Source organism: Ensifer sp. ENS02, from assembly GCF_014851885.1.
Classification (GTDB): domain Bacteria; phylum Pseudomonadota; class Alphaproteobacteria; order Rhizobiales; family Rhizobiaceae; genus Ensifer; species Ensifer adhaerens.
Genome location: NZ_JACVAO010000014.1, coordinates 112,540 through 166,933, shown reverse-complemented (window position 1 = coordinate 166,933; position 54,394 = coordinate 112,540). Strand labels below are relative to the sequence as shown.

Sequence of the window (54,394 nt, the reverse complement as noted above, 5' to 3'; positions counted from 1 at the left end):
AGTTTCTCCGACGCCGGATAGTCGGACAAAACCGCAATCGTCTTTCCCTGAACCGCAAGGCCGGCAAACACCCGCTCGACGCCGTGGCACCGGCAAGCCGGAAGGAGATCGAGCGGACGCCGTTCGATCCATTCCTCGACCGTCTTCCGGACGCTCTCCGGCGACTGCCCGCACCGCTCCGCAGTCAGTTCGTATTGCCGGGCTGCCACATCGGTCGCCAACGCATCGCCCAGTTCCTCGCGGCAGTCGCGAAAGGCGCGCAGGATGCGGATGGTGCCAAGGCTGCACCTGCGCGCCGCGTCCGCAACAAGCCGCAGCAGCATCCGCGCCCGCAGCCGCCGCTGGTCGTAGAGCGTGCCGTCGAGATCGAACACCACGAGGCGCACCCGATCCCAATCCACCGGTCCGTTTGGCAAGGCTCCGTTCGGCAGCGTCGAACCGGTCATTGCAGCGACGATATCGGCACGAGGAAAGAAGCGGCCAGGAAGTCCAGCATCGGCACGTTGACGAAGCTCGCGAACAGGAAGACGGCGATGGTCAAGGTCAGCATGACGTCCAGCCGCCGGGAGTGAAACAGCCTTTCCGGCCGTTGCACCACCGATCCGGGGCGCGTGGCAAGCCAGAGATAGACGGCGAAGAGGCCGCTAATGAACGGAAAGACGAGGATGTATTCCACCCGGTATTTCACCAGGAAAACGCCAAGCAGAAACGCCGTCATCATCGCGTAGACGAAGCAGGAAACGGTGAGGCTCTCCTCGGTGTAGTATTCGAACGACCGCCTATATTTCTTCAGGACGGCGACCCCCGCATTCGCGGCGATGTCGCGATACTCCCCGAGCCGCTTGGCCGCCATCAGGAAGGCGCCGGCCATCCAGTAGGCCGCAAGCACGCTGACCGGCGGCAAGGTCACCTGATCGACGATGGCCCAGCCGAGCAGGAAGCGGATCGGATTGTTGAGGCATTCCGTCAGCACATCGAGATAGGGCTTGTCCTTCGCCCGGATGGGCTCGACGTTGTAGAGGATGCCGGACAGCAGGAAGAGCAGCGACGTGGCAAAGAACAGCTTGCCGACGACCGACGCAAGCAGCAGTCCGATGACGGCAAGCAGCAGATATTCGCCGTAGACGATGCGCGGCTGCATCTCGACGACGACGGCGCGACGCTGCGATTTGGTCGGATGGGCCGCGTCGCGTTCCCGGTCGAGCCACTCGTTTATGACGTAATTGGCAGATGCGATCGAGACGGCGCTCAGAAGCCCCACGGGAATGTTGACGAAAAGAGCCGCCGGATCGGGCTCGCTGAGGGCACAGGCAAGGATCAGCCCAGGCAGGATGAAAACGTGCTTGGTGACATGGTCGAACCGGGCCAGCGACAGGTAGTCGCTTGCCCTCCCCCGCGGTTGGGGCCCCAACGCCTCGATAGGCGTCGTCTCTTCCGGGTTTGCTGGCATGTCCCTCTCCTTGTCTAGAGACCACGCGCCTGAGTCGGGACGCCTACGGCGCGCCGGTACTTGCCGTCTGGTAGATGCGACCGTCCCTCTCGGAGCGCACGAGCTTCAGCCTGGCGAGTTTGACGAGCTCTTTCTCCGTTACCAGGTAGAACCGCCAGTCGATCGCATCGACGAAGACGACATAGGCATTCTTCTGCGCCATATCCTCGCGAAACCGCTCTAGCTGTACGTCGAGCGAACCCGCGTCACTCTCAAGGCCGGTTCGTCTTTCGCTGTGGGAGGGGATCCAGTCCGTCGAGCGGCGCGTCAGGAAATTGAGCGGGTCGCACGCATTGGTGAAGATGACCGCATCTGCCGGCAACGCCCTGACTGCGCGCACGATCGGCGACGACTTCCAGGCCGTGCTCTGAAACCCCACCCCATCACGGAAGGCCTCCGCCGTCTGGGCGGTGCTGCGCAGTCCGTGGATGGCGAGAAGGCAGAGCAGGATCAGCGCAAGCGAACGCCGGACGACAGGTGCTGCATCGACGCGACCGCAATAGTCTGCCGCCGCAATTACCAGAACGAAGATGATGGCGACATAGAAGGGAAGCGAGTAGCGCGAATTAAGCTGCAGGTTCGCCTCCACATGCACGGCGAGCACGACGAACAGCAGATAGAAATATCCAAACAGGCCGAAGATGAGGGTCATCAGATCGTGGTCGTCCGGCTGGCGTTCGGGCCAGTTTCGCTTCAGCGTCTGCACCAGAACAACCGTCGCCGCGACAAGCGCGAGAAGCAGCACCGGGATGCGGATCACCTGCGGCACCTGGCTCGGCAGGAGAAAGCTCGCCAGAAGCGACAGCCCGCCTAGCCAGCGATCGGCATCGGCATTGCCATAGAACCAGAGCGCGCGGCCAACCGACCGGCCGACAAGCAGCTTGCTGACGATCACCCAGGCGAGAAAGATACCGGCGCTACCAGCGAACAGGAGGACGACGTCGAGGAGCCTTTGGCGAAGGGATCGCGCCGAATTGTAGAAGAGCGCGATTGTGGCAAAAGCCGCCCCGACCGGAGGCGCCACGAAGCGAGCGAGCATGGCAAGCCCGACGCAGGCAGACGAGGCGAGCAAGGGCCCCCGCCCTTCACCGCGCATATAGCGAATGAAGAAACGGATGGCGAGAAATGTCAGCGCAAGGAACAGCGCCTCCGACATCGCTATCGTGCTCGTCCAGAGGAATGTCGGATTGACGATGATCAAAAGCGTTCCGACGGTCACGAAGAACGGTTGATCCGGTAGCGCCGTCCTGAACAGCGAAAAGACGAGCCAGGTATTGAGAAGATAAAGCAGAAAGGCGATGCCGAGCGCGACATGCTCAAGCGCAAACCCAAGGGATCCCCCGGCACCCAGCATCCACGCGTAAAGCGGCGCGTCATAGGGCGTGCTGACGATCTGCATGTAACGCGTCGAATCCGGAAGGATGCCGATACCGTTCCAGGTGTTCAGCACGAAAAGCACGGCCGCGAGAGCAACAAGAAACATCAATGCGGGATCGGAGCGCAGCCTCTCCAACGCCGGTTCGCCGGTCGTGAGATATCGGTTGACCAAAACTTGCCCCCTCGCCTGAAACAATTACGCGAGCACTGGGTACTGGAGCACTTGGTTACTGGAACGCTTGCCTACTTGAGCACTGGCACTTTAATTTAGAATTATCTTTAATGCAGAATTTATAACGCGCCGCCTTTCGTCGCAAGGACGTTCGCCTGACCAATTCTAGCTACATCGGGTGGGTGATCCCGTCAGATGGGTTGGCCGTCGCCCGGCGCCATTGCCCGAAGCGATGCGCCGCGACCACAACGCAAGCACAGGATGGCGGTTTCTACCACAATCTCTTGCAATGACCATTGAAGCGACGCGCAAGCTAGGCTAAGAACCGCTCACAGCCTGCTTCGGCGGCCCTGCCGCCAAACGGATGCACCCGTAGCTCAGCTGGATAGAGTGTTGGATTCCGATTCCAAAGGTCACAGGTTCGAATCCTGTCGGGTGCGCCATTTAAATTTCAGCCAGATTGTTCGCCTTCAAACGAGTTGACCCGCAAAGCGCTCATGCGCCTGCGCACAACGGTTCTCGCCATCGAGCTGTGCTTTTGCGGACAGAGCCCGCTCAAGTCGCGTCGCGTTCCGTCCTGAGATTGGAGACGACGCGGCGGTTCTGGACCTTGCAGGAGCGCTCGGTGCAGTCGCGCACCTCGCGGTCGTTGCCGTAGCCTTTGGCCCACAAGCGATTGGGGTCCACACCCTTGGACACCAGATAGGCCATTACCGCATCGGCGCGTTTCTGCGACAGCGTTTCCATCTTGGAAGCGGAGCCGCTGTCGTCGGAGAAGCCCTGTAGCTTGACCAGCCAGCCCGGGTTGCTGTTGAGCCAGATCGCCTGCTTGTCGAGTGTCGCCTTGGCGACGCTGTCGAGTGCGGAGGAATCCTGGGTGAAGTAGGTCCGGCGGCCGACATTGAGGATAAAGTCCTCTTCGGTACCGACCGATACGGTTTCGAAGCCGGGTGCCGGGTCGTCGGTTTTTCCGGTCATCGGCACGGCTGCGGGCTCTTCGACTGCGGCCATCTCGGTGGTGTTGCAGGAAGCAAGCGTCAAGAGAATGGCGGCCGCGGAAAGCAGCCTCGTCAATCCGGTCATAGCGGGCATCGGGTGATATTCCTCATTCGACCGGAGTTGCGACCGGGGTTGCTTGGCTGACCTCGGGGGCCTTTTCGGCGATATGCGGCAGCACCTGCACCGCCGTGCCGATGGGGCAACGCTGGTAAAGGTCGATCGCATCCTCGTTGAACATGCGGATGCAGCCGCTGGAGGCATCCTTGCCGATGCTGCCCGGCTCCAGCGTGCCATGGAAGCGGTAGCCGGTATCGACGCCGTCGCGCAGCAGGTACATGGCGCGGGGGCCGAGCGGGTTTTTCGGCGAGCCGCCCTCGACGAACTCAGGCAGTTCGGGATGGCGCTCACGCATCTCCGGTGGCGGCGTCCAGCGCGGCCACAGCGATTTCCGGTCGATTGTCGCCCGGCCGTACCATTTGAAACCCTCTTTCCCGACGCCGACGCCGTAGCGGATGGCCGTCTTGTTCTCCATGATCAGGTAGAGAAAGTGGTGCCTGGTATCGACGACGACGGTGCCGATCGGCTCGCTGCTGAAATACTTGACGACCTGGCGCTGCCATTTCCTGTCAATGTTGGCGAAATTGGTGCTCCGGTATGTGACGCCGTTATCCACGGCCGGGCCGGAAAAATAGGCTGTCGCCTTTGCCAGTGCCGGGCTCTGAAGCGCATTGGCGCCAAGCAGCGCCAAACCACCAAGCATAGTCTCCCTGCGGGTCCACACCATCGGCAATATCCCCCGAAAGCCAATTAGCGAGGCTGCAGTAAATCAGATTTTTGAACTGCTACAACAGAAAATTCTCAAGCATCGATTCTTTCGCGACGACCGGACAATAGATTGGATCTTCTCGGCGTTCGTCGCAAACGAACAGCCGGCAGACATCGCCAGCCCACCGCGGACGTGCCTTCGCCCGCCTCGCCGTTGCAGCTGCGCGGCGCCGGCCGCGGCGCAAGCGTCAGCTGCGTTTACCGGCAATATGCGGCGAACTACTTGATATCGCGTGCCTGACCTGACGCCCTGAGCTCCGCGAGCGTCTTTCCAAGGCAACTCCCGCCGGCATCAGAGCCAACCGCCTTGGCCGCGCCGTCCAGCGTGATCGTACCGGCGAAGTTGTCAGAAGCCTGATAGGTTGCGGTTCCATCCGCCGTCACCTTGGACAGATAGAAGGCGTGCTGGGTGCCCTTGTATTCGCAGGCAACGGCAAACGGAAATTGATCGAACAGGACGCCTTCGGCACGTGCCGAAGTACCGAAGGACTGAACGCTGGTCGCAACCAGCAGTACTGCCAGAGACTTGGACATATTCGCAGAGCGTATGCGCACCATCGATCCCCCAACCCAGTTAGATAAAGGTATCCGTCGAGCGCGATGGTGCCGCCAAGCGTGCGCTTTGACAAGCCCGACTGGCAGGTTCAAGCACAGCAAATATCGACCAGCGGTTGGCCGCTCCTTCCCGCTTCAGGCGGAAGGCGCCAAGGAACAGGCGTCACGCCAGCGCAAACAAGATCGTTCTGAACGGCCAGTCACGCCGGATGGCTGAAGCGGGCGATCTGCGCGCCCCGCATCAGGTTGCGGAAATTCGCGCCGCTCATGTGCACCAGCGTCCGGTGATCGCCGCCTTCGAAATAGACGTCGCTGACATCGCCGAGGCTTTCGTCGAGCAGCACCGGCACGTCATAGGCCGAACCAACCGGCGGCACGGCGCCGATATCGCAATCGGCAAAGAGATTGCAGACCTCCTCTTCCGAAGCGAGGCCGAGGCGGCGGTCCATTACGTCCTGCAGGGTCGAGAGTTCGACCCGGTGCGTGCTCGGCACGACGGCGAGCACGTAGCCCATTTCGTGGTGAACGACCACGGATTTGGCAAGCCGGCTGCCCGGCACATGCGCCGCCCGTGCCGTCTGGCTGGTGGTCGCGGTGCGGTGATGGTCGACGGTGTCATAGGCGACACCCGAACCGTCGATATAGTCCTGAAGTTTTCTGGCGATCGTCATCGTCGACACCCCTTCTCTCTCGTGGTGGCGCGGAGAGGTTATTGTCCTCCCATCCCTCACGAAGTCAACGACGGGCGGCGACGATCCTGTTCGGCAGCAAAGGGAGCGCCTGGTCGCGCGGCGACATTTGCGAGACCGGCAACGGCCAGCCGATCGCGAGCCCCGGATCGAGCGGGTTAAGCCCGCCTTCGGCCTCGGGCGCATAGGGCTTGTCGTGCAGATAAATCAGCTCGCAATCCTCGGTCAGCGTCTGGAACCCGTGGGCAAAACCGCCAGGGATCATCATCGAGCGACCATTGTCCGCACTCAGCACCTCCCCGTGCCATTGCAGATAGGTCGCAGAATCCGGCCGCAGGTCGACCGCCACATCGAAGACAGCGCCGGAAAGGCAGGAGACGAATTTCGCCTCGTCGTGCGGCGCCTGCTGGAAGTGCAGGCCGCGGATCGTGCCTGCTGCCTGCGTCAGGGTATGGTTGATCTGCGCGATCTTTCCATCGCCGCCGAAATCGGCCAGCGCCTCGCGACAGAAGAAGCGCGAGAAGAAACCGCGATCATCGCCCCTGCGTTGCCGCTCGACGACGATGAGACCCGCTATGGGTGTAGAAATTCGATCGAATCGCGACATGGTTCCTTCCGCCAGAGACCAAGGACTACCCGTCTTTTCGCCCTTAAGAAACCGGCCTTGACCGTATTTGCAATTGCCGACATGAAAGCGTTCACAGGAAAGCGTTGCGAATCGGATAAACCGCAGCAGATCGCGCTTCGCTTTTGGCGACGCATCCGTAGATTGCATTCAATAAAGGGTGTCAGGCAGCAATGACAGTAGTTGACGATCGTCTCGCATTCGAAGCCCACAAGACGGAGATGGCACTTGCGCTGGGCAAGGATAAGGACGCCTTCCAACAGTCGCTCGACACCCTGGTAACGCTCGACAAGTACGACTATTCCTATCTCTGGTCCTTCATGGGCGTGCCGATCATACAGATGCCGGCTGACGTCATGGCGACCCAGGAAGTCATCTGGAACACGAAGCCGGACATCATCATCGAGACGGGCGTTGCCCGCGGCGGCTCGGTAATCTTCATGGCCGCGATGCTGCAGCTGATCGGCAAGGGCAAGGTCATCGGCGTCGACATCGACATCCGCGCCCACAACCGCGACTCGATCGAAAAACACCCGATGTCTTCGCGCATCACGCTGATCGAGGGTCCCTCGACGGCAGCGGAGACGCTGGCCAGGGTGAAGGCCGAGATCCCCGAAGGCGCCTCGGTCATGGTGGTGCTCGACAGCGACCATAGCCGCGACCACGTGCTCGACGAACTTCGCACCTATGGGCCGCTGGTGACCGAGGGCCAGTACATGGTTGTGGCAGATACGGTGCTCGGGTGGGCGGAGGCGTCGCAGACGCCAACCAAGCGGTCGAAAATCTGGCACGCCGGCGATGAGCCTTACGCGGCGCTCAAGGCCTATATGGAAGAACAGACGCGCTTTGAGGCCGATGACGTGCTGAACGGCAAGCTCGTACTGTCAAGCTCGCCGCGCGGTTATCTGCGCTGCATCAAGAAGTAGGGCGACAAGTGGAGTGGCGCGAGAACGGCGCTGCTCTCCAACCCTCGATCGCGAGAACACCCACCGCAGGCGAGTACCGGATGACTAGAAACATTGTCATCTCACAATCCATGTACTTTCCCTGGGTTGGGATGCTGGAGCAGATCAAGTTGGCGGACGTTTTCGTCCACTACGACGATGTGCAGTTCTCGCGCGGCAGCTTCACCAACCGGGTGCAGATCAAGACCGAAAACGGCATTCGCTGGCTGACGGTCCCTCTGAAAGATCTTCGCCTGGGGCAGCGGATCGATGAAGTGCTGATCGACAATCGCACCGACTGGCAAAGCCGCCATCGCGATATCCTGCGGCAGGCCTACAAGAAGGCACCTTTCGTCAAGGATATGCTGGAACTGGTCGATGATGTGTTTGCCAAGGACGTCGCATCGATCGCCGATATCGCGCGCAACTCGATGCTTGCACTTGCCGCCTATTTCAATCTGGACAGGCCGATGTTCGTCTCGGCGGACGCGCTGACAATTGGCGGTGCCAGCAGCGAGAGGGTCTACGACATCACCGCGTATCTTAAAGGCACGGTCTACATCACCGGCCATGGCGCGCGGAACTATCTCAATCACGATCTCTTCGGGCAGAACGGTATCTCAGTTCGCTACATGAACTACGAGCGCACGCCCTATCCGCAACTGCACGGAGAGTTCACCCCTTATGTGACCGCATTGGACCTCGTCGCCAATTGCGGCACCAGCGGCGCAAATGTCGTGCATTCCGGAACCGTCGATTGGAGGGAGTTTACCAAGTGAAAGCCGAGAACCTGGACAACGTGGCATCGGAATATCTTCCAAACGCCGTCACATCGATCGAGAACAATCTCATTCTCAACTGGTATCCGCAGCGCATGGTCCAGCGCTTCGGCAGGTGTGATGCGCTGCTCGACCTCGGCATCGGCCACGGTTACACCCCGCACCTCTTCAACAAGGCCTGCGACCGGCACGTGATCGTTGAAGGCTCGCAGTTCGTCATCGATCTCTTCAGGAACAACAACCCCGATTTTTCCGGCGAGATCGTCTATTCCTATTTCGAAGATTTCGAAACGGACGAGCGTTTCGATGTCATCATCATGGGCTTCGTTCTCGAGCACGTCGACGACCCGGGCCTTGTCCTCGACCGCTTCCGCCGTTTCCTGAAGCCCAACGGCCGCCTGTTTGCCGCTGTTCCCAACGCCAAGTCCCTGAACAGAAGGATGGGCGTGGAACTCGGCAAGATCGATGACATCTACAGCCTGAACGCCAACGATCTGGCGCTCGGCCACAAACGCCAGTATTGCCGCGACACCTTCCGTGCCGAATTCGAAAAGCACGGCTACCGCGTCGCGCACGAGGAAGGGATCTACCTCAAACCGCTTCCGCTGCCCGTGCTGCAGACCCTGCCGGATTTCGAAGCCAACCTGCAGGCCATGCTCAGGGTCGGCATCGAATTCCCCGATCTTTGTGTCGGCCTGCTGATGGAAGCGGAACTCGCATGAAGACTGCTGCCATCATCGGCGCACGCTCGATGCTCGGCAGCGAACTCGCTCGCCGGCTTGGGGCGCGCGGCGTTGAAACGCTCAGCGTCGGGCGATCGATCGAGGACGACATCCGCTTCGACCTTGAAGGTGACCTCACCGGCACGATCGACGCGTCCGTCGATGTGGTTTTCCATTGCGCCTCGGGCTTTGGCGACGACAGCGATGCCGGCGTGCGGCAGAACTTTGCGACGAACACCACGAGTGCGCTGAATGTTGCGGAGCTTGTGCGCCGCCTCGATGCAAAAACCTTGGTTTTTGCCGGCTCGGTCTGGTCCTATGAGGATCTGAACGGTGACAGATTCACTTCCTACGGCCTCACCAAGGCTCTGGCCGAGCAGATGCTGGGCTGGCTGCTGCAAAGACAGGGCGTTCGCTTCTGCAGCCTTCGGCTGTCTCAACTGTATGATACTGCCGGCCTCTGCCGCACACATCAGCCGTGGTTCGGCCGGATCATCGCCTATGCCTCTCGCGGCGCTACCATCCGCATGCCTGCCTCACACGGGCATCAGAATTTCCTCCATGTCAGTGATGCCGCGGATCTCATGATCGGGGCAGCCGATGAGGGACTTTCCGGAGTGCACCCGGCCGTGCATCCGATATGCCTCAGCTACGGCGAAATTGCCGATATCGCCTACGACGTGTTCGGCGGCGGCAAGGTCGAGCTCGCAACGGAAAAGGCGCCGTTTCGCGCGGTGAATTTTCCAGATGGTGCGGAAACGCTCGCCCAACTGGGCATGCACCCGCTGATCGCCATGCGGGACGGGATTGCCATGATCAAATCAGCCAGGACCGCCGAAGCCTTCGGCCCGATGGACGTGAATTGATGGACGACGCAAAACAATCGAAACAAGCTGTTACGGTCGTGGTGACTGCGGTCGGCGCCATCATCGGCCAGGGTATCGTTGCATCGCTGCGCAAATCGGAAGCGCCGATCCGGATCATCGGCATCGACCGCGATGCCAATGGCATCGGCCGACACTTCTGCGACCATTTCGTTGCGAAACCCGCATGCGACGAGGCGTCCCAAGACTATCTCGAATTCTGGCTCGAGCTGCTGCGCCGAGAAAACGTCGCCCTGGTGCTGCCAGGCCTGGAACTCGATGTCCTGTTCTTCAACGAGCACCGGGCGCTTTTCGAGACGACAGACACACGCGTCGCCTTGAACAGCTCTGCGCTGATCACCCTCGGGCAGGACAAGTGGGACATGGGCGAGGCACTGCTGCGGGCGGGGTTCCCGGCCATTCCAAGCACGCTCAGTCGCACCCTCGATGATTGCACGCGCGAACTCGGCCCCCTGCCCTTGCTGCTGAAGCCGCGGCGCGGCAACGGTTCGCGCGGCATTGCCCTAATCCGGGACACCGCCGATTTCGACTACTGGACGCTGAAAAGCGCCGACGACTTTCTCGTTCAAAAGTATGTCGGTAGCAACGACCAGGAATATACGGTCGGCGCCTTCGGGTTTGGTGAAGGGACTACGCTGTCGCCGATCGTCTTCAAGCGCAAGCTATCGGTCGCCGGCAACACCCAATATGCGGAGGTGGTCGACGAGCCTTTGCTGACCGAGGCCGTGCAAAGGCTCTCGCAACACTTCAAGCCGCTCGGGCCGACGAACTATCAGTTCCGCCTGGAGGGAACGACGCCCTACCTGCTCGAAATCAACCCGCGCTTCTCGAGCAGCACCTCGCTGCGCGCGGCCTTCGGCTACAACGAGGCAGCGATGGCGGTCGACTATTATGTGTATGGGAAAAGGCCGGAGGAACCGGAGATCAAATCAGGTCGGGCGTGGCGCTACTCCGAAGATCTGGTCGTCCTATGATCGCGATCATTTCCGACATACATGGCAATCTGCCGGCGCTTGAGGCCGTGCTTGCCCGCATCGATGAACTCGGCTGCAGCTCGATCCTCTCGCTCGGCGACGTCGTTGGATACTACGCCCAGCCGGGCGACTGCATCGACGCGCTGAAGGCGCGCGGCATTCAAAACATCATGGGCAATCACGACCACTATATCGTCAGCGGTGAAGGCTGTCCGCGCTCGAAGATGGTCAACGACATCATCGAGCACCAGCGGGGCATCATCTCGGCCGATCAACGGGCATGGCTTGCCGAATCGCGATCCAAAATCATCGACGGCTCGACCTATTTCGTCCACGGAAGCTGGCAGGATCCGATCGACGAATATCTCTACCAGGTTTCGGAGACGCACTTCCCCGAAGGAGCCGAAAGGCTCTTTACCGGCCACACCCATGTGCAGGTGCGTCTCGAGATCGGCGGCAAGACCTTCTGCAATCCCGGCTCGGTCGGACAGCCGCGCGACGGCGACCCGCGCGCAGCCTTCGCCCTCTTGTCTGCAGAAGGTTCCATAGAACTTCATCGTGTCGAATACGACATCGACCGGACGGCGTTCCACATGCAGCAGGCCGGCTTCCCTGCCCGCTGCTACGAGAATCTCTATATCGGGGCGCAGATCGGCGGTCGCATCGACAGGATCGTTGCCGCCGAGGGGGCATGCGAGGGATCGGCTTCGGCTTAAGTCTTCCCGAGGCGGCACGGTCAACATCCGCGACCTCCGGTTCCATGACACGACCACTGCCACCCGGCGTGGCCACAGCCCGGCGAAAGCTTCACGCTCTATTTTTCCAGCCTGGACCCGACCGCGCGCACCGGACCCGATGCGCGCCAGCATTTTGTTACCGACGACCGTCTCACGGCAGGAATTCCTGAAGGAGGAAGCAGGCGTATCATGAAGAACGGCACCATCATTTCCGAAAGCGCGCGCCAGGAATTCGAAACCAAGGGCTACCACGTCGTGCCCGGCTTCTACGACGCCCAGTCGCAGATCGAGCCGATTCAGGAAGGCATCCGCCAGATCCTCGAATTGATCTGCAAGAAGTACGGCGTAGACGCACCGACCGGTACGGCGCACGAAGCGATGACGATCGCCTATCGCAAGCTGATTGCGGTCAACCGCTCCTGGGGTGGCGAAGTCTATGATGCGGTGAAGCAGATTCCAGCCTTCATGCGGCTTGTCAGCTCGGCTGCCAACGACGAGGTCTTCAAGGCGCTTCGGCCGGAAAGCATCCCGGGCCTCGCCGCCGGTGGCTATGGCATCCGTATCGATAATCCAGGCGAAGAAAAGTTTCGCGCGCAATGGCACCAGGAATTTCCCGGCCAGTTGCGTAGTGTCGATGGCATCGTCTTCTGGACACCGCTTTTGCCGGTCACCGCAGACATGGGCCCGGTTCAGATCGCTGAGGGCTCGCAGGCCGAAGGCTTCGTCCCGGTTTACGAAGACGACGCCGGCCTCGGCAAGACCGGCGCCTATTCGCTGTTCCTGCACAAGGGCGAGGAGCGTCTGGCGCGCTACAAGCACGTGGCCCCGCTCAGCAAGCCCGGCGACCTCATCCTCATGGATTTCCTGACGCTGCATCAGTCGGGCCACAACGTTTCGCAGACGCCGCGCTGGAGCATCCAGTTCCGCTACTTCAACTACGCCGAGCCGGTCGGCATCCGCATCGGCTGGAAGGGCTCGTTCGCAGCAGGCGTCAATTATGCCGACGTGCTGCCGGAACTGGTTGCGCCCCAGGGAGAGCTCGCATGACCGCATGCCGCGTTTGTAGTACCCACATCGGTGCCCCATCCTATGAAGCGCCTGCACCGGCACTCACGTCGGGCACGACCCTGCTCGACGTGCCGACCCGGGTCTTCGTCTGCGGCACGTGCGGGCACGCGCAAAGCGATGACATCCCGGACATTCGAGCCTTTTATGACACGGAATACCGGATCTCGTTGAGCAGCGAGAACCACGACCAGATCTTCGCGGTCGCAGCCGACGGTACGATCACCTATCGTACCGACCACCAGGCTGCACTGTCCCTGCGCTTGCTGGACCTGCCTGAGGGCGCGAGCATCCTCGATTATGGTGCCGCCAAGGCTGACACGCTGCGCAAGATGGCCGTCGCCCGCAAGGATCTGCGTCCGCACGTCTTCGAAGTCAGCTCCGACTACGCTCCCGCCTGGCAGGGTTGGGTGCCGGAAGCGGCACAGGCCACCTATTCGGTACCCGAGGCCTGGCGTGGGACGTTCGATGCCGTCATGAGCCATTTCGTCATCGAGCACGTGGCTGATCCCATCGGCTTCATGCGCGATGTGCATGACCTGCTTCGCGCGGATGGCACCTTCCTGTTCTCGATCCCCGACGTTGCCGGAAATCCCGGCGACATGGCCGTCGCCGATCATCTCAATCACTTCAGCGAAGCCTCGCTTGCCCATGCCCTGGCAAGCGTCGGGTTCGAACTGCAGGTGATCGACTCGACCTCGTTCCCTGGCGCCTTTTTCGTCGTTGCAAAGCGCGCGGAAGCGACCGTCGAGGCCGCCCACACGTCGAAATCCGCCGCCGATGCGGCCAAGGAAGCCCGCGACATCTGCGCCTTCTGGGATCGGGCGTCGGAAACGCTCGCGAGCGGGGCAGATCGCTACGCCAAGCGCAAGGTCGCGATCTACGGCGCCGGTTTCTACGGAAGCTGGATCTACTGCCGGATCGGCCAGGCCGTCGATGTCGTGGCATTCCTCGACCGCAACGAGAACATGAAGGGCGCCACCCATTTCGGCATCCCGGTGCTTTCGCCTGAGGACCTGCCAGCGGAAGCCGAAGCACTGTTCATCGGTCTCAACCCGCTGAAGGCCCGCGCTGCGATTGCCGCGCAACCCTGGCTGCAGCGGCCTGGGCTCGACCACGTCTGGCTCTGACAAGAGCACACAGCAAGAAGCCGGAGCGGGACGAAATCTCGACAAAATCCCGCCCGGCATCCACGCCCCTTTCGAACTCCCGGTTCTCACCAAGCGCTCCCCATGAAACCCCGCATCCTCTACACCAAACCTTCGATCACCGACCGTGAAGTGACCTATGCGACCGATGCGGCGGCCAATGGCTGGGGCGAGCGCTGCTACGACTACATCAACCGCTTCGAGGCGGCCTTCGCCGCGCATCTCGGCACGACGCACGCGATCTCGACATCGAGCTGCACCGGCGCGCTGCACATGGGGCTTGCGGCACTCGGCGTCGGAGCCGGCGACGAAGTGATCCTTGCGGACACCAACTGGACGGCGTCTGCCGCGCCGATCGTTCACCTCGGCGCAAAACCGGTCTTCGTCGACGTGCTTGCCGACAGCTGGTGCATCGACCCGGAAAAGGCGGAGGCAGCGATCACGCCAAGAACCAGGGCGATCCTTGCGGTTCACATCTACGGCAATCTCTGCGACATGGACCGGTTGCTTGAGATCGGCGCCCGGCACGGCATTCCTGTTGTCGAGGATGCGGCCGAAGCGCTCGGATCCGAGTGGCGCGGCCGCAAGGCCGGATCGCTTGGTGCCTTCGGCGCCTTCTCCTTCCACGGCACCAAGACTGTGACGACGGGCGAAGGCGGCATGTTCGTCACCAGCGACGAGACGCTCTACGAAAAGGTGCTGACGCTCTCCAATCACGGCCGCGCCCGCGGGCAAAAAAAGCAGTTCTGGCCGGACGAGATCGGCTTCAAATACAAGATGTCGAACCTGCAGGCCGCCGTCGGCCTCGCGCAGATCGAGCGCGTCGGCGAGCTGGTCGATCGCAAGCGAGAAATCTTCTACGCCTATCGCGAGCAGCTTGCAGGCGTGAACGCCATTGCCATGAACCCAGAGCCGGAGGGAACGAAGAACGGCTTCTGGATGCCGACCGTCGTCTTTGCGCCGGAAACCGGCGTCACCCGGGAGGCTTTGCAGAACGCCTTTGCGGCCGAGAACATCGACGCCCGTGTCTTTTTCTGGCCGCTGAGTTCGTTGCCGCCCTTTGACGAGGTGCCAGCGAACACCGTGGCCTATGACCTGCCCGGCCGCGCGATCAACCTGCCGAGCTATCACGACATGACATGCGACGAGATCGGCCGCGTGGTCGAGGTCCTGCGGGGCTGCCTCGCCGCCTGAGAGCAGGCGCGCGCAGACCACCTCCGCGCAAGGTCGCCAGGATATTAGGACTTTGCAATGCGCCATGCCGAGTGGCCGGCGCAAATACGGGGCGGTCGCATGAAAATCGTCATTCTCGCCGGTGGCTACGGCACGCGGATCTCGGAGGAGAGCCATCTCCGGCCAAAACCGATGATCGAAATCGGCGGGCGGCCGATTCTCTGGCACATCATGAAGATCTACAGCCACTACGGCTTCTCGGATTTCGTGATCTGCCTCGGCTATCGCGGCTACATGATCAAGGAATACTTCGCCAACTACGTGCTGCATTCCTCCGACGTCACCTATTGCATGGCGACGGGTGAAACCCTGTTCCATTCGAACAAGGCCGAGCCCTGGCGCGTGACGCTCGTCGATACCGGAACGGACTCCATGACCGGCGGGCGCCTGAAACGCGTGGCCGACCATCTCGGCGATACGTTCTGCCTCACCTATGGCGACGGCGTCGCCGACATCGATATCAAGGCGCTGACCGACTTCCACCGCCATCACGGCCGCCAGGCGACGGTCACCAGTGTGGTCCCGCCCGGCCGCTATGGCGCGCTTGCTGTCAGCGACGGGCGGGTCAGAAGCTTCATCGAAAAGCCGGCAGGCGACAACGGTCACATCAATGGCGGCTTTTTCGTCCTCAACCGTTCGGTGCTCGATCGCATTGAGGGCGATCAGACGCCGTTCGAAGCGGAGCCTCTGGAAGGTCTCGCCGCAGACGGCCAGTTGATGGCCTTCGAACACGCCGGTTTCTGGCGCCCGATGGATACGTTGCGCGACAAGAACCAGCTCGAAGACCTCTGGCAGAGCGGAGCGGCCCCCTGGAAAGTCTGGGCATGAGCAGGCTTGCGAACCCGTTCTTCTGGGCCGGAAAACGGGTGATGCTGACTGGTCACTCCGGCTTCAAGGGAAGCTGGGCCCGCCTGTGGCTGACACAAATGGGCGCTGAGGTGACCGGATACGGCCTGTCACCGGCGGCCACCCCCTCGCTGCACGCACTGCTCGGATCGGAATCGGCCACCAACGAACATTTCGCCGACATCCGCGACGGCGACACGCTCGCATCCGCCGTCCGCGCTTGCGACCCGCAGATCGTCCTTCACATGGCGGCCCAGCCTCTGGTTCGCGAAAGCTACCGGACGCCGGTCGAAACCTTCGACGTCAACGTCATGGGCACGGCGCGCCTGCTGGAAGCGGCACGCGCAGCCCCTGCCCTCAAGACTGTCCTTGTCGTCACCACCGACAAGGTCTACCGCAACGACGAAAGCGGCCGGCATTTTCCGGAAGACGCCGTGCTCGGTGGCCACGATCCTTATTCCGGTTCGAAGGCCGCCTGCGAGCTGGTCGTTTCGACCTGGCGGGATTCCTATCTGCGTGAGCGCGGCATAAGGGTGGCAACCGCCCGTGGCGGCAATGTGCTCGGCGGCGGCGATTTTTCCGCGGACCGGCTGGTTCCGGATATCATTCGCGCTGCCCTTTCGGGCGAGACGCTGGATATCCGCAGTCCGATGGCGACACGGCCCTGGCAGCACGTGCTCGACTGCCTCAATGGATACTTCGTCTATGCCGAGGCGCTTCATGGCGGCCAGACCGATGTGGCGGCGCTGAATTTCGGCCCGGCTCCCGACGAGCGACAGGTCCCGGTTCGGGACGTTGCCGCCGCCATCCAGACCGCAATGGGCTTGCCCACGCAATGGCGTGACGCGTCATCCGAGGACCAGCCGCACGAAATGAAGACGCTCGGCCTCGATCCGGCACTTGCCGGACGGACGTTGTCATGGGCAACCCGTCTATCGCAGGACGAGGCGATCGCCTGGACCGCGCGCTGGTATGACGGCTGGCGCCGCGGCGCTGGCGCCCGTGATCTGACACTCAGCCAAATCGACGCATTCATGAGAGGCTAACGACTTCGATGTCCCACAACTGCCGTTTCTGCTCGACACCGCTCAAGACCGTCGTTGCCGACCTGGGCTCCACGCCCTGGTCCAATTCCTTTCTCGAACCGACGAAGGAAGCCATCGCCCGCGAGCGATCGTTTCCGCTGAAGGCGATGGTCTGCTCCGAGTGCCTGCTGGTGCAGACGACGGAAAACGTGCCGGCCGATGAAATCTTCACCGACGGCTACGCCTACCTCTCTTCCTTCTCCACAAGCTGGCTCGAACACGCACGCCGCTACGCCGAGAGCATGACCGAACGCTTCGCGCTCGATGACAATTCGCAGGTCGTCGAGATCGCCTCGAACGACGGCTATCTGCTGCAGTATTTCGTCGCCAAGGGCATCCCGGCGCTCGGCATCGAACCGGCCGCCAATGCCGCGCGACTGGCCGAGGAGCGGCAGGTCCCGACCGAGGTCGCCTTCTTCGGACGGGAGACGGCAACCGAACTCGTCAAGCGTGGCATTCGCGCCGACCTCACGGCGGCCAACAACGTGCTCGCCCATGTGCCCGATATCGCCGACTTCGTCGGCGGCTTCGCCATCCTGCTGAAGCCCGATGGCGTTGCGACGTTCGAGTTCCCCCATCTGTTGCGTCTGATGGAAGGCGTGCAATTCGACACGATCTACCACGAGCACTATTCCTATCTGTCGCTGGCGGCCGTCGAACGCATCTTCGAAAGCTCCGGCCTCAAGGTCTTCGACGTCGAGGAACTGCCGACCCATGGCGGTTCGCTGCGCGTCTATGCGCAGCTGAGGTCCGGCGTGCGCGAGACCACGCTGGAACTCGAGCGGTTGCGAGCGACTGAGGCGCTTGCCGGGCTGATGCGGATGGAGACCTACACGGCATTCGACGACCGCATCGCCGCCGTCTGCAAGGATTTTCAGAACTTCCTGGCGAATGCCAAGGCCGAGGGAAAAACCGTAGCGGCCTATGGCGCCGCTGCGAAAGGCAACACGTTCCTCAATGTCTGCGGGCTGTCGCCCAGCGAAATCGCCTTTGCCGTCGACCGCAATGACCTGAAGCAGGGCAAGCTCCTGCCCGGTACCCATATTCCGGTGCACGCGCCGACGGTCATCGAGGATGCAAAGCCCGATTATCTCGTCATCCTGCCCTGGAACCTGAAGACGGAAATCGTCGCCGACAACGAGGCGATCCGTGACTGGGGCGGCCGCTTCGTCGTCGCCATTCCGAAGCTGAGCGTCTTCTAATTCTAGACGCCAGGAAGTGTGGACAGTCTTCAACCAGACCGCGTTGAGCCGCCCAAAATCGACTTTATTGATCGCCTTAGGTCGCTTTGCCGTAAATTCGGTGACTTTGCCGTAAATTCGGCACGATCTAAGTGAACGTCAGGGTTGGCGTGGGTATTGACGGTTGAAAAAAATGCACCCAAGGAGGTGCTATGTCCACGATTGACCTATGCCTTGTCGCCACCCGGCGCCCGGACCTGCTTGCCCAGACGCTGGCGAGCTTCCGGGACAAAATCTTTTCCAGGCTCGACCTGCGCGGCGCCTATCTCAATCTCGATCCGGTTTTCGGATCGGAGGAGGATCATCGTGCCTGCGTCGAGATATTCCGCAACCATTTTCCCGACGGAACCGTGTTCCAGCCCGAGAGCCCGGGCTTTTGTGCGGCCGTCGCGAAACTCTGGTCGGCCACCAGCGCCGACTACGTCTTCCACCTGGAGGACGACTGGATCTCCCTGAGGGACATGGGCGAAGAACTGCTGGCGCCCTTCGCGGACCCGGCGATCAGCCAGGTCTCGTTCCACACGGCGGACCAGAACTGGAATATCCGCCGCAAGGGCCATTTCCATCGGCGCAACGAATACGCGTATCTGTTCGGGATCAAGATCCCGCTGTTTCGCACTTTCCCGAAATTCACGACGTCGCCGTCGATCCTTCGCGGCGACTTCGCGCGGCAATGCGCCGGCCTGATGGACCTCTCGCGTGATCCGGAAAAGCAGTTCTATTCGGGCGTCAACCCGGCGATGGAGGCCTATGTCGCCAGTCGCCGCAACTATATCTTCTCGCCCGAGGCGCAGCCGGTCATCAAGGATATGGGCCGGGAATGGCGCGAGCAGCGGCGCATCCAAAAGGTAATCACCGACTCGACCTCGGTCTGGCGGCAAAGCGCCTAAGCGGCCGGGCCTGGACCGGATGGTTCGAAACGAAGCGATACAAGCGGGACGATGGCCCGCTTGTATCGGTACCGTCACGCAGTCACGGCAGCGTCCTTGCGCTGAAAGCCCTTGCTCGCGACCATAAGGCTGCGCGTGTAATCTTCACCGATACGCCCGGCGACGAGGTCCGCCGAGGACAGGCGTTCGACGACACGTCCACCCTGCATCACCGCCAACCGATCGCACATATGGGTGACGACACCGAGATCGTGGCTGACCATGATGAAGGTCAGCTTATGGTCGCGCCGGACCTGTTCCAGGAGGTTCAAGACTTCCGCCTGGACCGAGGCGTCGAGCGCCGAAGTCGGCTCGTCGAGCAGCAGGATCGATGGTTCGAGGATCAGCGCCCGGGCGATCGCAACGCGCTGGCGCTGACCGCCCGACAGCTGGTGCGGATAGCGGAAGCGGAAACCCGACCCGAGACCGACCTCGTCAAGCGCCTTCAGGATGCGCCGCTCGCCGTCGGCCACGCCGTGGATCGCCAGCGGCTCCAGCAATTGCCGGTCGATCGTCTGGCGCGGGTGCAGCGAGCCATAGGGATCTTGAAACACCATCTGCACGGCGCGGTAGAAGGCCTTGTCGCGCTTTGCCCCCTGCAGAACACGATCATGCACGCGAATGGTGCCGCCGGTGACGGGCGCGAGACCGGCGATCGCCCGAAGCAAGGTCGACTTGCCCGATCCGGACTCGCCGACGAGCCCGAAGGATTCGCCCGGCGCAATCTCGACGCTGACGTCGTTCAGCGCCTTGAACTCGTCATAGGTGACGGAAAGGTTCGAAACGGAAACGGCTGAGGTCATTGGGCCCACTCCGGCTTGCGGTCGAGAACCGGCAGAGGATGACGATCGGATCCGATCGCCGGCATGCAGTTCAGCAAACCTTGTGTATAGGGATGCTTGGCATTGGCAAGCTCGGACGCCGCCAGTTCCTCGACGATCCGGCCGGCATACATGACGATCACGCGGTCACAGAAGGACGACACGAGCCGCAGATCGTGCGACACGAAGATCAGGCCCATGCCTCGATCGGCGACGAGCTTGTCGAGGATGCCAAGCACTTCGAGCTGTACCGTCACGTCGAGCGCCGAAGTCGGCTCGTCGGCGATCAAGAGTTCCGGCCCGGCAACCAGCATCATCGCGATCATCGCGCGCTGGCCCATGCCGCCCGAAACCTCGTGCGGGTAGAGATCGTAAACGCGCTTCGGATCACGGATCTGCACCGCGGCCAGCATGTCGAGTGCCCTCTCCCGGGCCTCGCCGCGGCTGACATTTTCGTGCTGCCGTAGCGTCTCGACGATCTGCCGGCCGATGCTCATCACCGGGTTCAACGAATACTTGGGGTCCTGCAGGATCATCGCGATCCGCTTGCCCCTGAGATCCCGGCGGACCTTCGGCGATGCGGAGAGCAGGTCGATGCCGTCAAAGTTCAACTGCTTTGCCGCCACCTCCGCATGACCAGGCGTCAGCCCCATGATCGCCCGGCCGGTCTGCGACTTGCCGGAGCCGCTTTCGCCGACGATGCCGAGGCGCTCGCGGCCGAGCGTGAAGGAGACGCCGCGCACAGCCTCGACGAGGCCGGTGCGGGTCGGGAACGAGACCTTGAGGTCTTCAACGGTCAGAAGCGTACTCATTGGCCGCTCTCCCGCGGATCGAGCGCGTCGCGCAGGCCGTCGCCGAGCAGGTTGAAACCGAGGCTGACGATCAGGATCGCGATGCCGGGCATCGTTGCCACCCACCACTGGTCGAGGATGAAGCGGCGGCCCGAGGCGATCATCGCGCCCCATTCCGGCAGCGGCGGCTGCGCGCCGAGGCCGAGGAAGCCGAGGCCCGCGGCCGTCAGGATGATGCCGGCCATGTCGAGCGTGACACGCACGATCAACGACGACATGCACATCGGCATCACATGGCGGAAGACGATACGGATCGGCGATGCGCCCATGAGCTGCACGGCGGCGATGTAGTCGGAGTTGCGCACCGTCAGCGTCTCGGCGCGGGCGATACGCGCATAGGGTGGCCAGGAGGTGATGGCGATCGCGATGACGGCGTTCTCGATGCCCGGTCCGAGCGCTGCCACGAAGGCGAGCGCCAGAACCAGTTTCGGGAAGGCGAGGAAGATGTCGGTGATACGCATCAGCACTGCGTCGACCCAGCCGCCAGCATAGCCGGCGACAGCGCCGACGATGAGCCCGACAGGTGCTGCGATGATCGCAACGAGAAGCACGACGGCAAGCGTCAGCCGCGAACCATGGATCAGCCGCGAGAGAATATCGCGGCCGAGATCGTCGGTGCCGAGCAGGTAGCCGGGGGTTCCCGGCGGCAGCAGACGGGCGTTGGCAAGATCCCCGATATAGGGCGAATGCGGCGCCAGGAAATCGACGAAGGCGGCAACGAAGACCAACGCCAGCAGGATGAGCAGGCCGAGAACGGCGAGCTTGTTGGCCGCAAAACGCTGCCACGTCATATAGGCACGGCCAAGCCGGGCCTGGGTGCGCGACTGCGGGCGATCGGACAGCAGCCATTCGCGACGCGTCATCGCACGGGTTTCGGTAACGGTACTCATCGCTGGCGCGTCCTCGGGTCGAGCGTCCGGTAGAGAAGATCGGACAGGAGATTGATGCCGATGAAGACCGAACCGATGATGATGGTGCCACCAAGCACGGCGTTCATGTCGGCATTCTGCAGCGAGTTGGTGATATAGAGACCGAGACCTGGCCAGGCGAAGACGGTTTCCGTCAAGACCGAGCCCTCGAGCAGGCCGGCATAGGAGAGCGCAATCACCGTCACGAGCGGCACGGCCGCGTTCCGGAGCGCGTGGCCCCAGATGATCCGGGTCTCGGACAGGCCCTTGGCGCGCGCCGCGACGATGTACTCCTGCTGCAGCTCGTTGAGCATGAAGCTGCGGGTCATGCGGCTGATATAGGCGAGCGAGAAGTAGCCGAGCAGCGAGGCCGGCAGAATGATGTGGCGGAACACATCCCAGAGCACGTCCCACTGCCGCTGCCAGAGCGCGTCGAACAGGTAGAAGCCTGTGATCGGCGTGAACGTGTACTCGAACACGATATCGATACGGCCGGGATAGGCGACCCACTTCAGCCGCGCGTAGAACACCAGCAGCGACAGGAGCGCCAGCCAGAAGATCGGCACGGAATAGCCGACAAGGCCGATGACGCGCACGATCTGGTCGGCAATGCTGCCGCGCTTGACGGCCGCAAGTACGCCGAGCGGAACGCCGAACAGGGCGCCGATGAGCGTGCCGAGCGTCGCGAGCTCCATGGTCGCCGGGAAGACGCGGCGGATGTCGGTCATGACCGGATTGGTCGTCAGCACCGAAACGCCGAAGTCACCGGTCAGCGCCTGGCGGACATAGATGAAGAATTGTTGGTAGAGGGGCAGATTGAGCCCCATCGCCTCGCGCGTCCTTTCGACGACATGCGTCGGCGCCCGGTCGCCGAGAACGGCCAGAACCGGGTCGATCGGGATTACCCGGCCGATGAAAAAGGTGACGGCCAGAAGGCCGAGATAGGTGGTGACGACAACGACAAGAAAGCGCAGCACCGCTGCCACGATCTTACCGGGACGGGCGCGTTTGCGCCCGCCCACTGTCCCTGTTGCGCTCATGCTCAAGGGAACGATCCTTTCGGTTTATTCCTTCGAGACGGCTTATTCTTTGGTGATGCCGGCGACGAAGTTGGTGTCGAAGCTCGGACCGAGCTTCAGGCCCTTGACGTTGCCGCGGTAGCCGGCGACTTCGGTCTGCTGGAAGATGATGACGAACGGGCTTTCGCCCAGCACCGTCTTCTGCAGTTCCTTGTAGGTCTCCGCACGCTTGGCGCTGTCGCGCTCGAGCAGAGCGTCCTTGGTCTTCTTCGTCAGCTCCGGAACGTCCCAGGCATTGCGCCAGGCAAGGGTCTTGTTCTTGCCTTCGTCGGAGTTGTCAGGGTTGCTGGTGAAGGTTTCGGCGTTCGAGTTCGGGTCGAAATAGTCCATGCCCCACTGACCGATATACATGTCGTGGTTACGGGCACGATACTTCGTCAGCGTCTGCTTGCCGTCGCCGGGGATGATTTCGAGCTTCACGCCGGCCTGGCCCAGCGTCTGCTGGAAGGACTCGGCAATGCCGGTGACCGGCTGGCCGTTGCGAACGTCCATGGTGACGGTGAAGCCGTCGGCAAGGCCGGCCTTGGTCAGCAGTTCCTTCGCCTTGGCGACGTCGAGCTTGTAGGGGTTCTCGTCGAGTGCACCCAGAACGCCCTTCGGCAGGAAGCTCTGGTGGATCTCGCCGATGCCCTTGATGAGGGTCGAGCCGATGGCATCGTAGTCGACCAGATACTTGAACGCTTCGCGCACTTCGGGCTTTGCGAGGTTCGCATTCTTCTGGTTGAGGCTGATGTAGTAGACCGTGCCCTTCGGCGCGTTCGTGGTGGCGAGGTCGGCATTCTTCGAAACGGCGTCGAAATCGCCCGGCTCGAGGTTGCGTGCCACGTCGATATCGCCCGCTTCAAGCGCCAGGCGCTGGCCCGAGCTTTCCTTCATGTGGCGATAGATGACGCGAGCAAGCTTTGCCTGTTCGCCATAGTAGTTTTCGTTGCGCTCGAGAACGATGACTTCGTTGGCGCGCCATTCGCGCAGCTTGAATGGGCCCGAGCCGGCATAGCCGGTCTTCAGCCATTCATTGCCGAAGTCGTTGTCATACTTGTACTCGTCCGTCGGCGTGACCGGCTTGACGTTTTCGAGCACGAGCTTCTTGTCGAGCACGGCGCCCACGGTTGCCGTCAGGCAGTTCAAGACGAAGCTCGGCGCATAGGCCTGATCGACGGTGAAGACAAAGGTCTGCGCGTCCGTTGCCTTGGCCTTTTCCGTCACGTTGTCGCCCGTAAGGCCGAACTGGGTGAGGATGAAGGCCGGGCTCTTGTCGAGCTTCACGGCACGCTCGAAGGACCAAGCGACGTCTTCAGCGGTCACCGGATTGCCGGAAGCGAACTTCAGGCCGGGCTTCAGCTTGAACGTATAGGTCAGGCCGTCGTCGGACACGGTCCAGCTGTCGGCGAGGTCGCCGACGACCTTGGTCGTGTCGTTGATGTCGAGGCGCACCAGCATGCTGTAGGTGTTGCCGGTGATTTCGGCCGCGGTCAGCTCGAAGGCTTCGCCCGGATCCATGGTAATCACGTCGTCGATCGCAAAGGCTTCGACCAGCGTGTCCTTCGGCGTTTCCGCAAAGGCCGGTGCGGTTGCAGCCATCACCATGGCCAGCGCCGCAGAAGCCGTCAGAAGACGAAGACGTCCATTGAGCTTGTGCATCATGTTTGCAGTTCCCTCGTTTACGCCCTTTTGGGCCCCTTCTTCATGGGTTCAGGCGGCCTCGTGCCAAGCCTGTCCCAGAACTCTCCACCAGTTCTCCCGGCATATCTTTGCCAGTTCGGCATCACCATATCCGGCGCTTCTGAGCGCCGCAACGAGCGCCTGACTACCGGCCGCATCAGCAATCTCCTCGGGGATCGTTGCCCCGTCGAAATCCGACCCGAGTGCGACGCAGTCGATGCCCATGCGCTCGATGAGATAGTCGACATGGCGCACCATGTCGGAAAGCGGCGTCGCGGCATTTTCCTGGCCGTCGGCGCGCAGCATCGTCGTCGCGTAATTGAGCCCCACGAGGCCCTTGCTTTCGCGGACGGCGTCGAGCTGCTTGTCGGTCAGGTTGCGCGCGACCGGGGTCAGCGCATGCGCATTCGAATGGCTGGCGACCAGCGGCTGGTCGGTGGTCTTCGCCACGTCCCAGAAGCCCTTCTCGGTGATGTGTGCGAGATCGATCAGAATGCCCAGACGGTTGCAGGTCCGCACGAGCTCGAAGCCGGCGTCCGTCAGTCCGGGTGCGGTGTCCGGAGACATCGGATAGGAGAACGGTACGCCATGACCGAAGACGTTGTGGCGGCTCCAGACCGGCCCCAGCGAACGCAGGCCAGCGGCATAGAACGTTTCGAGCGCGGAAAGATCGGCGCCGATCGCTTCGCAGCCTTCCATGTGGAGGACCGAGGCGAAGACGCCGGCCTCGACCGCTCTACGGATTTCGGCGGTCGACCGGCAGAGCTTCCACGCCCCTGCCCGGTCGAGGCGGACGGCGATATCGGCGAGTTCCATGGCGATCGCCAGCGACGGCAGGTGCTCGAGCGGTGCCGAAAGCGGCGTTTCGTAGTGACCGTTCTCGTTCGGCGGCTGCAGGACGAGATCTCCCGAGGGCACGTAGATTGCCGAGAGGCCACCAACGAGACCGCCCGCCTTGGCGCGCGGCGCATCGATATGGCCCTGTTCGATGCCGTCGACGAATTCGCGTACCGGGTCCTGGCCCTTCCGGGCGTTCTGCCACAGACGCAGAAGCACGTCGTTATGGCCATCGAAAACCGCCTGCATTCCTGAATTTCCTTATCATTTCAGGGAGATCGGACGGGCCGTTCGGGTCGCGTCCAGGGGAAAGTCGAAGCGATGCTAGTGAAAGCCCAAAGCCTTTTCAATGAATATCAGGGGGTTTTACCCAGGCCTGCCTGTAGCGAAATGTTGCATGATTGCCGCATAGCCGCGGGCAAACACGGTGCCGCAGGGCTTCGAACCTCAGCCAAGGGATGAAAACCCAGCGTTTCTCATGCAAGGAGAATGGCTTGGGCCACGGATCGGGCCGACATGCTGCATGATGCGGCACAGGGAGGTTGGTGGTGCGTTCGTTTTCTCTTGCGGGCTCGAAGAGGCCCTGGGGCCGCATCGCTGCGACGCTTCTCCTGGCGGCCACCCTTGCGGCCTGCGCCGGACGGCCCGTGGGCGTGCTCGTCCCTTCGGGCACGACGGGTGGCGCCTCCAAGGTCGATCTGCTGGTCGCAACCACCCGTGCCCCCTCCACCGAGCCGGGCGTGCTTTTTAGCGGCGAACGCTCAGCCGAGCTTTCGCTGACGGAAATTGCCGTCTCCATTCCGCCGGAAAAGAACCGCAAGGTCGGCCAGGTGCAATGGCCCACGAAGCTTCCCGCCAATCCGGAGCGGGATTTCTCCACCGTCAGCGTCACGCCGCTCAATCAGGGCAACGACGTGCAGAACTGGGTGAAAGGTCATCTGCCGAAAACCCGGCGCGTACTGATCTTCGTTCACGGCTTCAACAACCGCTACGAAGACGCCGTTTATCGTTTTGCCCAGATCGTGCACGACAGCGGCACCGATGTCGCGCCCGTCATCTTCACCTGGCCCTCGCGCGCCAGCATATTCGACTACAATTACGACAAGGAAAGCACCAACTATTCGCGCGACGCGCTGGAGGAACTGCTGCGGCGTGCCTCAAGCAATCCTGCTGTCGGCGAAATCACCGTCATGGCCCATTCCATGGGGTCGTGGGTGACGGTCGAGGCACTGCGCCAGATGGCGATCCGCGACGGACGCATCGCGCCCAAGATCACCGACGTCATCCTCGCGTCGCCCGACCTCGACGTCGACGTCTTCGGCCAGCAGATCCGCGCCATGGGTACGAAGCGCCCGAAGTTCACGCTGTTCGTATCGCGCGACGACCGGGCGCTGACCTTGTCGAGGCGTATCTCCGGCAATGTCGACCGCCTCGGCCAGATTGACCCGACCGCCGAGCCCTATCGCACGCAACTGGAACTGGCCGGCATCAGCGTCATCGATTTGACAGCGCTGAAGGGCGGCGACAAGCTCAACCACGGGAAGTTCGCCGAAAGCCCCGAAGTCGTGCGCCTGCTTGGCAACCGGCTGATCGCCGGCCAGACCGTGACCGATTCCGATGTCGGTCTCGGCGAACGCATCGGCGCCGTCACGCTCGGCGCCACGCAGACGGTCGGCAATGCCGCGAGCCTGGCGGTTTCGACGCCGATCATGATCTTCGATCCCAACACCCGCAGGAACTACGACGGGCAGCTGCGGCGTCTCGGCCAATCGATGGAAAACACCGTCGGCTCGGCAGTGACCCCTTGGACACCGCCGGAAAGCGGGGGAGCCGCGAAAAGCAACACCCCCGACCGTCACTCTCGTTAGACGGGCAGCTCGCGCCGCTCGGCTTCCGTCACCATCGCGAGGTCGAGCACTTTCTGCAGGTTCGCCGCATGGCGGAACCCGGGCTCCTCCGTCTTGCCCTTACGGACTGCGGCCACGAAGCGCTCGTAGTTCGTCGCGACGGTGCCCGCATCGACATCGCGCCAGGTCGCGGTTTCGACGTCCGCCCCGAGGCAGGCACGCAGCGTCGATCCATCGGGCGTGTGCACCACTTCGAGGGCACCCTTGTCGCCGTGTAGCCTCAGCCGGAGTTCGTTCAGATGCCCGGTCGCCCAGCGGCTGGCATGGATGACGCCCATGGCGCCGTTGCCGAACTCGGCCGTCATGACGAAGCTGTCATTGGCGTCGAGATCATACTCGCCGATGCGGTTATCAGGCGCCTTGTCGAAGGTCTTCAGCCGCGCGAAGAGGCGGGCGGCGTCCGTGCCTGCGCCATAGCCGGCAAAGTCGAGGATGTGGATGCCGACATCGCCGAGCACGCCGTTCGAGCCGTGCTTCGTCGAGAGCCGCCACAGCCATTGCGATTCCGTCGCCCAGTCGCCCCAGGCCTTGGAAACGAGCCAGCTCTGCAGATAGGACGCCTCAATGTGACGCAGCTTGCCAACCTCGCCGGCAAGCACCATTGCGCGTGCCTTCTGCAGCGGCGCGACGTTGCGGTAGGTGAGGTTGACCATGGTCACAAGGCCGGAACGCTCGGCCGCTTCCGCCATCTCTGCCGCCTTGGCATAATTCTCGGCGAGCGGCTTTTCGCACAGCACATGCTTGCCCGCGGCAATGAGCGCCAGCGTCGTCGGGTGATGCGCCTTGTCGGGCGTCACGTTCGTCGCCGCATCGAACTTGCCCCAGGCGATCGCCTCGTCGAGCGAGGTGAAGGTCGCGGCAATGCCGTGCTTGTCGGCAAAAGCCTTGGCCCGGGCGGGATCGACATCGACAGCGCCGACCATCTCGACGCCTTCGATCTTGGCAAAGGCCTGGGCATGGCTGTTTGCCATGCCGCCGGTTCCTACAATGAGAAGGCGCATGATGCTCACCTGTATCCTGCTTCGCCGGCCTGGTGCAGCCTGGGGCCGCGCTCGACGATCGGCTCCAGCGCCTTTTCGACCGGCACGTTTGGTGCGTCGTGGATCGCCGTGTAGCGGTTGTCGGCGTTGTAGGCCCACTTCACCGAATTGCGCAGCACCTTCTGGACATTGCCGTCGTGATAGGTCGGGTAGGTTTCGTGGCCGGGACGGAAATAGAAGATGTTGCCGGCACCGCGGCGCCAGGTCAGCCCCGAGCGGAACACTTCGCCGCCGGCAAACCACGAGATGAAGACGGTTTCGAGCGGCTCCGGCACCGAGAACTGCTCACCGTACATTTCCTCGTTCTCGAGCACGAAGTTCTCCTCGATGCCTTCGGCGATCGGGTGACGCGGATTGATCGCCCAGACGCGCTCACGCTCGCCTGCTTCGCGCCATTTTAGCGCGCAGGGCGTGCCCATCAGCCGCTTGAAGATCTTGGAGAAGTGGCCGGAGTGCAGCACGATCAGGCCCATGCCCTCCCAGACGCGCTTGGCAACGCGCTCGACGATCTCGTCGCTGACGGCGCCGTGGTCCTTGTGGCCCCACCAGAGAAGCACATCGGTGTTGGCAAGGCGCTCGACGCTCAGGCCATGTTCCGGCTCCTGCAGCGTCGCGGTCGTCGCCTCGATCGCAGCTTCCGTATTCAGCGCCGCCGCGATCGTGTTGTGCATCCCGTTTGGATAGATGCTGCGGACGATTTCGTTGGTCTGCTCGTGAATATTCTCGCCCCAAACAACTGTTCTGATAGGCACGGCCATTCTCCTTGCGTGTTCGCCCGTTACGGGCCTGTCGTCTTACGATAGATGGGGCCGCCAGGAATTGGCGACCCCGAAGCTCTGGGTGTCTTCAGCTTGATCGGGGTCTGGTCAGGCAGCCCCTTTCATGGGTGCGCGGCCGAGAGCCTGCCCCGATGCATCGAAGCGGTGGATGTTGCCGCCGAGCGGCGAGATGTGAATTGTCTCACCCGGCCGGTGATGCGAGGTGCCACCTTCCCGGACGATGACCGGTTCGCCAGCGCCGATATCGAGATAAATGTAGCTGTCGGACCCCAGCATTTCGGAATGCACCACCGTTCCCGACCATTGACCCCCACTCGCCTTGATCTCCAGATGCTCCGCTCGGATGCCGATCGTAGGGGCATCGTAGGGCGCAGCCAGTGCGCCGGACAGAAAGTTCATCTTCGGCGAACCGATAAAGCCGGCGACGAAGACGGAGTTCGGGCTTTCATAGAGTTCGAGCGGCGTGCCGATCTGTTCGACCCGGCCATCCCGTAGCACGCAAATGCGATCCGCCAGTGTCATCGCCTCGACCTGGTCGTGGGTGACATAGATCATCGTCGTCTTGTGCATGCTGCGATGCAGCTTGGCGATCTCGATGCGGGTCGCAACGCGCAGCGCCGCATCGAGATTGGAGAGCGGCTCGTCGAAGAGAAAGACCTTGGGATCACGCACGATCGCCCGGCCGATCGCCACGCGCTGGCGCTGGCCGCCGGAGAGCTGCCGCGGCAGCCGCTGCAGATAGGGCGTCAGCTGCAGCATCTCGGCTGCCGCCTCGACGCGCTTCTTGCACTGCTCCTTGTCCTTGCCGGCAAGCTGCATGCCGAAGGACATGTTCTCGAATACGGTCATATGCGGGTAAAGCGCATAGGACTGGAACACCATCGCGATGCCGCGCTTCGACGGCGTCAACTGGTTGACCACCTGGCCGTCGAAGGACAGCGTGCCCGATGAGATGTCTTCGAGCCCGGCGATCAGCCGCAGCAGCGTGGACTTGCCGCAGCCGGAGGGCCCGACAAAGACCATGAATTCGCCGGCCCGGATATCCATGCTGACGCCCTTGATCACCTCGAAGGCGCCGAAGGACTTGCGGATGTTGCGCAATTGAAGCTCTGCCATATTTTCTCCCCTTATCCTTTGACGCCGCCGGCGGTGAGCCCGGAGATGATCCGCCGCTGAAAGATCAGCACGAGAACAACCAGTGGCACGGTGACGATGATCGATGCGGCCATGATGTTGCCCCACGGAATTTCGTACTGGCTGTTTCCCGAGAGCAGCGCGATCGCGACCGGCACCGTGCGCTGGCTGTCCGATGAGGTGAAGGTCAGCGCGAACAGGAACTCGTTCCAGGCGGCGATGAAGGCGAGCAGCCCCGTCGTCACCAGCGCCGGCCACATCAGCGGCATGAACACGCGGGTGATGATCACCCAGGGTGTGGCGCCATCGACGATCGCCGCTTCCTCGATCTCCACCGGCAGATCGCGCATGAAGGTGGTGAGCACCCAGACCGTGAACGGCAAGGTGAAGATCATGTAGGAAAAGATCAGCGCCAGGGGCGTGTTGAAGATGCCGACCGAGCGGATGAGTTCAAAGAGGCCGGCAAGCACCGCGATCTGCGGAAACATCGACACCGACAGGATCGTCAGAAGCAGGAGCCCGCGACCGCGGAACCGCACTCGCGCCAACGCATAGGCAGCGGTGACGGCCAGGAGCAACGACACGGCAACGACGATCGTTGCGACCAGCAGCGAATTGGCGAGATTGCGCAGAAAGCCGCTGCTGGTGACGATGCCCGCGTAGTTGTCGAAGGAGATCTCGGTCGGCCAGTAGTCGACCCGGAACAGCGCCGTCCCGGATTTAAAGCTCGTCAGCACCGCATAGTAGAACGGGAAGACGGCCATGACGATGATGGCGGCAACGAGGGCGTAGAACGCCGTGCGCTTGGCAAGGGTGGCAACCATCAGCGCTCTCCTTCGAGATTGACGCGGCCGAACCACATGTAGGCGACGGTGATCGCCGCGATGATCAGGAACAGCATCGTCGAGGCCGCGGCGCCATAGGCGAACTTGTCGAAGTCGAACAGGTTTTCGCGCGCGAGCACCGACATCGTCTTGGTCTTCGCGTTGTTGGGCGTCAGCACATAGATGAGATCGAAGATGCGCAGCGCATCGAGCATGCGGAAGATCACCGCCACCATCAGCGCCGGCCGGATCAAGGGCAGCGTCAACCGCCAGAAGACCTTGAGCGGATGCACGCCATCGATCTTGGCCGCCTCATAGATATCCGACGGTACCATCTGCAGGCCGGCCAGCATCAGGAGCGCCATGAACGGCGTCGTCTTCCAGACGTCGACGATCAAAACGGCGACCATCGCGGTCTCCGGATTGGCCGTCCAGGCGACCTTCTGGCTGATGAGACCTAGGCCGAGCAGAAGATCGTTCAGGATGCCGAACTGGTCGTTGAGCATCCAGGCCCACATTTTGGCGGACACGATCGTCGGGATCGCCCAGGGAATCAGGATTGCGGCGCGCACCAGCCCGCGGCCCGGGAAATTCGCATTCAGGACCAGCGCGACGATCAGGCCGAGCACCGTCTCGATGGTGACGGAAACGGCCGAGAACTTCAGCGTGTTCCAGACGGCGTTCCACCAGGCCGGATCGGCAAGCAGGCCGTTATAGACGGTGCGCCCGCTCTTCAGCGTGATCCAGGAAAGGTAGTTCTTGAAGCCGACGAACTCGGCGCCTTCGAGGTTGGTCAGCGACGCATTGGTGAAGCTGAAATAGACTGTGCGAATGAGCGGCCAGCCGGCGACGAGTGCCAGCACCAGAAGCGTCGGTGCGAGAAAGATCCAGGCGGAGCGGATGCGCTCGGCGTTGAGATCGGAGCGGATCCGGGCCTGCTGCCCAAGGGCGGAAGGCGGGTCTGCGACGGAAATGTCGGTCATGTCTGTACTCACCCTTGCCATTCGGCGCACGGCCGAGCGGTTGATCGGAGAGAAAAGGCGGTGGCTCGGTGGAGCGAAGGGATGCTTGACAAGCACTCCCCTCGCCCCCGGGAGGATCACCAGTTGTCGCCCTTCATCTCGGTGAGTTCGACTTCGAGCAGTTCAAGATTTTCCGCTGCCGTGCCGTTGCCGGAAAGCGAGTTGTGCACCGCGTTCCAGAACTTGGCGGAAACCTCGTTGTATTTGACCTTGGTGACGGCCGACGGGCGCGGCACCGCGCTTTCGAAGATCGGTTTCCAGGCCGGCATGAACGGCTGGGCCTTGGCGACCTCCGCATCGTCGTAGAGTGCGGCAACCGTCGGCAGGTTCGAAAGCTCGATCGCCCGGCGCTTCTGCACCTCGGCGGACGACAGGAACTTGGCGAGCGCAATCGCCGCCTCCTGGTCGTCGGAATATTTGGAGACGGCGACGTTCCAGCCGCCGAGCGTCGAAGACGGCTGGTCACCATCGGTGGCCGTCGGCAGCGGCGCGACGGCAAACTTGCCCTTCACCGCGCTGTCATCGCCATTGCCGAGCGCATAGGCATAGGGCCAGTTGCGCATGAAGACGGAATTGCCGGTCTGCCAGACCCCGCGCGATTCCTCCTCCTGATAGGCAAGCACGCCCTGCGGCGAGATCGTGCCGACCCATCCCTTGATCCGGTCGATTGCGGCGGCCGCCTTCTCGTTGTTGATCGAGATCGTGCCGTCGGGCTCGACGATCTGGCCACCGCCCGACGACTTGACCCATTCGAGTGCGTTGCAGGTCAGGCCCTCATAGGCATTGCCCTGGAAGACATAGCCCCAGAGATCGGCTTGGCCGGCGGCCCGCTCCTTCTCCTGGATTTCCTTGGCGGTCGCAGCCAGCTCGTCCCAGGTCTTCGGCGGCGTCTTGCCGTATTTTTCGAGCAGGTCCTTGCGATAGAACAGTGCCGGTGCATCGGTGAAAACCGGCAAGGCCACGAGGCGACCGTTCACCGTCTGCGAAGCGATGATCGACGGGAAGTGCTGGCCAACAACGTCCTTTGCCGCCTCCGTCAGATCGACGAATTGGTCGGCCAGTTGCGGCGCCCAGACGACATCGGTCTGGTAGACGTCGACATCCTTGTTTCCGGCGGCAAGCCACAGCCGGTACTGGCTGAACTGCTCGCTGCTCGATGGCGGCATGGTGACCAGGCTCACCTTGTGCCCGGTCTGCTTCTCGAAAATGTCCAGCTGTTCGCGAATGAAATGAACGTTCTTCCCGGTCGTGTTGGCGGCGAGCGAAAGCTCGGCGGCGCCAGCCGTCCCGGCTGCAACGATTGCGGCACAAAAACTCAGCACATTGAGCGTGGTTGTCATTGGGTCGACTCCTCCTGTTCCCCCTCCACCGCACGAAAGCTCCTCGGCAAATTCGAAAGCGGTTTGGATGAGAAAAAGTTGGCAGAAGACAGAAAAACTGTCAATCCACACACTTAGAAAAGTCCATTTGGCGTGGATTATTACAAATATTCGTTGTTTTTCAAACAAATAGCAATGGGAGAGAAAAATCGCCCGCCCCTCACAGAACCCCATAAAATCAAAGGGGAACCGTATTAATTTAAAACGGTTTGGTAAAATCCATACCCGACCTGTAGAACCTGGCGTCCCCGACAAACCGATTGTTACGGGCAGCGAAGGTGTATATTTCTGGGACCGGGCTAGGCTTGAGGAAACGCATTTCGAATGAAGCTGAGGGAGTTCGCACAACAACTGGGGCTTTCGCCGACGACGGTCAGCCGGGCGCTGAGCGGTTATCCCGAAGTCAGCGAAAAGACGCGCAAGCGCGTGGCCGAAGAGGCAACCCGCCTTGGCTATCGTCCGAACATCAATGCGGTGCGGCTCGCCACCGGTCGGGCCGGCGCGATCGGCGTGGTCATGGGCCGCTCCGGCGAGTTCCATTTTTCCGAGTTCATGGGTGGCCTGGCCGAACGGCTCGGCACCGAGGATATCGACATTCTCGTCAGCCCAATGGACGACAAGAACCCCACGGGCGAAATCCAGCTCTATAGCCGGCTCGCCGTCAGCGGCCGCGTCGACGCCGTGATCGTGCACTCGCCCGAACCGAACGACGAGCGCATCGCCCTCCTCCACAAGCTCGGCATGCCCTTCCTCGTGCACGGGCGCTCCGATATCGACGTGCCGCACGCCTGGCTCGACATCGACAACGAAGGCGCGATCCGCCGCGCGACCTCGCATCTCATCGATCTCGGCCATCGCCGCATCGCCATGATCAACGGCCGGCAGGGCCGCACTTTCTCGCTTCACCGCGACAAGGGGTACCGCGACGCGCTGCAGGCGCGCGGCATCGCCTTCGATCCGCGCTTCGTCGCCCATGGCAACTTTACCGACGAACTCGGCTTCCGCTTCGCGCGCTCGTTCCTGGAGCAGACGCCCCGCCCGACCGCCTTCGTTGCCGGCTCGATGATGACAGCGCTCGGCATCTACCGGGCAGCACGGTCCATGGGCCTGGAGATCGGCCGCGAGGTCTCGGTCATCGCCCATGACGACGTTTTCCCTTACCTCACGGCCGACAACATGGTTCCGTCGCTCTCGGCGACACGCTCTTCGATGCGGGCGGCGGGCGCGCGCTCGGCCGACCTCGTGCTGCAGCTTCTCTCAGGCCGGCCGACCGAAGAGGTTCACGAACTCTGGCCGGTGGAACTGATCCTCAGGGAATCGACCGCGCCACCGCAGGGCGCTTGAGGACAGGCGCTGCCGACCGCTTCAGTGGAAGGTCGACTTGGAAAAGAGATTGAGGACCACCACGCCTGCTATGATCAGCCCCAGTCCGAGGATCGCCGCCAGATCGAGCTTCTGCCCGAAGGCGAAGTAACCGACGAGCGAAATGAGCACGATGCCGAGCCCACTCCACACCGCATAGGCGATGCCGACGGGGATGAAGCGCAGCGTGTAGGACAGGAAGAAGAAGGCGATCGCATAGCAGACCACCATCATCACCGTCGGCCCCAGCCGGGTGAAATGCTGCGCGGCCTGCATCGCCGAGGTGCCGAGCACTTCGAAGACGATGGCTGCAACCAGGACGGTATAGAGCATGGCGGGGTTCATCGGGGGACTCCATTCCGGACCAGAGCAGTTCCAGGAAAAGTGCAAAGCGGTTTTCCGTCCGGAACTGCGTGATTTCAAAGACTTAGATCACTCCAGTGTTTCGATAAAACGATGAAGTGATCTATTGCGCCGAAAGCGCCTTGAGATTTTCAACCAGACCGACCCGCGCCTCGGCATCGAGGTCGTGGCTCTGCATCAGATCCGCGAGCCAGACGCCGTCGCAGGCGAAACGCGCAAGCACGCAGCCGGTCGAACCGTCCGTCTCCGCAAACTCCGCCGATCGCCGGCCGACCCAGTCGCGCCAACGGCTCTTCAGATGCGGCTCGGCAATCAGCGCGATGGTCAGCATGCGCCAGCCCGGCACGTCTGTTGCCGGATCGAGCGCGAAGCAGACATCGATATAGGCGCGGGTGAAGCGCCCCTTCGCCACCGGATCGCGCGCCATCGCCGCCTCGATCTCGCGATCGAACCGTGTCACCAGGTCGTCGAACAGCCCGTCGAGCAGCGCGAGCTTGTTCGGGAAATGGTGCAGCAGCCCGCCCTTGCTGACCCCGGCTGCCTGCGACACGGCATCGAGCGTGATGCCAGCCACGCCCTGCTCGTGCGAAAGGCGTGCGGCAACCTCCAGCAATTGCTGGCGCACCTGTTCCGGCTGTTTCTTGCGACGATGAGCTTCGGTCATGCACCCATAAAGATACCGTCTGGACGGTTTGTCAAGAGAAGTGTTGTTTGACCGCGATGAAACGCCGCAAATTCGCGTTCTGAAAATCGTTGTCCGCCCGGTCGCTGCGCGCTAGGACCGAACGAACGAAGGACGCAGAGCATGGCGGAACCGGAAACCACGACCCTCTACGAAGCCATCGGCGGCGACCCGACGGTCCGCGCCCTGACGCGCCGTTTCTATGAGCTGATGGACACGTTGCCGGAAGCGGCGCGCTGCCGTGCCGTGCATCCGCCCGATCTTTCCGGAAGCGAAGAGAAGTTTTACGAGTACCTGACCGGCTGGCTCGGCGGGCCGCCCATCTATGTCGAAAAGCGCGGCCATCCGATGCTGCGCCGTCGCCATTTCGTCGCCGAGATCGGGCCCGAGGAACGGGACGAGTGGCTGATTTGCTTTACCCGCGCGCTTGAGGAAACGATCGACCATCCCAAGCTCCGGCAGATCATTCTCGACCCGATCACCCGCCTCGCCCTTCACATGCAGAACAAGGAATGACCATGTCGCACAGCGGATTTCGCGCCACGACGCTATTTGTTGCCGGTTTGATGGGCCTGACCGGCGTCGTCAGCGCGGCCGCCGCTTCGCATGGCGATGACCCGAGGCTGCTTGCCGGCATTTCGGCGATGTGCCTCGCCCACGCCCCGGCATTGGTGGCGCTCTACGCCGCCTGGCCGCACTTTCGAACGGCGGCCGTTGCCGCGCTCCTGATCGCGGTTGGCACGGCGCTGTTTTCGGCCGATCTCGCCATGCGCCATGTTACAGGCCACGGCCTCTTCCCGATGTCCGCTCCGCTCGGCGGCACGACGATTATGGCGGGGTGGCTCGCCGTTTCGCTCGGCGCCTTCCTGCTGAAGAAGACGGCCTGACCCCAAAACAATTCGCCTCCCGGAGAGGTCCATCCGGGAGGCGAATAACACGCAAAATCAGGATCATATGTCCGCGCCGGCGCGCGGATCAGGCGCCTTCAACGGCCGAAAAACCCTCGAACTTCGGCGGACCGAGATACATCGCCCTGTTCTCGCCGGCGTTCTTGTGGGCCGCGCGAAAATTCTCCGACTTGGTCCAGGCTGAAAACGAATCCTTGTCCTTCCAGACCGAGTTCGAGACGAAGAGCGTGTAGCCCTCCTCCGGCACGCTGTCGCCGCGCAGCAGGTGGAAGGAAACGAAGCCGGGCATCTCCGACAGGCTGGAATCGCGCCCCTTCCACACCGCTTCGAAAGCCTCTTCGTGGCCGATGGCGATACGAAAACGGTTCATGGCAACAAACATCTTGGTCTCCTAGGTCCTTTCACCGATACGGCAAAACGGTCCAACTCTTTGAATGGACGCAACCCCGCACGGAAAACCGCTTCGCACTTTTCCTGGAATTGCTTCCTAGCTTACGCATTTCCGGACGGAAAACCGCTTCGCACTTTTCCTGGAATTGCTAGGCACTTTCCTTCTTGCGGGCGGCATCGCTTGTGGCCCGTGGAAAGGCGAGGATAGTTCCTTCCTTCGGCTCCGCAAGCCCGAACGGGTCGCGCACCGGCGGGCGCGCCTGCCAGGTGGGGAACTCGGCGACGTTGGTATTCTCTTCCACCATCCGCGCCCGTCGCGTCAGGATCTCGTAGAGCTCGGGCACCAGGCCGTCGCCCTGCTGGGCCGCCAGCTTGTGCAAGCCGATCATCATGGCGAGATCGGGACGTTCTTCGTTCATTGCAAATTCTCGTCTTGTCTTTCAGAGGATTACCGCTCGTTGCGGCTGGTGGTCAGGTCCTGGAGCGCGCGTTCCAGGCTCGACTTCGAGCCGTTGCGCAGCGGCACGAAGGCCTTGCCCCACTTCTTGCAGCCGGTCTTCACGCGAAGACATGCGTCATGGCTGATGCAGTCGATCGGGCAGAAGACGCAGTCGACAGACGGCAGCACGCGGTCGATACGCGAAACGGCCTCACGCAGGCCACCGTCGTGGTGCAGCAACTCGGCGCCGAAGGAGCTGGCGATTTCGCGCAAGTGCGCCACCTGGCAATCACGGCCACCGACATAAAGGAAGCTGCGCCCTTCGAGCGTCGCCTTGCCGGCCTCCTGGCGGGCCTCGACCGGTTCCGAACCCGAGCGACCCTTGCCGTTCTTCGCCGCATTCTGGTGACGCTTGCCGCGCATGCAATCTTCTCCGTCTGGTCGCGCAACAAGGGCCTTCGTCAGGCAGCCGGTCGCATCGGGATATCCTCTCGACACACACCCTTCGGCTGCGTGACGAGGGCAACCTATTAAACTTGATAAACAGAGTAAAGTATAAACATGAGTTTTCTAATCATATTTTTTCTTGCAGCTTCTGCGCGAATCCCACGGCAAGGGGAAAAGGTCAGCGGACGGTCGCAACCATCGGCACGATGAAGGATTCGGAGCTTGGCGCTCCGGCCGGAAACGCCGGGAATGGCGCAGCGCGGCGAACCGCATCGATGGCGGCCTCGTCGATCGCCGGCGAGCCGGAACTGCCCGCGAGGCTGACACGCGTCAGGTTTCCATTCGACGTCAAGGTGAAACGAACGGTCGCCGTGCCGGATACGCCGTCGCGTCTTGCAGCCGACGGAACCTTGAACCGGCGTGTGATCCGCTTGCGGATCTTGCCGCCATAATTCTCCATGTTGGCGTTGCCGACCTCGGACGCGCGGCTGTTGCCATTCGCAGCGGACGAACTGCCATTCTCCTGGCCGTCCTGCTTGCCCTTGACCTGATTTTGCGCCTGCTCGCCCTGATCGCCCGCCTTCTTGCGGGTGACCTTCTTCTTTTTCACCGGCTCCTTCTTCGGCTCCGGCTTTTCGACCTTTTCCTTCTTCGGCTCCTCGGGCTTTTCTTCCGGCACGACAGTCTCGACCGGCGCGACGCTCGCCGTCACCACAGCCTCGGCGACTTGCAGGGTAGGCATTTCCTCCGCCGGCAGGATCACGTCTGCCTCCGTCGCCGTCAGGTCGTGGGGTTGCTCTGCAGCGATCTCCTGCGTGGGGGCAACATCCTCGACCGGCTGGATCTCGGCGGGCTGAACCTCCTCGGGCAGATCTTCCGTGGGCTCGACGATTTCGGACACTTCACCCGACTGAAGCGTTTCCTCGAATGCATCGCCGAGAAGCGCCACTTCGACGCTTTCGCCACCCTGGATCAGATCCAGTTGCGTCTCGGGCGGGTTGCTACCAAACAGCGTCGCGAGCACGACGCCGTGTGTTGCAAGCGATAAGACGGCGGCCCCGCTCCAGATGACGATACGCTTCATTTCAGCCTTACCTTCGTCGCACCAGGGCGACGCAAACCTCATGCTCGGATAGCCGGACGCGCTAAGCCCCAGTCCCGCTCACCCCTTGAGTTCGATCGCCGACTTAGAGCCGGTCTTGATCCCGCTCATGCAGGCGCCCGGCTGAACCCCGTCGCCGACACAGGCCGGCGCGTCGTTGATCAGCAGGCTCTTCACCGCATCGCAGTTGGTGCCGGGCAGATCGAACTGGCGAACCTTGGTCTTGCCGGCGGGAAGGTCGCGGAAATCGAGCACGGCCATGCGTTCGACCAGCCCCTTCTGGTCGAAAATGACGAACTCGAAGGAAACCTTGCTCAACGACTGCGCGAATTCGTTGCCGGCAACGAAGGTGAGCTTGCAGCCCTTCTGGGACGGCGCCACCTCGTTGAGCTCGATGGTCAGCCCCCCGGCCGCTGCGGTCTCCTGCGCCTTGGCAGCGGTTGCGGCAACGAGAGCCGCAAGAGCAACGGAAACAATCGGAAGGCTGGGAAACTTCATGACGACACCACTCCAAAGGATCGAGCACACCACCGAACGCCGGCCGCACGCCCTTGTCCACAACCCGGCAGCAACTAACTTGAGTTTATAAGTCCGGTATTGCGTCCATAAATAAATATGAGTAATGAAGTCAAGATAGTAATCGAATTGCACGGCGGGAAATGCGGGGAAATCAGCGCGGCCTGCCCACTCGAAACGGCCGAAACACAGTGACCAACGACAACAATCTCGCACGCCCCTCGGAGCCTCCGGTGCTGACCGGACGGGCGCAACGGATCATCGAAAGTCGCGAGCTCTTCGGCACCGAAAACGAGATTCTCATTTCCCACGACGGCGCGATCTACCGCATGAAGATCACCCGCCAAGGCAAGCTGATCCTGAACAAATAGGCAGATGAAAATGACCGAGAGCCTTCGCCCCACTCCCGTTGAAATCCGCGCCTACCGCGCCGAAAACCCGAAGTTGCGCGAGCGTGATATCGCAGCCCAGCTCGGCGTTTCCGAAGCCGCGCTGGTCGCTGCCGAATGTGGGCTGACCGCCGTGCGCATCGATGCCGACGCCAACCGCTTCCTGTCGCGGGTCGAAGAGCTCGGTGAAGTCATGGCGCTGACCCGCAACGAAAGCGCCGTCCACGAAAAGATCGGCGTCTACGAGAAGATCACCACCGGCGAGATGGCGAGCATCGTACTTGGCGAACAGATCGACCTTCGTGTTTTCCCGAGCGCCTGGGCACACGCCTTCGCCGTGACGAAGACGGACGACAAGGGCGAAGTCCGCAAGAGCCTGCAGTTCTTCGACAAGTGGGGCAACGCCGTGCACAAGGTACATCTGCGCGCCGCATCGAACGACGCAGCCTACGAAAAGCTCGTCGCGGATTTCCGCCTCGACGATCAGACGCAAGAGTTTGTAGCCGACACCAGCGTTCAGCCGACCGACGACAAGCCGGAAACCGTCGTGGACGTCGTCGAGCTGCGTGAGCGCTGGACGAAGATGACGGACACCCATCAGTTCCACGGCATGTTGCGCAAGCTGAAGATCGGCCGCCGCCAGGCGCTGAGCAACATCGGCGACGATTTCGCCTGGCAGCTCGACCCGCAGAGCGTCGAAGCGATGATGCAGGCAAGCGCCGAAGTCGAACTGCCGATCATGTGCTTCGTCGGCAACCGCGGCATGATTCAGATCCATTCCGGCCCGATCGCCAAGATCGCCACGATGGGCCCCTGGCTCAACATCATGGATCCGACCTTCCACCTGCATCTGCGCACCGACCACATTGCCGAGCTCTGGGCCGTGCGCAAGCCGACAGCCGACGGCCATGTCACCTCGATCGAGGCGCTCGACGCCAAGGGCGAAATGATCATCCAGTTCTTCGGCAAGCGCAAAGAGGGCCTGGCGGAACGTCCCGAATGGCGCTCGATCGCCGAAGGCCTGCCGCGCCTCGATACGACGGTTGCCGCCTGAGCGAGAAAATAGGATACGCAAGATGATCAACGGTCTCGACTTCCGTCGCCTTCGCCGCTCGGGGCTGGCGCTCGGCGCCTTCGCCCTTTCGGCGACCTTCCTGCTGCCGGCAGTGGCACCCGATGCCCCCGCCTTCATCCGGACGGCCATGGCCGAGGACACGCAGAAGGCCGACGTCTCGCGCGTCGTTTCGGTCGGCGGCGCCGTCACCGAGATCATCTATGCGCTCGGCGAAGAAGGCCGTCTCGTTGGGCGTGATTCCACCAGCACCTATCCGGAAGCAGCAAAGACGCTTCCGGATGTCGGTTATATGCGCCAGCTCGCGCCCGAAGGCATCATTGCGGTCAATCCGAGCGCCATCGTCGCAGTCGAAGGCAGCGGCCCGCCGGAGGCACTGGCGGTGCTGAAGGAGGCCAACATCGCCTTCACCAGCGTGCCCGAAACCTTCGACAAGGCCGGCATTCCCACCAAGATCCGCGCCGTTGGCGCTTTTCTCGGCGTCGAGGACAAGGCCGAAACGCTCGCCAAGAGCGTCGAAGCCGATCTCGATGCAGCCGTGGCGGAGGGTGCCGCGCGCGCCGACAGTGAGCGCAAGCGCGTGCTGTTCATCCTGAGCACCCAGAGCGGCAAGGTCATGGCCTCCGGTCAGGGTACCGCCGCCAACGGCATCATCGAACTCGCCGGCGCGGTGAACGCCGTCGGCACCTTCCCCGGTTACAAGGCACTCACCGACGAAGCGATCGTCGAAGCCAAGCCCGACGTCATCCTGATGATGGATCGCGGTGGCGAACACGCCGCCAAGGCGGAAGAGCTCTTCGCCATGCCGGCATTGAGCCTGACCCCTGCTGCCCAGAGCAAGGCGCTGGTGCGCATGGACGGCCTGCACCTGCTCGGCTTCGGCCCGCGCACGGCAAGCGCCGTTCGCGAACTGAATGCCGCCATCTACGGGAAGAAGGCCAATGCCTCGCAGTGAGGCATTGGACCGCGGCATGCGCCTGACCGGATTGGCCGCCGACATCCGCAACGAATGGCGTGCGGGCAACCGCTCGCGGCTGGCCCGGCTTCTCGTCGTCGCCCTCGTGGTAATCGCCATCGCCACCTTCGTCGGCTCGATCATGACCGGCGCGGCCGACGCGTCGCTCGCCAATGTCTGGCGCTGGCTGATCGGCGAGGCCGACCAGACCCTGAGCATCCGCGATCGCATCATCATTCTCGATATCCGGCTCCCTCGCGCCGTGCTCGGCATGCTCGTTGGCGCGTCGCTTGCGGTTTCCGGCGTGGTCATGCAGGGGCTCTTCCGCAATCCCTTGGCCGATCCCGGCCTCGTCGGCGTTTCCTCGGGCGCGAGTCTCGGCGCCGTGCTGCTGATCGTGCTTGGAACCGCCACCTTCGGGCCGCTGTTTGCCCTGTTCGGTTTCTACGCGCTGCCGGTCGCTGCCTTCTTCGGCGGCCTCGTCACGACGCTTTTGCTCTACCGCATTGCCACGCGCGGCGGACAGACCTCGATCGCCACCCTGCTTCTGGCCGGCATCGCGCTTGGCGCACTGACCGGCGCCGTCACGGGCGTGCTCGTCTTCATGGCCGACGACAAGCAATTGCGCGACCTCACCTTCTGGGGCCTCGGCTCACTTGCCGGCGCCAACTGGACGAAGATCCTGGCGTCGGCGCCGATCATTCTGCTTTCGCTCGCCGTCACCCCTTTTCTCGCCCGCGGCCTCAATGCGATCACGCTCGGCGAGGCGGCAGCCTTCCACATGGGCATTCCCGTCCAGCGGCTGAAGAACGTCGCGATCGTCAGCGTTGCTGCGGCGACCGGCGCGTCGGTTGCCGTCAGCGGCGGCATCGGCTTCGTCGGCATCGTCGTGCCGCATCTGCTGCGCCTCGTCATCGGTCCCGATCACCGCTACCTGCTGCCGGCCTCGGCTCTGCTCGGCGGCACGCTGTTGATCCTTGCCGACATGATCGCCCGCACCATCGTTTCCCCGGCGGAACTGCCGATCGGCATCGTCACCGCTTTTATCGGCGCACCGTTCTTCCTCTGGATCCTGCTGCGCGGCCGTTCGAACATGGGATTGTGAGCGAAGCCATGATCAACGTTTCCAATCTCTCCGTCCGCCTCGGCGGGCGACCGGTCATCCACGGCGTTTCGCTCGAGGCCCGACCCGGCGCGCTGACGGCGATCGTCGGCCCGAACGGCTGCGGCAAGACCACGACGCTGAAGGCCATTTCCGGAGAGCTTGCACCAGCAGGCGGGACGATCCGCATCAACGGCCGCGACCTGCGCGGCCTGAAGCCCTGGGAACTCGCGTCGATGCGCGGCGTGCTGCCGCAATCGACCGTCATCTCCTTCCCGTTCACGGTGCGAGAAGTGGTTCGGCTCGGGCTTGCCGCCGGCGCAAACGCCGACGCCGCCCTGCACGACCGGATCGCGGCAGAAGCGCTCGAAGCGGTCGATCTCGGCGGCTTTGCCGGGCGTTTCTATCAGGAACTGTCCGGCGGCGAGCAGCAGCGCGTGCAGCTTGCCCGCGTGCTTTGCCAGATCTCAGAGCCCGTTACCGATGGCCAACCGCGTTACCTTCTGCTCGACGAGCCCGTCTCCAGCCTCGATATCCGCCACCAGCTGGGCATCATGCAGCTCGCGCGCAACTTCTGCGAACGCGGCGGCGGTGTGGTCGCCGTCATGCACGACCTCAATCTCACCGCCATGTTCGCCGACCATATGGTGATGATGAAGGCCGGCAAGGTCCGCGCCAGCGGCGCTCCGGCCGAGGTACTGACGGACGAGACGATGGAAGCGGTCTTCGGCTGCCGCATGCGGGTGGGCGTGGCTCCGCCAGCGCCGGTGCCCTTCGTGCTGCCGCAAACCGCATCGCTCTGACGCAAGCGCACGTCCGGATTCTTCCGAGAGCCAACACCAAGATTTATCGAAACAATTTCCGCACTTGCGCGTTGTTCTCCCGAAGCGCCGGCGTAGGCCTGCAGTTGTGCCCGCCGGTTTGATCAGGAAGCGCCGACCGTTCGCGGCCGGCGCATGTGTGAAAGGGAGTATTCGTCATGGCGTCAGGCCTCTTCTCCGGTTCGAGCTCGCGTTCGACAGAAAGCAACGGCAAGCTCGCCGACATCTCCATCGAGGAACAACTGGGCGAATTGCGCAATGATGTGGCGACGCTTGTCGCCCTCTTGGCCGATCGCGGATCGACGGCTTCGCAGCAGGCGCGCAGCAAGGCACAGGATGCCCGCGAACAGGCTGAAGCGGGCCTCAGCGAACTGTTGGCAAGCGGTGAAGATCTGCTGGCCGAGCTTCGTGATCGCTACGCCGGCACGGAAAAGCAGGTTCGGCACGCCGTGCGCGAACATCCCGTCGCAACCCTCGGCGCCGCCGCCCTGATCGGTCTGGCCATAGCCGCGCTTCTTCGTCGCTGAAGAAGATGCAAGCCGGTGAGGCGGATGGGTTGCGCCCATCCGCTGAGATCGAGGGGAAGATGATCGGGGGCAATTCATGGGACCATTGACGGCAGCCCTGACCGCGCTCATGAGCGCCGATATCGGCGCGGCCACTGCGCGCGTGAAACGCAATGCGATCTTATGGGGCATTATAGGATTGCTGCTTGCCACGGCCTATGTCTTCGGCCTCGCAGCCGCGTTCCTGTATCTCAGCGCACTTTACAGTCCGGTCACAGCCTCCGCCGCGATCGCGATCGCGTTTTTCGTGACCGCGCTGGTGCTGTTCGGCATCATTGCGATGCTGCAAGGACGCGACCGCCGCCTGGCCGAGGAGCGTCGCCGCCGCAGACAGATGCAAACCAACCTGACACTGCTTGCCGCGGCGGGCATCCTGCGCAAACAGCCGCTGCTTGCGGTCGCCACCGCTCTGGCGATCGGGGCACTCGTGGGAACTGGCAAACGGCGCGAGCGCCGACGCGACGACTGACGCTTAAACAAGCGTCCCAAACCAGTTACGGACTCGTCCGCCGCGACTGCGATCAACGCCTTAAAGCGGCAGGCGAATGAGCGCCGTGACGCCGGCCGGCAGATATTCCACCTTGACCGAGCTGCCCAAGACCTTGTCGAGGCTGCGCTCGATCAGGATCGAGCCGAAGCCGCGCCGCTTCGGCTCGCGCACCGGCGGCCCGCCGACTTCGGTCCAGGTGAGATGCAGAACGTTGTCGCCATCCTCGATCATGTTGCGCGCCGTCAGAACCACCTTCCCCTTCGGCACCGACAGCGACCCGTATTTGACGGCGTTGGTGGCAAGCTCGTGCAGAACCAGACCGAGGCCGACCGCCTGGTCAGGCCCGAGCGATATCTCGTCCTTGTGGATCTCGATCTGCTCGGCATAGCAGTTGACATGCGGCAGCAGCTGCTTGGCGATGAGGTCGGCGAGCCGGATGGTGCCCCATTCGTGATCGGAAAGCAGGCCGTGCGCTTCGGAGATCGCCTGCAATCTCCCGGCAAAGGCGGTCATGAATTCCGCCGGATCGCTGGTCTGGCGCAAGGTCTGACGGGCGAGCGACTGCAGCATCGCGAGCGTGTTCTTGACCCGGTGGTTGAGCTCCTTCAGCAACAGCCGCGTGCGCTGTACCGACGCCTGCTGGTCGGTGACATCGATCGTGACGCCGATGAACGTCAACGGATTGCCCTTGCTGTCGCGATCATGCACGCGGCCGCGCCCGAGCAGCCAGCGGCCGGTGTCGCCGACGCGGAACATGCCGTCGTACTCGTCGTCGGCCTTCATCGCCTGGCGTAGCTTGGAAAAAGTCGCGCCGCGATCGTCGATATGGATCGCTCCGAAGATCTCGCGGGCGCCGACGAAGCTGTCGGCCGGCAGTCCGAACATGCGTTTCATCGCGCTATTTCCGGCAATGACCCCGGAGCGGATATCCCACAACCAACTGCCGATGTTCGCTGCTTCGAGCGCCATTGCGTGGCGCTGCTCCTCGCGTGACAGCGCCGCCTCTTTGAGCGCGCGCCGGCGCGCTTCGTCCTTGATCTTGAAGAGGGAAGCGGCCAGCCCGGCGAGCCGGCTCAGCTGGTCCATCAGCGCCTGCGGCACGTCGGCGCGCGGCTTGTCGTCGAGAACGCAGACCGTGCCGACGGCCTGCCCGTCGAGCATGATCGGCGCGCCGGCATAAAACCGCAGGAACGGCGGCCCTACGACCCGCGAACGTCGCATGAACCGCGGATCAGTCGATGCGTCGAGCACGACGAGACTGGCGTCGGCTTCGGCCGCCACCTGCACGCAGAAGGACTCCTCCGACGACGCCCGGCTCTCCGTGGTTCCGACGGCCGCCTTGAACCATTGCCATTCGCGGTCGATCAAGGTCACCAGCGCAATCGGCGCGTCGAAGAGGCCGGCCGCAATTTCAACGATGCCGTCGAAGTCCCGATCCGGCACCGCCATGTCGGGCACGGTCGCGTGCAAGACGCGCAGACGTTCAGGCGCGTCGAGCAGCGTCATGACGGGCGGGTCTGTCCTTTCAGTCCTCATGCGCATTCGGTCTCAATTCCCAATCTGAGCGGCTTGGGGAGCCCTTGCAGGCTGCACCCGCATCTCGCTCGGTTCTGGGCATATCGACCCAAAATCGTCATGATTTGCGCTCTGCCTCCACCACCCGCGTGCCCCCTCGGGCACAGGCGTCAGTGAAAGCAGGACACCGCCGCTTTTGCAACGGTGTCCGGCTCGAAACTTTCCTCAGGAAACAAAGGCGCGCGACGTGATCGGGGCCGACGTCTCGTCGGGGCCGTAGTCGTTTTCGCCCTTCACCTGAAGAATGTCCTGCAAGCGCTGGCGCGCGCGGTTGACACGGCTCTTGATCGTTCCGAGCGCGCAGCCGCAGATCGTGGCCGCTTCCTCGTAGGAAAAGCCGGAAGCGCCCACGAGGATGATCGCTTCACGCTGGTCGGGCGGCAACATCTCCAGCGCCTTGCGGAAATCCTGCAGGTCCAGCGAGCCGTATTGTTCAGGATGATGGGCGAGAGACTCGGTGAAATGTCCGTCGCTGTCCTGAACTTCGCGTCCGCGCTTGCGCATCTGGCTGTAGAGTTCGTTGCGCAGGATGGTGAAGAGCCAGGCCTTCATGTTGGTGCCCATCTCGAAGTGGTCCTGCTTCGCCCAGGCCTTCATGATCGTGTCCTGAACCAGGTCGTCGGCACGGTCGTGACGTCCGATCAGCGACATGGCGAAGGCACGCAGACTCGGCAACGCGGCCAGCATCTCACGCTTGAAATCATTCTTTTCGGATGACATTCCGGTACTTACTCCCTGCCCTGCAGCGCCGATTGCTGCTCGGCCGCGTCGAGTTTTTCCAGAAGATCGAGAAAACGCGCGGGTATCGCCTCTTCCTGCACGGACTGATAGAGCGCCTTCAGCTTCGCTGCAATTTGCGCATTTGGATCTTCTGTCCATAAGGTCGTGCCGGTGGTCCGCCCTGCCCCTGTTTTATGTTTCATTTTCAAACTGTCGCCTTCAAGTGTCGAAATCGCCAAAACTGTCCATAGCCGCCATAACGCTGTTGAAAATTGAAATGTTCCCTCGCGGAACCTTTTTTTACGCGGAGCGTTCTCGCAACGTCACCGTAAAACGATTTTCGAGGGAGTTCCTCTATGACTTTGTCCACGCGGATCGCACCGCTCCTGCCGTATCTGCGCCGCTACTCACGTGCGCTAACCGGCTCGCAGACATCAGGCGACGCCTATGTTGCCGCCGTTCTCGAAGCGCTGATCGCCGACACGTCGATTTTCCCCGAAGCAAGCAATGATCGCGTTGGCCTGTTCCGCCTGTTCACCTCGCTCTTCGGCTCCTCGTCCGTGCTCGTGCCTGAACCAGTTTCTCCGTTTGCCTGGGAGCAGCGCGCGTCGATCAATCTCGCAACCGTCTCGCCGCTTGCCCGCCAGGCATTCCTTCTGGTCTCGGTCGAAGGCTTCCGGCCGGAGGAAGCGGCCGAAGTTCTCGATGTCAGCATCGACAAGGTCGCCGGCCTGCTCGATCGCGCCTCGCAGGAAATCTCGCGCCAGGTCGCGACCGATATCATGATCATCGAGGACGAACCGCTGATCGCCATCGATATCGAGCAGATGGTCGAGAGCCTTGGCCATCGCGTCACCGGGATCGCCCGCACGCGCGACGAAGCGATCGCGCTCTACAAGAAGACACGGCCGAGCATGGTGCTTGCCGATATCCAGCTTGCCGATGGCAGCTCCGGCATCGACGCGGTCAACGACATCCTGAAGACGAGCGCCATTCCGGTGATCTTCATCACCGCCTTCCCGGAGCGGCTCCTGACCGGCGAACGGCCGGAACCGACCTTTCTGGTCACCAAGCCGTTCAACCCGGACATGGTCAAGGCGCTGATCAGCCAGGCTTTGTTCTTCAACGAATCCACCAAGGCGGCGGCCTGAGCGCGACTGCATGTTTCCCTCGACTGTAAGCGGTCGAGGGGGCATGCGCCGATCCAGATCTTGCAGCGGCCCGCGTCTTACGGCGCGTAGGCCGCTGCAGGTCGTTTCGGGAGTTGTTTGGCAAGATTGCCGGAACGTCCCGACGAGAACTCTCTGAGCTGACATCAGCAATTTCGTCACTGGACCTGCGCATTCACCGGCGGCTTCTGCCAATCTGCGCGTACCACCACACTTGGCCAGGTTTCTCGCAAAGGAAGCCCCCTGAAAACACAACAGCCAGTGCCGAGGGAAGGCACTGGCTGGTATGTGCAACTCACTCGGGGAGTGTGAGTTGTAGGCCGGCGGTCTGCCTCCGGCGCCGCATTGGGGGCTATGCGCGCCACCGTCCGGTCAACAACAGAATGCGCGACACGGAAAAAGGTTCCATGACCCCGCAACAACCTTTTCGGCGGAGCCGTCACGCCATCTTGTCGAGCTCGTCACGATGGCGATAGAGCGCCAGGAAGCGGCGATAGTCGCGATCATAGGCGTCGCGAACCGCCGTGTTCGGCAGGCGCTCGTGCCCACCTGACGCCATTTCGGCGCCGGCCGCGGCGAGATCCGCGTGCATGCCGCCGGCAACCGCTGCCGCCATTGCCGTTCCGAGCAGGACGGCATCCGGCGCTTCCGGCGCCACAACCCGGCAGCCGGTAACGTCACAATAGAGTTCCATGAGCAGCGCGTTGCGCACATGGCCACCGGTGACGTGCAGTGTGTCGAGTTGGTAGCCGACCTCGCGCATCATCTCCAGGATATGGCGGATGCCGAGCGCGATCGCGACGCAGGTGCGCCAGTAGAGCCGGCAGAGCGCGTCGAAGGAGGAATCAAGCGGCAGGCCGCTGATGACGCCGAGGCCATGCGGATCGGCGAGCGGCGAGCGGTTGCCGTGGAAATCCGGCAAGACATGCAGGCGATCGGCAAAGGCCGCGCCCTGCTCGGCGCGCAGTTCCTGCACCCGGGCGATGATCCGGCCATGGGTTTCAGCGGTCGGTTCGAGACCGCCGCCATGGAGCCGCACGATATGGTCGAGCAGCGCGCCGGTCGCCGATTGCCCGCCCTCGATCAACCAGGCGCCGGGCAGCACCGCCTCGTAATAGGGGCCCCACATGCCGAAACCCGGCTTCATGTCCTTGGAAAAGGCGACGATGCAGCTCGACGTGCCGGCAATCAGGGCCAGCTGTTTTTCGAGCTTCTCCGGCTTGCCGATGAAGCCGCCGACGACGCCGAGCGCGCCGGCATAGGCATCGATCATGCCGGGGGCTACCTGGCAGGCCTCGTCGAGGCCAAGCTCGGCGGCGGCCGCAGCGTTCAGACGGCCGACAGAGCTTCCGATCGGCAGGGTCTCTTCCGGCAGCCCGCCGCGCTCAATGAGATCCTCGAGCCCAATCTTTGCGAGATAGTCCGGCTGCCAGCCGCGCTTCTCATGCGCCAGGTAATTCCACTTGGCCGTCAGCGTGCAGCGCGAACGCGCAGCACTGCCGGTCGCCCGCCAGGAAAGATAGTCGGCAAGATCGAAGAAGAAGCCGGCCTTCTGCCATTGCTGCGGCAGATTGCGCTTCAGCCACATGAGCTTCGGCATTTCCATTTCCGGCGACATCACGCGGCCGGAGAAGTCGAGCACCGGATGGCCAGTCGCCGTGCAAAAATCCGCCTCGGCGAGCGCCCGGTGATCGAGCCAGACGATCGTGTCCCAGCGCGCCTCACCCTTGCGATTGACCGAAAGCGGCTTGCCCTCGCGGTCGCGCACCACCAGCGAGCAGGTGGCATCGAAGCCGATCGCTCCAATATCCTCCGCAGCGATCCCGGCCTTTTCCTTCGCCGCTTTGACGGCGCCGCAGATGGCACGCCAGATATCTTCGGAATCGTGCTCGGCGTGGTTTTCTTCCGGCCGGTTCATGGCGATCGGCAGGTCGGCACGCGCAAGCAACCTGCCCTTGCCGTCAAAAATACCGGCGCGCGCACTGCCGGTACCGACATCGACCGCAACGACGAATTCACGCATCAAAGAAAGTCCCCGCCCCCAAGATCACGATGATTTAGGATCTGCCCGACCCAATCACAACCGCGATCGATTGTCATGAAGGAGAGCGGACGTGCGGGCGGAAAACCGCACACATGTTCCTCGTCCCGCTCCCGTTTCGTCCCTGCTGCTATCGGCCGACAAACTGTAGCAATTCGCCCATGTCGTCAAACAGCGCGTCGGGACTGAGAGCGGCAAGACTCTGCCGGTGCCTGTCGGTGCGCGCGTGGCTGCCGCCGGCAAAGGCAAAGACCCGCATGCCCGCCGCCTTCGCCGCTTCGATGCCGGCCGGACTGTCCTCGACGACGACGCAGTCGTGGGGATCGAAGCCCATCTGGCGGCTCGCGTGGAGAAAGAGATCCGGTGCCGGCTTGCCGTGTTTCACCATGGTGGCGGAGAAGATGTTGGGCTCGAAGAGGTCGATGAGCCCCGTTACGGTCAGCGACAGGCGGATGCGCTCGGGCTGGCTGGAAGAGGCGACGCAACAGGCGCCCTTCAGGCCTTCAACGGCGCCCCGGATGCCGGCGATCGGCTGGAGTTCGGTGCGGAAACGGTCGTAAAGCCGGAGGCGCATGCCTTCGAGAAACGCATCGTCGGTGGCAAGCCCGTATTCGTCGTGCAGGATCGCCGACATGCTTTTGAGGCTGCGTCCGAGAAAGCGTTCGGTCGCCTCCTCGGTGGTCATCGAGACGCCGGCGGCCGAGAGCACGTCCACCAGCACCTCCAGCGAGATCGGCTCGCTGTCGACGAGTACCCCGTCGCAGTCGAAGATCACCAGCCCGGACGCCGCATCCGCCATCGCATTTTATCCCTCAAGCTTGCCGTCCAGATAAAGCTGGAGCGTAGCGCGCGTACCCTTTTCCCAGAGGGTTTTCAATGCATCGGCGAAACGACGTCGGAAGAGATCGGAGCGAACCACGTCGCCGAAGATGTCGCCGAGCGCCAGGAAGGCCATGGGATCGTCCTTGGCGGCAAGCGCTGCCTTGTTCAGCCGGTCGGCGCTCTGGTCGTTGAAGGCGATCGTCTTGCCGCTGTCCGACGTGCCGGCAAAGTATCGGCACCAGAGCGCTGAAACGAGCGACAGCCCGACGACATCCTCGCCGCGCGCCAGCCGATCGGCCGTCGAAGGCAGGATGAACTTCGGCTGCCGGTTGGAGCCGTCCTGGGCCAGCCGCGGGATGGTGTCGCCGATCTTCGGATTGGAAAAGCGCGTCTCGATCAGCTTGTAATAGTCGCCGAGATCGGTGTTCGGCACCGGCGGAATGACCGGGATGATCTCGTCATGCTCCAGCTTGGCAAGGAAGGCGCGGATCAGCGGCTCCTCCATCGCCTCGTGGACAAAATGAATGTCGAGCAAGGCGGCGGGATAGGCGATCGCCGCATGGCCGCCATTGAGAATGCGGATCTTCATGTGCTCATAGGGCGCCACGTCAGGCACGAACTGGACGCCGACCTTCTCCAGGGCCGGGCGACCGAGTGGGAAGTGATCTTCGAGCACCCACTGCTTGAATTCCTCGCAGAACACCGGCCAGGCATCCTCGATGCCGTAGTCGTCGGCGACGATGCCGATCTCGCGCGCACCGGTTGCCGGCGTGATCCGGTCGACCATGCCGTTCGGGAAGGCGACATTGGCGTCGATCCAGTCGGCAAAGGCGGGATCATGGAGACGGGCCAGCCCCGAAACCGCCGCATGGGTAACCTCGCCGTTGCCCGGGATGTTGTCGCAGGACATCACGGTGAACGGCGGCACGTTTTTGCCGCGGCGCGCCTTCAGCCCGGCAACGATCAGCCCGAACACCGTCTTCGGAGCCGCCGGGTTCTGCGCATCGGCAACGATATCGGGGTGGGTCGAGTTGAACACACCCGAGGCCGGATCGATGAAATAGCCGCCTTCAGTGATGGTCAGCGAGACGATGCGGATCGAGGGATCGGCGAGCCTGGCAACGATCCCGGCGACGTCGCCCGGTTCCAGATAGTCGATCATTGCGCCTGTGACATGGGCGCCTGTGCGGTTGTTGTCCTGCTCGACGACGGTCGTCAGGAAATCCTGCGCCGCGAGCTTGGCCCGCATCGTTGCGTCGGAGGGAAGGACGCCGGCACCGATGATCGCCCAGTCCCTGTCGTGGCCGGCGTTGAAGAGATCGTCGAGATAGACGGCCTGGTGCGCCCGGTGGAAGTTGCCGACGCCGAAATGCACGATGCCCGCCGTCAGTTGCGACCGATCGTAGGCAGGCACGCCGGCTTTGGCCTTGATCGTGTCGAGGGCGGCAATTGAGAGTTTGGTCGTCATGATCCCGTATCCTTTCGAGGCTTCACCGACTGGCGCCGGTTCAGCTCATCCAATTGCCGCCATCGACGTTGTAGGTCTGCGAGACGACGTAGTCGCTCTCGGCTGACGCGAGGAAGATCGCCATGCCCGTCAGGTCCTCTGCCGTTCCCATCCGGCCGAAGGGCACCTCGGCGCCAACGAGCTTCTTCTTTTCGCCGCGCGGGCGGTTCTCGTATTTGGCAAACAGCGCATCGACGCCGTCCCAGTGTTCGCCATCGACCACGCCGGGCGCGATCGCGTTGACGTTGATGCCGTGCTTGATGAGGCCGAGGCCGGCCGACTGGGTGAGACTGATGACCGCCGCCTTGGTGGCGCAATAGACGGCGACCAGCGCCTCGCCGCGCCTGCCTGCCTGGCTTGCCATGTTGATGATCTTGCCGCCCCTGCCCTGATCGATCATCTGCCTGGCTGCGGCCTGCATCGTGAACAGCGTGCCCGATACGTTGATCGCAAACAGCCGGTCGTAGCTCTGACGGCTGATCTCGACGATCGGCGCAAGGTCGAAGAGCGCGGCATTGTTGACGAGAATGTCGAGCCCACCCGCTTGCCGGACGACGGCGGCGATCGCCTCGTCGATCGACGCCTGTTGGGTCACGTCCATCTCCACCGCATAGGCGCCGGCGCCGATCTCGGACGCTGTCTCACGCGCCCGCTCGATGTTGATGTCGGCGATCGCGACCGTGGCGCCCTCGCGGATATAGGCCTCCGCGAAGGCACGACCGATCCCTCGCGCAGATCCGGTGATCAGCGCGCTCTTCCCGTCGAGCCTCTTCATCGAACCGCCAGCCCCTTTTCGTCGAACCTGTGGACGCGCTGCGGATCGGGCGTCAGGAAGACCCGGTCACCATGGGTCACGGCGAAATCGCCGCTGACCCGCGCCGTCACCGTGCCGACATTGTCGACATTGACGTGCAGGAAGGTGTCGGAGCCGAGATGCTCGGCAACACCGACCGTGCCCTGCCAGGCTCCGCTCTCCTTCGAAAGCGCCAGATGTTCAGGCCGAATGCCCATCGTGTGCGCCTGATAGGCGGAAGCCGCCGCACCGCTGACGATGTTCATGCGCGGCGAGCCGATGAAGCCGGCGACGAACAGGTTGTCCGGCTTGTGGTAGAGGTCGAGCGGCGAGCCGACCTGCTCGATGCGACCACGATTGAGCACCACGATCTTGTCGGCCATGGTCATCGCCTCCACTTGGTCGTGGGTGACGTAGATCATCGTCGTCTTCAGGTCCTGGTGAAGTTGGCTGATTTCAAGCCGCATGTTGACGCGAAGCGCCGCGTCGAGGTTCGACAGCGGCTCGTCGAACAGGAACGCCTTCGGCTGGCGCACGATCGCTCGGCCGATCGCGACGCGCTGGCGCTGGCCGCCCGAAAGCTGACGCGGCTTGCGGTCGAG

Annotated in this window: 60 protein-coding genes and 1 tRNA gene (2 of these 61 running past the window's edge); 26 read left to right on the top strand and 35 right to left on the bottom strand. The window is 62.7% G+C overall.

The annotated features are described in order from the left end of the window. The 3 genes in view from IB262_RS27005 to IB262_RS26995 are tightly spaced (at most 43 nt apart) and all read right to left on the bottom strand, a layout consistent with a single transcriptional unit that may run on beyond the window. Window positions 1-446 carry the 5' portion of an HAD family hydrolase gene (locus IB262_RS27005; RefSeq protein ID WP_090298132.1) on the bottom strand. The gene continues 328 nt to the left of window position 1, outside the view, so the window shows 446 of its 774 coding nt (coding positions 1-446); it begins with the start codon at window positions 444-446; its stop codon lies off the left edge, out of view. After that, complete coding sequence (locus tag IB262_RS27000; RefSeq protein ID WP_090298134.1) at window positions 443-1,450, bottom strand: UbiA family prenyltransferase; 1,008 nt, start codon at window positions 1,448-1,450, stop codon at window positions 443-445. The genes IB262_RS27005 and IB262_RS27000 overlap by 4 nt, the downstream gene beginning before the upstream one ends. A 43-nt stretch (window positions 1,451-1,493) precedes the next feature. Next, window positions 1,494-2,972, bottom strand: coding sequence for a glycosyltransferase family 39 protein (locus tag IB262_RS26995; protein WP_192493998.1), 1,479 nt, complete (start codon window positions 2,970-2,972; stop codon window positions 1,494-1,496). 432 nt (window positions 2,973-3,404) lie between these two features. Between IB262_RS26995 and IB262_RS26990 the strand changes: the two genes are divergently transcribed. Next, window positions 3,405-3,481: transfer RNA gene (locus IB262_RS26990), tRNA-Arg, on the top strand. Window positions 3,482-3,593: 112 nt separating this feature from the next. Here IB262_RS26990 and IB262_RS26985 read toward each other — a convergent pair. From IB262_RS26985 to IB262_RS26965, 5 genes are all read right to left on the bottom strand, one after another. After that, window positions 3,594-4,130, bottom strand: coding sequence for an OmpA family protein (locus IB262_RS26985; protein WP_192493997.1), 537 nt, complete (start codon window positions 4,128-4,130; stop codon window positions 3,594-3,596). Between the two features lie 13 nt (window positions 4,131-4,143). After that, entirely contained in the window at window positions 4,144-4,821 is a 678-nt protein-coding gene (locus IB262_RS26980; protein WP_034793947.1) for a L,D-transpeptidase, read from the bottom strand. Between the two features lie 260 nt (window positions 4,822-5,081). Beyond that, a complete protein-coding gene (locus IB262_RS26975) occupies window positions 5,082-5,396 on the bottom strand; it encodes a hypothetical protein (RefSeq protein WP_051659302.1) in 315 nt (104 codons plus the stop codon). A 221-nt stretch (window positions 5,397-5,617) separates the two neighbouring features. Continuing rightward, the gene (locus IB262_RS26970) at window positions 5,618-6,088 is read right to left on the bottom strand and encodes an aminoacyl-tRNA deacylase (protein WP_034794215.1); all 471 of its coding nucleotides are present in this window, start codon (window positions 6,086-6,088) and stop codon (window positions 5,618-5,620) included. Window positions 6,089-6,152: 64 nt separating this feature from the next. Then, on the bottom strand, window positions 6,153-6,713 hold the full coding sequence (locus IB262_RS26965; protein WP_112975154.1) for a dTDP-4-dehydrorhamnose 3,5-epimerase family protein: 561 nt from the start codon (window positions 6,711-6,713) through the stop codon (window positions 6,153-6,155). Window positions 6,714-6,904: 191 nt separating this feature from the next. On the opposite strand from IB262_RS26965, the gene IB262_RS26960 reads away from it, so the two are divergent. The 13 genes from IB262_RS26960 to IB262_RS26900 all read left to right on the top strand — a co-directional run bounded on the left by IB262_RS26960 (window position 6,905) and on the right by IB262_RS26900 (window position 19,279). Further along, entirely contained in the window at window positions 6,905-7,657 is a 753-nt protein-coding gene (locus tag IB262_RS26960) for a CmcI family methyltransferase (protein WP_112975155.1), read from the top strand. Window positions 7,658-7,737: 80 nt separating this feature from the next. Further along, window positions 7,738-8,454 (top strand): WbqC family protein, encoded by a 717-nt coding sequence (locus IB262_RS26955; RefSeq protein WP_112975156.1) that lies wholly within the window; start codon window positions 7,738-7,740, stop codon window positions 8,452-8,454. Continuing rightward, window positions 8,451-9,176 carry a class I SAM-dependent methyltransferase gene (locus tag IB262_RS26950; protein WP_210333262.1) on the top strand — a complete coding sequence of 242 codons (726 nt, stop codon included), beginning with the start codon at window positions 8,451-8,453 and terminating at the stop codon, window positions 9,174-9,176. Before IB262_RS26955 ends, IB262_RS26950 begins: the two co-directional genes overlap by 4 nt. Further along, window positions 9,173-10,042, top strand: coding sequence for an NAD(P)-dependent oxidoreductase (locus IB262_RS26945; RefSeq protein WP_112975157.1), 870 nt, complete (start codon window positions 9,173-9,175; stop codon window positions 10,040-10,042). The genes IB262_RS26950 and IB262_RS26945 overlap by 4 nt, the downstream gene beginning before the upstream one ends. Beyond that, window positions 10,042-11,034, top strand: coding sequence for an ATP-grasp domain-containing protein (locus IB262_RS26940; RefSeq protein WP_162728695.1), 993 nt, complete (start codon window positions 10,042-10,044; stop codon window positions 11,032-11,034). Before IB262_RS26945 ends, IB262_RS26940 begins: the two co-directional genes overlap by 1 nt. Beyond that, window positions 11,031-11,750 (top strand): metallophosphoesterase family protein, encoded by a 720-nt coding sequence (locus tag IB262_RS26935; RefSeq protein WP_112975158.1) that lies wholly within the window; start codon window positions 11,031-11,033, stop codon window positions 11,748-11,750. Before IB262_RS26940 ends, IB262_RS26935 begins: the two co-directional genes overlap by 4 nt. 210 nt (window positions 11,751-11,960) lie before the next feature. Then, window positions 11,961-12,818: a phytanoyl-CoA dioxygenase family protein gene (locus IB262_RS26930; protein ID WP_112975159.1), complete on the top strand. Its 858-nt coding sequence runs from the start codon at window positions 11,961-11,963 to the stop codon at window positions 12,816-12,818. Next, complete coding sequence (locus IB262_RS26925; RefSeq protein ID WP_112975160.1) at window positions 12,815-13,966, top strand: class I SAM-dependent methyltransferase; 1,152 nt, start codon at window positions 12,815-12,817, stop codon at window positions 13,964-13,966. Before IB262_RS26930 ends, IB262_RS26925 begins: the two co-directional genes overlap by 4 nt. Window positions 13,967-14,068: 102 nt before the next feature. After that, on the top strand, window positions 14,069-15,178 hold the full coding sequence (locus IB262_RS26920) for a DegT/DnrJ/EryC1/StrS family aminotransferase (RefSeq protein WP_090298154.1): 1,110 nt from the start codon (window positions 14,069-14,071) through the stop codon (window positions 15,176-15,178). Window positions 15,179-15,277: 99 nt separating this feature from the next. After that, window positions 15,278-16,045 (top strand): glucose-1-phosphate cytidylyltransferase, encoded by a 768-nt coding sequence (gene rfbF / locus IB262_RS26915; protein ID WP_034793969.1) that lies wholly within the window; start codon window positions 15,278-15,280, stop codon window positions 16,043-16,045. Beyond that, a complete protein-coding gene (rfbG, locus tag IB262_RS26910) occupies window positions 16,042-17,109 on the top strand; it encodes a CDP-glucose 4,6-dehydratase (protein WP_112975161.1) in 1,068 nt (355 codons plus the stop codon). Before rfbF ends, rfbG begins: the two co-directional genes overlap by 4 nt. 8 nt (window positions 17,110-17,117) lie before the next feature. Beyond that, window positions 17,118-18,350 carry a class I SAM-dependent methyltransferase gene (locus tag IB262_RS26905; protein ID WP_034793975.1) on the top strand — a complete coding sequence of 411 codons (1,233 nt, stop codon included), beginning with the start codon at window positions 17,118-17,120 and terminating at the stop codon, window positions 18,348-18,350. A gap of 191 nt (window positions 18,351-18,541) precedes the next feature. Continuing rightward, a complete protein-coding gene (locus IB262_RS26900; RefSeq protein ID WP_226020614.1) occupies window positions 18,542-19,279 on the top strand; it encodes a hypothetical protein in 738 nt (245 codons plus the stop codon). Between the two features lie 74 nt (window positions 19,280-19,353). On the opposite strand, the gene IB262_RS26895 is transcribed toward IB262_RS26900, so the two are convergent. The 6 genes from IB262_RS26895 to IB262_RS26870 are packed head-to-tail and all read right to left on the bottom strand — an operon-like array spanning window position 19,354 to window position 25,725. Beyond that, window positions 19,354-20,121 (bottom strand): ABC transporter ATP-binding protein, encoded by a 768-nt coding sequence (locus IB262_RS26895; RefSeq protein WP_034793978.1) that lies wholly within the window; start codon window positions 20,119-20,121, stop codon window positions 19,354-19,356. Then, complete coding sequence (locus IB262_RS26890; RefSeq protein ID WP_112975162.1) at window positions 20,118-20,951, bottom strand: ABC transporter ATP-binding protein; 834 nt, start codon at window positions 20,949-20,951, stop codon at window positions 20,118-20,120. The genes IB262_RS26895 and IB262_RS26890 overlap by 4 nt, the downstream gene beginning before the upstream one ends. Beyond that, entirely contained in the window at window positions 20,948-21,880 is a 933-nt protein-coding gene (locus IB262_RS26885; protein ID WP_112975163.1) for an ABC transporter permease, read from the bottom strand. Before IB262_RS26885 ends, IB262_RS26890 begins: the two co-directional genes overlap by 4 nt. Further along, on the bottom strand, window positions 21,877-22,938 hold the full coding sequence (locus IB262_RS26880; protein WP_034793987.1) for an ABC transporter permease: 1,062 nt from the start codon (window positions 22,936-22,938) through the stop codon (window positions 21,877-21,879). The genes IB262_RS26885 and IB262_RS26880 overlap by 4 nt, the downstream gene beginning before the upstream one ends. A gap of 42 nt (window positions 22,939-22,980) precedes the next feature. After that, window positions 22,981-24,621, bottom strand: coding sequence for an ABC transporter substrate-binding protein (locus IB262_RS26875; protein WP_034793990.1), 1,641 nt, complete (start codon window positions 24,619-24,621; stop codon window positions 22,981-22,983). Window positions 24,622-24,669: 48 nt separating this feature from the next. Continuing rightward, complete coding sequence (locus tag IB262_RS26870; protein ID WP_192493996.1) at window positions 24,670-25,725, bottom strand: dipeptidase; 1,056 nt, start codon at window positions 25,723-25,725, stop codon at window positions 24,670-24,672. A 344-nt stretch (window positions 25,726-26,069) separates the two neighbouring features. On the opposite strand from IB262_RS26870, the gene IB262_RS26865 reads away from it, so the two are divergent. Continuing rightward, window positions 26,070-27,344: an alpha/beta hydrolase gene (locus IB262_RS26865; RefSeq protein WP_348646594.1), complete on the top strand. Its 1,275-nt coding sequence runs from the start codon at window positions 26,070-26,072 to the stop codon at window positions 27,342-27,344. Here IB262_RS26865 and IB262_RS26860 read toward each other — a convergent pair. From IB262_RS26860 to IB262_RS26835, 6 genes are all read right to left on the bottom strand, one after another. After that, window positions 27,341-28,384, bottom strand: a complete 1,044-nt coding sequence (locus IB262_RS26860) for a Gfo/Idh/MocA family oxidoreductase (RefSeq protein WP_112975190.1) — start codon at window positions 28,382-28,384, stop codon at window positions 27,341-27,343. The genes IB262_RS26865 and IB262_RS26860 overlap by 4 nt on opposite strands. Window positions 28,385-28,389: 5 nt before the next feature. Further along, window positions 28,390-29,175, bottom strand: a complete 786-nt coding sequence (locus tag IB262_RS26855; RefSeq protein ID WP_034794228.1) for a ThuA domain-containing protein — start codon at window positions 29,173-29,175, stop codon at window positions 28,390-28,392. Between the two features lie 114 nt (window positions 29,176-29,289). Beyond that, on the bottom strand, window positions 29,290-30,318 hold the full coding sequence (locus IB262_RS26850; RefSeq protein ID WP_089045620.1) for an ATP-binding cassette domain-containing protein: 1,029 nt from the start codon (window positions 30,316-30,318) through the stop codon (window positions 29,290-29,292). Between the two features lie 11 nt (window positions 30,319-30,329). Then, window positions 30,330-31,160: a carbohydrate ABC transporter permease gene (locus tag IB262_RS26845; RefSeq protein ID WP_060582429.1), complete on the bottom strand. Its 831-nt coding sequence runs from the start codon at window positions 31,158-31,160 to the stop codon at window positions 30,330-30,332. Beyond that, entirely contained in the window at window positions 31,160-32,143 is a 984-nt protein-coding gene (locus IB262_RS26840) for a sugar ABC transporter permease (RefSeq protein WP_034794007.1), read from the bottom strand. The genes IB262_RS26845 and IB262_RS26840 overlap by 1 nt, the downstream gene beginning before the upstream one ends. A gap of 116 nt (window positions 32,144-32,259) precedes the next feature. Continuing rightward, window positions 32,260-33,522, bottom strand: a complete 1,263-nt coding sequence (locus tag IB262_RS26835) for an ABC transporter substrate-binding protein (RefSeq protein ID WP_051659303.1) — start codon at window positions 33,520-33,522, stop codon at window positions 32,260-32,262. Between the two features lie 363 nt (window positions 33,523-33,885). Between IB262_RS26835 and IB262_RS26830 the strand changes: the two genes are divergently transcribed. Then, window positions 33,886-34,905 (top strand): substrate-binding domain-containing protein, encoded by a 1,020-nt coding sequence (locus IB262_RS26830; protein ID WP_112771965.1) that lies wholly within the window; start codon window positions 33,886-33,888, stop codon window positions 34,903-34,905. 21 nt (window positions 34,906-34,926) lie between these two features. On the opposite strand, the gene IB262_RS26825 is transcribed toward IB262_RS26830, so the two are convergent. Both IB262_RS26825 and IB262_RS26820 read right to left on the bottom strand, forming a co-directional pair. After that, window positions 34,927-35,268 (bottom strand): SMR family transporter, encoded by a 342-nt coding sequence (locus IB262_RS26825; RefSeq protein ID WP_034794243.1) that lies wholly within the window; start codon window positions 35,266-35,268, stop codon window positions 34,927-34,929. A gap of 121 nt (window positions 35,269-35,389) precedes the next feature. After that, complete coding sequence (locus tag IB262_RS26820) at window positions 35,390-35,950, bottom strand: TetR/AcrR family transcriptional regulator (RefSeq protein WP_034794011.1); 561 nt, start codon at window positions 35,948-35,950, stop codon at window positions 35,390-35,392. Window positions 35,951-36,091: 141 nt separating this feature from the next. On the opposite strand from IB262_RS26820, the gene IB262_RS26815 reads away from it, so the two are divergent. After that, on the top strand, window positions 36,092-36,484 hold the full coding sequence (locus tag IB262_RS26815) for a globin (RefSeq protein WP_060605122.1): 393 nt from the start codon (window positions 36,092-36,094) through the stop codon (window positions 36,482-36,484). A 2-nt stretch (window positions 36,485-36,486) separates the two neighbouring features. After that, the gene (locus tag IB262_RS26810; RefSeq protein WP_060605290.1) at window positions 36,487-36,855 is read left to right on the top strand and encodes a DUF423 domain-containing protein; all 369 of its coding nucleotides are present in this window, start codon (window positions 36,487-36,489) and stop codon (window positions 36,853-36,855) included. 88 nt (window positions 36,856-36,943) lie between these two features. Here IB262_RS26810 and IB262_RS26805 read toward each other — a convergent pair whose 3' ends face one another. The 5 genes from IB262_RS26805 to IB262_RS26785 all read right to left on the bottom strand — a co-directional run bounded on the left by IB262_RS26805 (window position 36,944) and on the right by IB262_RS26785 (window position 39,752). Next, window positions 36,944-37,258 (bottom strand): antibiotic biosynthesis monooxygenase, encoded by a 315-nt coding sequence (locus tag IB262_RS26805; protein WP_034794014.1) that lies wholly within the window; start codon window positions 37,256-37,258, stop codon window positions 36,944-36,946. Between the two features lie 157 nt (window positions 37,259-37,415). Continuing rightward, entirely contained in the window at window positions 37,416-37,685 is a 270-nt protein-coding gene (locus tag IB262_RS26800; RefSeq protein WP_112975165.1) for a hypothetical protein, read from the bottom strand. A 29-nt stretch (window positions 37,686-37,714) separates the two neighbouring features. After that, window positions 37,715-38,128: a DUF2325 domain-containing protein gene (locus IB262_RS26795; protein WP_034794019.1), complete on the bottom strand. Its 414-nt coding sequence runs from the start codon at window positions 38,126-38,128 to the stop codon at window positions 37,715-37,717. A 202-nt stretch (window positions 38,129-38,330) separates the two neighbouring features. Continuing rightward, the gene (locus IB262_RS26790; protein ID WP_060605125.1) at window positions 38,331-39,236 is read right to left on the bottom strand and encodes an energy transducer TonB; all 906 of its coding nucleotides are present in this window, start codon (window positions 39,234-39,236) and stop codon (window positions 38,331-38,333) included. Window positions 39,237-39,314: 78 nt separating this feature from the next. Further along, window positions 39,315-39,752, bottom strand: a complete 438-nt coding sequence (locus IB262_RS26785; RefSeq protein WP_192493995.1) for a hypothetical protein — start codon at window positions 39,750-39,752, stop codon at window positions 39,315-39,317. A gap of 161 nt (window positions 39,753-39,913) precedes the next feature. Between IB262_RS26785 and hemP the strand changes: the two genes are divergently transcribed. The 7 genes from hemP to IB262_RS26750 all read left to right on the top strand — a co-directional run bounded on the left by hemP (window position 39,914) and on the right by IB262_RS26750 (window position 45,144). Then, window positions 39,914-40,141 carry a hemin uptake protein HemP gene (gene hemP, locus IB262_RS26780; protein WP_082566325.1) on the top strand — a complete coding sequence of 76 codons (228 nt, stop codon included), beginning with the start codon at window positions 39,914-39,916 and terminating at the stop codon, window positions 40,139-40,141. 10 nt (window positions 40,142-40,151) lie between these two features. Further along, complete coding sequence (locus tag IB262_RS26775; protein ID WP_060518976.1) at window positions 40,152-41,213, top strand: hemin-degrading factor; 1,062 nt, start codon at window positions 40,152-40,154, stop codon at window positions 41,211-41,213. A 22-nt stretch (window positions 41,214-41,235) separates the two neighbouring features. Then, window positions 41,236-42,186: a hemin ABC transporter substrate-binding protein gene (locus tag IB262_RS26770; protein ID WP_112975167.1), complete on the top strand. Its 951-nt coding sequence runs from the start codon at window positions 41,236-41,238 to the stop codon at window positions 42,184-42,186. After that, entirely contained in the window at window positions 42,173-43,291 is a 1,119-nt protein-coding gene (locus tag IB262_RS26765; protein ID WP_112975168.1) for an iron ABC transporter permease, read from the top strand. The genes IB262_RS26770 and IB262_RS26765 overlap by 14 nt, the downstream gene beginning before the upstream one ends. 8 nt (window positions 43,292-43,299) lie before the next feature. Then, window positions 43,300-44,091, top strand: coding sequence for a heme ABC transporter ATP-binding protein (locus IB262_RS26760; RefSeq protein WP_034794256.1), 792 nt, complete (start codon window positions 43,300-43,302; stop codon window positions 44,089-44,091). 176 nt (window positions 44,092-44,267) lie between these two features. Then, window positions 44,268-44,636, top strand: coding sequence for a DUF883 family protein (locus tag IB262_RS26755; RefSeq protein ID WP_192493994.1), 369 nt, complete (start codon window positions 44,268-44,270; stop codon window positions 44,634-44,636). Window positions 44,637-44,712: 76 nt separating this feature from the next. Next, window positions 44,713-45,144 carry a hypothetical protein gene (locus IB262_RS26750; protein WP_060582423.1) on the top strand — a complete coding sequence of 144 codons (432 nt, stop codon included), beginning with the start codon at window positions 44,713-44,715 and terminating at the stop codon, window positions 45,142-45,144. A gap of 60 nt (window positions 45,145-45,204) precedes the next feature. Here IB262_RS26750 and IB262_RS26745 read toward each other — a convergent pair whose 3' ends face one another. The 3 genes from IB262_RS26745 to IB262_RS26735 all read right to left on the bottom strand — a co-directional run bounded on the left by IB262_RS26745 (window position 45,205) and on the right by IB262_RS26735 (window position 47,663). After that, window positions 45,205-46,707 (bottom strand): HWE histidine kinase domain-containing protein, encoded by a 1,503-nt coding sequence (locus IB262_RS26745; protein WP_112975169.1) that lies wholly within the window; start codon window positions 46,705-46,707, stop codon window positions 45,205-45,207. Window positions 46,708-46,905: 198 nt separating this feature from the next. Then, complete coding sequence (locus tag IB262_RS26740; RefSeq protein ID WP_034794051.1) at window positions 46,906-47,460, bottom strand: RNA polymerase sigma factor; 555 nt, start codon at window positions 47,458-47,460, stop codon at window positions 46,906-46,908. Between the two features lie 8 nt (window positions 47,461-47,468). After that, complete coding sequence (locus IB262_RS26735) at window positions 47,469-47,663, bottom strand: NepR family anti-sigma factor (protein ID WP_034794063.1); 195 nt, start codon at window positions 47,661-47,663, stop codon at window positions 47,469-47,471. A gap of 153 nt (window positions 47,664-47,816) precedes the next feature. On the opposite strand from IB262_RS26735, the gene IB262_RS26730 reads away from it, so the two are divergent. After that, entirely contained in the window at window positions 47,817-48,611 is a 795-nt protein-coding gene (locus IB262_RS26730; protein ID WP_112975170.1) for a response regulator, read from the top strand. 457 nt (window positions 48,612-49,068) lie between these two features. Here IB262_RS26730 and IB262_RS26725 read toward each other — a convergent pair whose 3' ends face one another. The 5 genes from IB262_RS26725 to IB262_RS26705 form a co-directional block, all read right to left on the bottom strand. Next, window positions 49,069-50,652 carry an FGGY-family carbohydrate kinase gene (locus tag IB262_RS26725; protein WP_112975172.1) on the bottom strand — a complete coding sequence of 528 codons (1,584 nt, stop codon included), beginning with the start codon at window positions 50,650-50,652 and terminating at the stop codon, window positions 49,069-49,071. 148 nt (window positions 50,653-50,800) lie between these two features. After that, window positions 50,801-51,469, bottom strand: a complete 669-nt coding sequence (locus tag IB262_RS26720) for an HAD family hydrolase (protein ID WP_112975173.1) — start codon at window positions 51,467-51,469, stop codon at window positions 50,801-50,803. A gap of 6 nt (window positions 51,470-51,475) precedes the next feature. Further along, on the bottom strand, window positions 51,476-52,960 hold the full coding sequence (locus IB262_RS26715; RefSeq protein ID WP_112975174.1) for a mannitol dehydrogenase family protein: 1,485 nt from the start codon (window positions 52,958-52,960) through the stop codon (window positions 51,476-51,478). A gap of 40 nt (window positions 52,961-53,000) precedes the next feature. Next, a complete protein-coding gene (locus IB262_RS26710) occupies window positions 53,001-53,774 on the bottom strand; it encodes an L-iditol 2-dehydrogenase (RefSeq protein WP_034794082.1) in 774 nt (257 codons plus the stop codon). Further along, window positions 53,771-54,394, bottom strand: partial view of an ABC transporter ATP-binding protein gene (locus IB262_RS26705; RefSeq protein ID WP_112975175.1) — the 3' portion only. Its footprint extends 378 nt past the window's final position; only the last 624 of its 1,002 coding nucleotides appear in the window; its start codon lies beyond the right edge, outside the window; its stop codon occupies window positions 53,771-53,773. The genes IB262_RS26710 and IB262_RS26705 overlap by 4 nt, the downstream gene beginning before the upstream one ends.

Excerpts from the sequence above, each read along its gene's own strand:
- IB262_RS26960 (WP_112975155.1), top strand. The coding sequence starts at position 6,905 with ATGACAGTAGTTGACGATCGTCTCGCATTCGAAGCCCACAAGACGGAG.
- IB262_RS26890 (WP_112975162.1), bottom strand. The coding sequence starts at position 20,951 with ATGAGTACGCTTCTGACCGTTGAAGACCTCAAGGTCTCGTTCCCGACC.
- IB262_RS26860 (WP_112975190.1), bottom strand. The coding sequence starts at position 28,384 with ATGCGCCTTCTCATTGTAGGAACCGGCGGCATGGCAAACAGCCATGCC.
- IB262_RS26895 (WP_034793978.1), bottom strand. The coding sequence starts at position 20,121 with ATGACCTCAGCCGTTTCCGTTTCGAACCTTTCCGTCACCTATGACGAG.
- IB262_RS26920 (WP_090298154.1), top strand. The coding sequence starts at position 14,069 with ATGAAACCCCGCATCCTCTACACCAAACCTTCGATCACCGACCGTGAA.
- IB262_RS26880 (WP_034793987.1), bottom strand. The coding sequence starts at position 22,938 with ATGAGCGCAACAGGGACAGTGGGCGGGCGCAAACGCGCCCGTCCCGGT.
- IB262_RS26750 (WP_060582423.1), top strand. The coding sequence starts at position 44,713 with ATGGGACCATTGACGGCAGCCCTGACCGCGCTCATGAGCGCCGATATC.
- IB262_RS26935 (WP_112975158.1), top strand. The coding sequence starts at position 11,031 with ATGATCGCGATCATTTCCGACATACATGGCAATCTGCCGGCGCTTGAG.
- IB262_RS26835 (WP_051659303.1), bottom strand. The coding sequence starts at position 33,522 with ATGACAACCACGCTCAATGTGCTGAGTTTTTGTGCCGCAATCGTTGCA.
- rfbF (WP_034793969.1), top strand. The coding sequence starts at position 15,278 with ATGAAAATCGTCATTCTCGCCGGTGGCTACGGCACGCGGATCTCGGAG.
- IB262_RS26765 (WP_112975168.1), top strand. The coding sequence starts at position 42,173 with ATGCCTCGCAGTGAGGCATTGGACCGCGGCATGCGCCTGACCGGATTG.
- IB262_RS26970 (WP_034794215.1), bottom strand. The coding sequence starts at position 6,088 with ATGACGATCGCCAGAAAACTTCAGGACTATATCGACGGTTCGGGTGTC.
- IB262_RS26790 (WP_060605125.1), bottom strand. The coding sequence starts at position 39,236 with ATGAAGCGTATCGTCATCTGGAGCGGGGCCGCCGTCTTATCGCTTGCA.
- IB262_RS26850 (WP_089045620.1), bottom strand. The coding sequence starts at position 30,318 with ATGGCAGAGCTTCAATTGCGCAACATCCGCAAGTCCTTCGGCGCCTTC.
- IB262_RS26995 (WP_192493998.1), bottom strand. The coding sequence starts at position 2,972 with ATGTTTCTTGTTGCTCTCGCGGCCGTGCTTTTCGTGCTGAACACCTGG.
- IB262_RS26975 (WP_051659302.1), bottom strand. The coding sequence starts at position 5,396 with ATGTCCAAGTCTCTGGCAGTACTGCTGGTTGCGACCAGCGTTCAGTCC.
- IB262_RS26710 (WP_034794082.1), bottom strand. The coding sequence starts at position 53,774 with ATGAAGAGGCTCGACGGGAAGAGCGCGCTGATCACCGGATCTGCGCGA.
- IB262_RS27000 (WP_090298134.1), bottom strand. The coding sequence starts at position 1,450 with ATGCCAGCAAACCCGGAAGAGACGACGCCTATCGAGGCGTTGGGGCCC.
- IB262_RS26925 (WP_112975160.1), top strand. The coding sequence starts at position 12,815 with ATGACCGCATGCCGCGTTTGTAGTACCCACATCGGTGCCCCATCCTAT.
- IB262_RS26900 (WP_226020614.1), top strand. The coding sequence starts at position 18,542 with ATGTCCACGATTGACCTATGCCTTGTCGCCACCCGGCGCCCGGACCTG.
- IB262_RS26980 (WP_034793947.1), bottom strand. The coding sequence starts at position 4,821 with ATGGTGTGGACCCGCAGGGAGACTATGCTTGGTGGTTTGGCGCTGCTT.
- IB262_RS26745 (WP_112975169.1), bottom strand. The coding sequence starts at position 46,707 with ATGCGCATGAGGACTGAAAGGACAGACCCGCCCGTCATGACGCTGCTC.
- IB262_RS26775 (WP_060518976.1), top strand. The coding sequence starts at position 40,152 with ATGACCGAGAGCCTTCGCCCCACTCCCGTTGAAATCCGCGCCTACCGC.
- rfbG (WP_112975161.1), top strand. The coding sequence starts at position 16,042 with ATGAGCAGGCTTGCGAACCCGTTCTTCTGGGCCGGAAAACGGGTGATG.
- IB262_RS26725 (WP_112975172.1), bottom strand. The coding sequence starts at position 50,652 with ATGCGTGAATTCGTCGTTGCGGTCGATGTCGGTACCGGCAGTGCGCGC.
- IB262_RS26740 (WP_034794051.1), bottom strand. The coding sequence starts at position 47,460 with ATGTCATCCGAAAAGAATGATTTCAAGCGTGAGATGCTGGCCGCGTTG.
- IB262_RS26735 (WP_034794063.1), bottom strand. The coding sequence starts at position 47,663 with ATGAAACATAAAACAGGGGCAGGGCGGACCACCGGCACGACCTTATGG.
- IB262_RS26985 (WP_192493997.1), bottom strand. The coding sequence starts at position 4,130 with ATGCCCGCTATGACCGGATTGACGAGGCTGCTTTCCGCGGCCGCCATT.
- IB262_RS26965 (WP_112975154.1), bottom strand. The coding sequence starts at position 6,713 with ATGTCGCGATTCGATCGAATTTCTACACCCATAGCGGGTCTCATCGTC.
- IB262_RS26815 (WP_060605122.1), top strand. The coding sequence starts at position 36,092 with ATGGCGGAACCGGAAACCACGACCCTCTACGAAGCCATCGGCGGCGAC.
- IB262_RS26770 (WP_112975167.1), top strand. The coding sequence starts at position 41,236 with ATGATCAACGGTCTCGACTTCCGTCGCCTTCGCCGCTCGGGGCTGGCG.
- hemP (WP_082566325.1), top strand. The coding sequence starts at position 39,914 with ATGCGGGGAAATCAGCGCGGCCTGCCCACTCGAAACGGCCGAAACACA.
- IB262_RS26755 (WP_192493994.1), top strand. The coding sequence starts at position 44,268 with ATGGCGTCAGGCCTCTTCTCCGGTTCGAGCTCGCGTTCGACAGAAAGC.
- IB262_RS26810 (WP_060605290.1), top strand. The coding sequence starts at position 36,487 with ATGTCGCACAGCGGATTTCGCGCCACGACGCTATTTGTTGCCGGTTTG.
- IB262_RS26730 (WP_112975170.1), top strand. The coding sequence starts at position 47,817 with ATGACTTTGTCCACGCGGATCGCACCGCTCCTGCCGTATCTGCGCCGC.
- IB262_RS26870 (WP_192493996.1), bottom strand. The coding sequence starts at position 25,725 with ATGCAGGCGGTTTTCGATGGCCATAACGACGTGCTTCTGCGTCTGTGG.
- IB262_RS26820 (WP_034794011.1), bottom strand. The coding sequence starts at position 35,950 with ATGACCGAAGCTCATCGTCGCAAGAAACAGCCGGAACAGGTGCGCCAG.
- IB262_RS26800 (WP_112975165.1), bottom strand. The coding sequence starts at position 37,685 with ATGAACGAAGAACGTCCCGATCTCGCCATGATGATCGGCTTGCACAAG.
- IB262_RS26825 (WP_034794243.1), bottom strand. The coding sequence starts at position 35,268 with ATGAACCCCGCCATGCTCTATACCGTCCTGGTTGCAGCCATCGTCTTC.
- IB262_RS26885 (WP_112975163.1), bottom strand. The coding sequence starts at position 21,880 with ATGAGTACCGTTACCGAAACCCGTGCGATGACGCGTCGCGAATGGCTG.
- IB262_RS26760 (WP_034794256.1), top strand. The coding sequence starts at position 43,300 with ATGATCAACGTTTCCAATCTCTCCGTCCGCCTCGGCGGGCGACCGGTC.
- IB262_RS26930 (WP_112975159.1), top strand. The coding sequence starts at position 11,961 with ATGAAGAACGGCACCATCATTTCCGAAAGCGCGCGCCAGGAATTCGAA.
- IB262_RS26840 (WP_034794007.1), bottom strand. The coding sequence starts at position 32,143 with ATGACCGACATTTCCGTCGCAGACCCGCCTTCCGCCCTTGGGCAGCAG.
- IB262_RS26795 (WP_034794019.1), bottom strand. The coding sequence starts at position 38,128 with ATGCGCGGCAAGCGTCACCAGAATGCGGCGAAGAACGGCAAGGGTCGC.
- IB262_RS26785 (WP_192493995.1), bottom strand. The coding sequence starts at position 39,752 with ATGAAGTTTCCCAGCCTTCCGATTGTTTCCGTTGCTCTTGCGGCTCTC.
- IB262_RS26905 (WP_034793975.1), top strand. The coding sequence starts at position 17,118 with ATGTCCCACAACTGCCGTTTCTGCTCGACACCGCTCAAGACCGTCGTT.
- IB262_RS26955 (WP_112975156.1), top strand. The coding sequence starts at position 7,738 with ATGACTAGAAACATTGTCATCTCACAATCCATGTACTTTCCCTGGGTT.
- IB262_RS26830 (WP_112771965.1), top strand. The coding sequence starts at position 33,886 with ATGAAGCTGAGGGAGTTCGCACAACAACTGGGGCTTTCGCCGACGACG.
- IB262_RS26945 (WP_112975157.1), top strand. The coding sequence starts at position 9,173 with ATGAAGACTGCTGCCATCATCGGCGCACGCTCGATGCTCGGCAGCGAA.
- IB262_RS26875 (WP_034793990.1), bottom strand. The coding sequence starts at position 24,621 with ATGATGCACAAGCTCAATGGACGTCTTCGTCTTCTGACGGCTTCTGCG.
- IB262_RS26715 (WP_112975174.1), bottom strand. The coding sequence starts at position 52,960 with ATGACGACCAAACTCTCAATTGCCGCCCTCGACACGATCAAGGCCAAA.
- IB262_RS26845 (WP_060582429.1), bottom strand. The coding sequence starts at position 31,160 with ATGGTTGCCACCCTTGCCAAGCGCACGGCGTTCTACGCCCTCGTTGCC.
- IB262_RS26805 (WP_034794014.1), bottom strand. The coding sequence starts at position 37,258 with ATGTTTGTTGCCATGAACCGTTTTCGTATCGCCATCGGCCACGAAGAG.
- IB262_RS26940 (WP_162728695.1), top strand. The coding sequence starts at position 10,042 with ATGGACGACGCAAAACAATCGAAACAAGCTGTTACGGTCGTGGTGACT.
- IB262_RS26720 (WP_112975173.1), bottom strand. The coding sequence starts at position 51,469 with ATGGCGGATGCGGCGTCCGGGCTGGTGATCTTCGACTGCGACGGGGTA.